The organism is Celeribacter ethanolicus (genome assembly GCF_001550095.1).
Taxonomy (GTDB): domain Bacteria; phylum Pseudomonadota; class Alphaproteobacteria; order Rhodobacterales; family Rhodobacteraceae; genus Celeribacter; species Celeribacter ethanolicus.
Map to the genome: position 1 here is coordinate 57,027 of NZ_LRUC01000041.1, position 40,888 is coordinate 97,914.

Annotated in this window: 32 protein-coding genes and 7 pseudogenes (1 of these 39 running past the window's edge); 18 read left to right on the forward strand and 21 right to left on the reverse strand. The window is 59.8% G+C overall.

The window, feature by feature from the left end; genetic code table 11:
• The 12 genes from NH195_RS15385 to glpD all read right to left on the reverse strand — a co-directional run.
• Positions 1-850, reverse strand: the 5' portion of a protein-coding gene (locus tag NH195_RS15385; RefSeq protein WP_066708828.1) for a tripartite tricarboxylate transporter permease. The gene continues 659 nt to the left of window position 1, outside the view; 850 of the gene's 1,509 nt are visible here — the first part of the coding sequence; it begins with the start codon at positions 848-850; its stop codon lies off the left edge, out of view.
• A gap of 13 nt (positions 851-863) precedes the next feature.
• Positions 864-1,307: a tripartite tricarboxylate transporter TctB family protein gene (locus NH195_RS15390; RefSeq protein WP_066708831.1), complete on the reverse strand. Its 444-nt coding sequence runs from the start codon at positions 1,305-1,307 to the stop codon at positions 864-866.
• Between the two features lie 3 nt (positions 1,308-1,310).
• Positions 1,311-2,291, reverse strand: coding sequence for a Bug family tripartite tricarboxylate transporter substrate binding protein (locus tag NH195_RS15395; RefSeq protein ID WP_066708834.1), 981 nt, complete (start codon positions 2,289-2,291; stop codon positions 1,311-1,313).
• A gap of 131 nt (positions 2,292-2,422) precedes the next feature.
• The gene (locus NH195_RS15400) at positions 2,423-3,580 is read right to left on the reverse strand and encodes an iron-containing alcohol dehydrogenase (protein ID WP_066708837.1); all 1,158 of its coding nucleotides are present in this window, start codon (positions 3,578-3,580) and stop codon (positions 2,423-2,425) included.
• Complete coding sequence (gene glpK / locus NH195_RS15405; RefSeq protein WP_066708951.1) at positions 3,580-5,064, reverse strand: glycerol kinase GlpK; 1,485 nt, start codon at positions 5,062-5,064, stop codon at positions 3,580-3,582. Before glpK ends, NH195_RS15400 begins: the two co-directional genes overlap by 1 nt.
• A 103-nt stretch (positions 5,065-5,167) precedes the next feature.
• A complete protein-coding gene (locus tag NH195_RS15410; RefSeq protein WP_066708840.1) occupies positions 5,168-6,874 on the reverse strand; it encodes an ABC transporter substrate-binding protein in 1,707 nt (568 codons plus the stop codon).
• A gap of 58 nt (positions 6,875-6,932) precedes the next feature.
• Positions 6,933-7,205, reverse strand: coding sequence for a DUF2160 domain-containing protein (locus NH195_RS15415; protein WP_066708843.1), 273 nt, complete (start codon positions 7,203-7,205; stop codon positions 6,933-6,935).
• A 15-nt stretch (positions 7,206-7,220) separates the two neighbouring features.
• Positions 7,221-8,072, reverse strand: coding sequence for a carbohydrate ABC transporter permease (locus NH195_RS15420; RefSeq protein WP_066708846.1), 852 nt, complete (start codon positions 8,070-8,072; stop codon positions 7,221-7,223).
• A gap of 1 nt (position 8,073) precedes the next feature.
• Positions 8,074-8,946: a carbohydrate ABC transporter permease gene (locus NH195_RS15425; protein WP_066708849.1), complete on the reverse strand. Its 873-nt coding sequence runs from the start codon at positions 8,944-8,946 to the stop codon at positions 8,074-8,076.
• Positions 8,946-10,040: an ABC transporter ATP-binding protein gene (locus NH195_RS15430; RefSeq protein ID WP_066708852.1), complete on the reverse strand. Its 1,095-nt coding sequence runs from the start codon at positions 10,038-10,040 to the stop codon at positions 8,946-8,948. Before NH195_RS15430 ends, NH195_RS15425 begins: the two co-directional genes overlap by 1 nt.
• A gap of 12 nt (positions 10,041-10,052) precedes the next feature.
• Positions 10,053-11,141, reverse strand: coding sequence for an ABC transporter ATP-binding protein (locus NH195_RS15435; RefSeq protein WP_066708855.1), 1,089 nt, complete (start codon positions 11,139-11,141; stop codon positions 10,053-10,055).
• A 35-nt stretch (positions 11,142-11,176) separates the two neighbouring features.
• Complete coding sequence (glpD, locus tag NH195_RS15440; RefSeq protein ID WP_066708858.1) at positions 11,177-12,787, reverse strand: glycerol-3-phosphate dehydrogenase; 1,611 nt, start codon at positions 12,785-12,787, stop codon at positions 11,177-11,179.
• Between the two features lie 236 nt (positions 12,788-13,023).
• Here glpD and NH195_RS15445 point away from each other — a divergent pair, with 236 nt between their 5' ends.
• Positions 13,024-13,785 (forward strand): DeoR/GlpR family DNA-binding transcription regulator, encoded by a 762-nt coding sequence (locus NH195_RS15445; protein ID WP_066708861.1) that lies wholly within the window; start codon positions 13,024-13,026, stop codon positions 13,783-13,785.
• A gap of 102 nt (positions 13,786-13,887) precedes the next feature.
• On the opposite strand, the gene NH195_RS15450 is transcribed toward NH195_RS15445, so the two are convergent.
• The 3 genes from NH195_RS15450 to NH195_RS15460 all read right to left on the reverse strand — a co-directional run bounded on the left by NH195_RS15450 (position 13,888) and on the right by NH195_RS15460 (position 18,743).
• Positions 13,888-14,940, reverse strand: coding sequence for a 2,3-butanediol dehydrogenase (locus NH195_RS15450; protein ID WP_066708863.1), 1,053 nt, complete (start codon positions 14,938-14,940; stop codon positions 13,888-13,890).
• 68 nt (positions 14,941-15,008) lie between these two features.
• Positions 15,009-16,808 carry an NAD(P)/FAD-dependent oxidoreductase gene (locus NH195_RS15455; RefSeq protein ID WP_066708865.1) on the reverse strand — a complete coding sequence of 600 codons (1,800 nt, stop codon included), beginning with the start codon at positions 16,806-16,808 and terminating at the stop codon, positions 15,009-15,011.
• Positions 16,809-16,949: 141 nt separating this feature from the next.
• Entirely contained in the window at positions 16,950-18,743 is a 1,794-nt protein-coding gene (locus NH195_RS15460) for a sigma-54-dependent Fis family transcriptional regulator (protein ID WP_066708868.1), read from the reverse strand.
• Positions 18,744-19,173: 430 nt separating this feature from the next.
• Here NH195_RS15460 and NH195_RS15465 point away from each other — a divergent pair, with 430 nt between their 5' ends.
• From NH195_RS15465 to NH195_RS15475, 3 genes are read left to right on the forward strand one after another with little or no spacing between them, the layout of a single operon-like run.
• Positions 19,174-20,154, forward strand: a complete 981-nt coding sequence (locus NH195_RS15465) for a TRAP transporter substrate-binding protein (RefSeq protein WP_066708871.1) — start codon at positions 19,174-19,176, stop codon at positions 20,152-20,154.
• Positions 20,155-20,188: 34 nt separating this feature from the next.
• On the forward strand, positions 20,189-20,698 hold the full coding sequence (locus NH195_RS15470; protein WP_238379779.1) for a TRAP transporter small permease: 510 nt from the start codon (positions 20,189-20,191) through the stop codon (positions 20,696-20,698).
• Positions 20,695-21,942: a TRAP transporter large permease gene (locus tag NH195_RS15475; protein ID WP_066708879.1), complete on the forward strand. Its 1,248-nt coding sequence runs from the start codon at positions 20,695-20,697 to the stop codon at positions 21,940-21,942. The genes NH195_RS15470 and NH195_RS15475 overlap by 4 nt, the downstream gene beginning before the upstream one ends.
• Before the next feature lie 483 nt (positions 21,943-22,425).
• On the opposite strand, the gene NH195_RS15485 is transcribed toward NH195_RS15475, so the two are convergent.
• On the reverse strand, positions 22,426-23,106 hold the full coding sequence (locus NH195_RS15485) for a response regulator transcription factor (RefSeq protein ID WP_066708885.1): 681 nt from the start codon (positions 23,104-23,106) through the stop codon (positions 22,426-22,428).
• Entirely contained in the window at positions 23,099-24,730 is a 1,632-nt protein-coding gene (locus tag NH195_RS15490; RefSeq protein WP_066708888.1) for a sensor histidine kinase, read from the reverse strand. Before NH195_RS15490 ends, NH195_RS15485 begins: the two co-directional genes overlap by 8 nt.
• 258 nt (positions 24,731-24,988) lie before the next feature.
• On the opposite strand from NH195_RS15490, the gene NH195_RS15495 reads away from it, so the two are divergent.
• The 7 genes and pseudogenes from NH195_RS15495 to NH195_RS15525 all read left to right on the forward strand — a co-directional run.
• A complete protein-coding gene (locus NH195_RS15495) occupies positions 24,989-26,248 on the forward strand; it encodes a glycosyltransferase family protein (protein WP_066708891.1) in 1,260 nt (419 codons plus the stop codon).
• Complete coding sequence (locus NH195_RS15500) at positions 26,248-27,519, forward strand: glycosyltransferase family 4 protein (protein ID WP_066708894.1); 1,272 nt, start codon at positions 26,248-26,250, stop codon at positions 27,517-27,519. The genes NH195_RS15495 and NH195_RS15500 overlap by 1 nt, the downstream gene beginning before the upstream one ends.
• A complete protein-coding gene (locus tag NH195_RS15505) occupies positions 27,519-28,658 on the forward strand; it encodes a glycosyltransferase family 4 protein (protein WP_066708897.1) in 1,140 nt (379 codons plus the stop codon). The genes NH195_RS15500 and NH195_RS15505 overlap by 1 nt, the downstream gene beginning before the upstream one ends.
• A gap of 2 nt (positions 28,659-28,660) precedes the next feature.
• Positions 28,661-30,520: an ABC transporter ATP-binding protein gene (locus NH195_RS15510; RefSeq protein WP_066708900.1), complete on the forward strand. Its 1,860-nt coding sequence runs from the start codon at positions 28,661-28,663 to the stop codon at positions 30,518-30,520.
• Complete coding sequence (locus NH195_RS15515) at positions 30,504-32,507, forward strand: aminoglycoside phosphotransferase family protein (protein WP_066708903.1); 2,004 nt, start codon at positions 30,504-30,506, stop codon at positions 32,505-32,507. The genes NH195_RS15510 and NH195_RS15515 overlap by 17 nt, the downstream gene beginning before the upstream one ends.
• 128 nt (positions 32,508-32,635) lie before the next feature.
• Positions 32,636-33,241: an FAD-dependent monooxygenase gene (locus NH195_RS15520; protein WP_066708905.1), complete on the forward strand. Its 606-nt coding sequence runs from the start codon at positions 32,636-32,638 to the stop codon at positions 33,239-33,241.
• Between the two features lie 196 nt (positions 33,242-33,437).
• Positions 33,438-33,530 (forward strand): annotated as a pseudogene (locus tag NH195_RS15525) (IS6 family transposase); the annotation flags it as partial.
• A gap of 206 nt (positions 33,531-33,736) precedes the next feature.
• Here the strand turns inward: NH195_RS15525 and NH195_RS21915 are convergent.
• The 3 pseudogenes from NH195_RS21915 to NH195_RS21735 form a co-directional block, all read right to left on the reverse strand.
• Positions 33,737-33,895, reverse strand: a pseudogene (locus tag NH195_RS21915) (IS3 family transposase); the annotation flags it as partial.
• Positions 33,896-34,405: 510 nt separating this feature from the next.
• A pseudogene (locus NH195_RS20955) lies at positions 34,406-34,669 on the reverse strand (transposase); the annotation flags it as partial.
• Positions 34,665-35,372 (reverse strand): annotated as a pseudogene (locus NH195_RS21735) (IS30 family transposase); the annotation flags it as partial. The pseudogenes NH195_RS20955 and NH195_RS21735, both read right to left, overlap by 5 nt.
• A gap of 344 nt (positions 35,373-35,716) precedes the next feature.
• Here NH195_RS21735 and NH195_RS21290 point away from each other — a divergent pair.
• The 7 genes and pseudogenes from NH195_RS21290 to NH195_RS20965 all read left to right on the forward strand — a co-directional run bounded on the left by NH195_RS21290 (position 35,717) and on the right by NH195_RS20965 (position 40,096).
• Positions 35,717-35,977, forward strand: a complete 261-nt coding sequence (locus NH195_RS21290; RefSeq protein WP_162265882.1) for a hypothetical protein — start codon at positions 35,717-35,719, stop codon at positions 35,975-35,977.
• A gap of 350 nt (positions 35,978-36,327) precedes the next feature.
• A complete protein-coding gene (locus NH195_RS15550; protein ID WP_155846199.1) occupies positions 36,328-37,029 on the forward strand; it encodes a hypothetical protein in 702 nt (233 codons plus the stop codon).
• A gap of 275 nt (positions 37,030-37,304) precedes the next feature.
• Complete coding sequence (locus NH195_RS15555; protein WP_066708927.1) at positions 37,305-37,523, forward strand: hypothetical protein; 219 nt, start codon at positions 37,305-37,307, stop codon at positions 37,521-37,523.
• 610 nt (positions 37,524-38,133) lie between these two features.
• Positions 38,134-38,430, forward strand: a pseudogene (locus NH195_RS15560) (ATP-binding cassette domain-containing protein); the annotation flags it as partial.
• 15 nt (positions 38,431-38,445) lie between these two features.
• Positions 38,446-38,740: pseudogene (locus tag NH195_RS21580) on the forward strand (DDE-type integrase/transposase/recombinase); the annotation flags it as partial.
• Positions 38,741-38,747: 7 nt separating this feature from the next.
• Positions 38,748-39,038 carry a beta-barrel domain-containing protein gene (locus NH195_RS21480; RefSeq protein WP_476577881.1) on the forward strand — a complete coding sequence of 97 codons (291 nt, stop codon included), beginning with the start codon at positions 38,748-38,750 and terminating at the stop codon, positions 39,036-39,038.
• 281 nt (positions 39,039-39,319) lie between these two features.
• Positions 39,320-40,096: pseudogene (locus NH195_RS20965) on the forward strand (transposase).
• Positions 40,097-40,251: 155 nt separating this feature from the next.
• On the opposite strand, the gene NH195_RS15575 reads toward NH195_RS20965, so the two are convergent.
• The coding region (locus tag NH195_RS15575) for an IS3 family transposase (RefSeq protein WP_066701789.1) at positions 40,252-40,888 on the reverse strand (637 nt) is incomplete at its 5' end.

Sequence of the window (40,888 nt, forward strand, 5' to 3'; positions counted from 1 at the left end):
GCTCCGTGGCATAGGCGAGGAAAGACGAAATCGTCGATCCGGTGCCGGGGAGCGCACCGAAGAAACTGCCGAGACTGGCGCCGCGCAAGGCGGGGAAGGGGATACGCCGCAGCTCTGCCCGGCTGGGCAGAAGATCGCGCAATGCGACGCGCGGCGGCACGCCGGTGCGTTCGGCGACACGAATGTTGGAGATTACCTCCGCCACGCCAAACAGGCCCATCGCCAGCGCCACGAGGTTGATGCCGTCCATCAGCTCGGTCTGGCCAAAGATAAAACGCTGCTCGCCGGAATTCACATCGGTCCCGACACAGCCGAGGATCAGCCCCAGCACGACCATAGCCATGCTTTTCGCCGGGTGTTTCGCGCCGACCGTCGAGGCGGCAACCAGGCCGAGGATCATCATCGCGGCATATTCGGCCGCTCCAAAGGCAATCGCCGCCTGAGCCAAAGCGCCCGACAGCAGGATCAGCACGAGAATCCCAATCATAGAGCCTGCAAAGCTGGAGATCATCGAGGTGAACAGGGCCACGCCAGCGCGCCCCTTCTGGGCCAGCGGATAGCCGTCGAGCGTGGTGATTGCTGACTGCGGCGTGCCGGGCAGACGCAGAAGGATGGAGGCCACAGCCCCGCCATATTGCGAGCCGTAATAGACGCCGGCCAGCATCACCAGAGCCGCCTCGGGGGACAGGTAATAGGTGATCGGCAACAACAGAGAAATCGTGGCCATCGCTCCGATGCCGGGCAAAACGCCGACGAAGGTGCCCAAAAGCACGCCGAGCACACAATAGATCAACACGCCGGGCTGTGTCGCGACGCTCAGCCCGTGCAGAAATCCGTCCCACCCATTCATCGTCTTACGCCTCTCATCGTCCCGGCCAGAGCGGGACGGTCATTTTCAATCCGAAGGAAAACACCGCGACCGACAGCGCGGTGACCACGAGGGCCAACACGATGCGCCAGCCGATCCGCCGATCCGGGGCCGCGAGCGACGCGATCAGCACGCTGGTCAATGTCACCAGAACAAGCCCCAAGCGGTCGAGACCGGCGGCGAAGATCAGGATCGCCGCCAGCACGGCGAGGCATTCTTTCCACGCGATCTGGACCGCGTCATCCTGCCGGGCCAAGGCAGGAAGCGCGACCATCCCCCCCAGAAGTGCCAAGGCTGCGCCAAGGACAGCCGGGAAAAACCCGGGCCCCATCCGGCGCAGGGAGCCAATCTCGTAGTGCGCCAGCGTGTAGAAGACGACGAAGAGGCCGATGGCGGCCAGAAGGACGCCACCAACGAGATCAGGAATGTCGCGCTTCATCGGTTACTCTTTCGCGTCGATCCGGTCGAGCACGGCACCCCAGACCTTGGTGTCTTCTGCGATACGCTGTTGCAATTCTTCGGCGGAGCCGCCGGCCGCTTGCCAGCCCATGTCGAGCAACCGCTTTTGCACAGCCTCATCCGCAAGGATGGCGTTGATATGGGTGCTCAGCGTGTCGACAATCGCCTCCTCTGTTCCGGCGGGCGCGATGAAGGCGTTCCATAGCTCGGCGCGGAAATCAACGGGCAACCCGGCCTGACCGGCCATGACCGGCACGCCGGGGGCCTGTGCGAAAGGCGTCTCGGAGGTGATGCCGAGGATTTTCACTTTGCCCGCTTCGACATATTGCATGGCCGCAGAGGGGGCCATGAAACCGCAATCGATTTCATGACCAATGATCGCGGTCGTGACTTCGGCATAGGAGGTGAAGGGAATGTGGAGCATCTCCACACCGGCACGGTCCGAGAACAGCTCGGCCGTCAGATGCGCGCCCGAGCCTTTGCCGACGGATCCATAGGCGAGGGCTTCGGGTTCTTTGCCAGCGGCTTGGACAAAATCCGCGAGGTTTTCGGCGGGGAAATCGGCGGCAACGACAAGCACCAGCGGCGAGGTCGCGATCAGGGTCACCGGAACAATATCTTCGGCGACGTCATAGCCAAGGCTCGGCGTCAGGCGCGGCGCCGTGGTGAGCGGTCCGTTGATGGTGGTGGCAAAGGTGTTCTTTTGATCCTGAGCGTTCAGCATCTGCTGAATGCCGATCACGCCACCGGCGCCGGGTTTGTTTTCGATCACGATCGGCTGACCCAGTTTTTCGGCCAGCGGTTCGGTCACGATGCGGGCCAGAAGGTCAGGGGAGGAGCCTGCGGGGAAGCCCACATAGACATGCTGAGGCTGGCTCGGCCAGGTGGCGTCCTGTGCCAGAGCGGGTTTGCAAAGCGTCATGGCGGCGGCACCCAAAAGGGCCGCGCGGCGCGAAATGATCATGGTAGAGCCTCCCGGGGTCATATGTGGCGTAACAGCCGTAAATCGCGCGCAAGATTGCGGAAAGCGCGGGATTCGGCAAGGCGTCGTCAGGATTTACTTTCGCGGCAGTGGCGTGCGCTTTTGGCCTCGGATCAGGCGGAGAGCTTTAGAATTTGCTGCACCTCGGCGAGACTGAGCCGGACAGGGTTGGCCTGTGTGGAAGAGGCCGACAGGGCATGTCGCGCGGTTTCCTCCCAAAGCGGCGGGCCGCAGTGCAGCTCAGCGAGAGAGGCCAGCCCATGCCTGTCAATGAAAGCGCGCAGGGGCAGTCCAAGCCCGTCTTGCAACCACCGTTCGATCTCTTCGCAGCGCGCGGTGGGTTTGCCTGCTTGCGTCAGCGCGGCATGATTGACCGTCAGGGCAGCAGGAAGCAGACGCCCGCAGATCGCGCCATGGGCGCCCCCGCGACTGCCGATGACGGCGGCGAGGCCATGCACAATCCCAAGCCCGGAATTGGCCAGCGCCAGACCGCTCAGATAGCTGGCTTTGGCCAAAGTGTCGCGCGCGGTTTCATCCTCATGTGTCATGAGTGTCTGAAGCGCTGCGGCCGCAGGCCCGATCATGCCGCGGGCGAGGGCATCGGTGAGCGGATTGGCGCGGTTCGACAGGTAGCTCTCGATCAACTGTGTCAGCGCATCCAACCCGGTCGACAGGGTTAGGGATTTGGGCAGACCATCGGTCAGGGACGCATCAACCACCGCAAGGTCCGGCACGAGACGTGGATCGCGCAGGCTGATTTTGAGCCCTTGTTCCGGTACACCGATCACCGCGTTGCGGGTGGCCTCTGCACCGGTGCCTGCGGTGGTCGGGATCGCCACAAAGGGCAGCGGGGCGTTGAGTTTGGGCGCGGGATTTGGCCTGAGGCCGAGATGATCCAACACATCGCCCTCGGAGACACACAGCCCCGACACCGCCTTGCCCAGATCAATCACCGCACCGCCGCCAATGGCGACGATACACTCGGCGGCGGACGCACGGGCGCGAGCCACCGCGTCGCGGACCTGATCAACAGTCGGCTCGCCTCGGGCGGTAAGGGATGTGACCTGTGCCCCAAGCGTGTCGAGTTCTTCGATCAGCACATCGGCCCAAAGGACCGAGGCGCTGCGCAAGATGAGGACCTTTTGCCCCCTCTCGCGCACCAAAGCTGCGACCTGATCCTTTGCGCCACGTCCGATCAGACAGCGAGCGGGCGCAGTAAAGGCGAGATCCGCGACCGGATTGGACGCGAGGCTGTCGGCGAGACCCGGCATCAGACCAGCATCGTGGCACGAACGGCCCGCGCCCAACCGTCGCATTTGGCCTGCCGCGTCGCCTCATCCATGGTCGGCTCAAAGGTGCGCTCCAGCGCCCATGTGGCGGCAAAGCCCTCCATGTCGGGATAGACGCTCGCCCGCTGACCGGCGAGCCAGGCGGCGCCCATGGCCGTGGTCTCGAGGACTTTGGGGCGGTCGACGGGCGCGGAAATGATGTCGGACAGGAATTGCATCGCAAAATCCGAGGCACTCATGCCGCCATCGACGCGCAGCGCCGTGGTGGCGTCGCCCTGCCAATCGGCATGCATGGCCTCTAAGAGGTCGCGGGTTTGATAGCCGACGCTTTCAAGCGCGGCGCGGGCAAATTCCGCAGGGCCTGAGTTGCGTGTCATCCCGAACATTGCCCCCCGGCATTCCGCATTCCAATAGGGCGCGCCAAGCCCCGTGAAGGCGGGCACAAGGATCAGGTCCTGCGTTTTGTCGGCGCTTTCGGCCAGGGGCTGAGTCTCGGAGGCCTCGCGGATGATTTTCAGCCCGTCGCGCAGCCATTGCACCACGGCACCGGCGATAAAGATCGACCCTTCGAGCGCATAGGTCGTCTTGCCGCCGATGCGGTAGGCGATGGTGGTCAAGAGCCGGTTTTGCGACATCACCGGCGTCTCGCCCGTGTTCAAAAGCGCGAAACAGCCGGTGCCATAGGTCGATTTCACCATGCCCGGTTTGAAACAGGCCTGACCGATGGTAGCCGCCTGTTGGTCGCCCGCGATGCCCAAAATCGGGATCGGACGGCCAAAGAGATCGGGGCGGGTTTCGCCGAAATCGGCATCGCAATCGCGCACCTCTGGCAGCATCGCCATCGGAATGTCGAAGCGTTTGCAAATCGTCGTGGACCAATGGCCTTTGCGGATGTCGTAAAGCATGGTGCGCGCGGCGTTGGTGGCGTCGGTGGCATGGACCTTGCCGCCCGTCAGTTTCCACACCAGCCAGCTGTCAACCGTGCCAAACAAAAGTTCGCCCGCCTCGGCGCGGTCGCGCGCGCCTTCCACGTTGTCGAGAATCCATTTCAGTTTCGTCGCCGAGAAATAGGGATCGAGCAACAGCCCGGTCTTTTCCGTGACGACCTCTTCAAAGCCCTCCGCCTTAAGCGTCTTGCACAGCTCGGAGGTGCGGCGGTCCTGCCAGACGATGGCATTGTAGACCGGCTGGCCGGTGGTCTTGTCCCAGACAAGCGTGGTTTCGCGCTGGTTGGTGATGCCGATCGCGGCGATTTGTGACACGTCGGCCGAGGATTTCTCGATCGCCGCACGACAGGTGGCCGCCGTGGTGGACCAGAGATCGAAGGCGTCATGTTCGACCCAGCCGCTTTTGGGGAAATGCTGTTCGAATTCTTCCTGCGCGGTGGCTGTGACGGACAAATCTCCGTCAAACAGAATGGCGCGGGTCGATGTGGTGCCCTGATCAATGGCAAGAATATAGGTCACATGCATCTCCTTGGTGGTCTCTGCTCGGTCCAAAGCTATGCCACCAGCGCTGGACGGAAAAGAGGGGGTAAAAGAGGGCGGTGATCCCGCCCTCTTTCAACATTTACTGCCAGGAGGCGACGAGTTCGTCGTAGGAGACGGTTTGCGGCTCCTCGCGTTCGTTCTCGATGGCCGGTTTCGGCGCGCCTTCCATGGCGAGCCACTCCTCGGCGCTGGTCTCGTTGTTCATGACCGGCCCGAGGTCGCCCTGAATGCCAGCGCGTTCGAGACGCTCCATGACTTTCTCCATATCGGCGCAGAGGCTGTCGAGCGCATCCTGCGCGGATTTCGCGCCGGACATCGCGTCACCGATATTCTGCCACCAGAGCTGGGCGAGCTTCGGGTAATCCGGAACGTTGGTGCCGGTGGGCGACCAGCGCACGCGGTCGGGCGAGCGGTAGAACTCGACGAGACCGCCAAGTTTCGGCGCACGATCGGAGAAGCTCTCATGCTGGATGGTGGATTCGCGGGTGAAGGTCAGACCGACATGGGATTTCTTCACGTCGACGGTTTTGGACCCCACGAATTGTGCGTAGAGCCACGCGGCTTTGGCGCGATCATCCGGCGTGGATTTCATCAGCGTCCAGGACCCCACGTCCTGATAGCCGACCTTCATGCCGTCTTCCCAGTAGACGCCATGCGGGCTGGGGGCGAGACGCCATTTTGGGGTGCCATCCTCGTTCATCACCGCCGGGCTGTCGACCAGAGGCGCGACGAAGGTGGTGTACATGAACATCTGTTGCGCGATGTTGCCCTGACCCGGAACCGGACCGGCCTCCGAGAAGGTCATGCCCATGGCGGAGGGCGGCGAGTATTTGTTCAGCCAGTCGATGGCTTTCTCCACCGCATAGACCGCCGCCGGAGAGTTCGCCGCGCCGCCGCGTGCCATACAGGCGCCGACAGGTTGCGAGTTCTCGTTCACGCGGATGCCCCATTCATCGACCGGAAGGCCGTTGGGTTCGCCTTTGTCGCCCATCCCGGCCATGGACATCCATGCGTCGGTGTAGCGCCAGCCCAGGGACGGGTCTTTCTTGCCGTAGTCCATCGAGCCATAGACCTCGACGCCGTCGATATTGCGACCGGTGAAGAATTCGGCGATGTCCTCATAGGCCGACCAGTTGACCGGAACGCCGAGGTCGTAGCCGTATTTCTCTTTGAACTCGGCCATGATTGCGGGATCGGTGAACCAATCGTAGCGGAACCAGTAAAGGTTCGCGAATTGCTGGTCGGGCAGCTGATAGAGCTTGCCATCGGGTGCGGTGGTGAATTGCGTGCCGATATAGTCGTCGAGATCGAGACCGGGGTTGGTCACATCCGCGCCCTCGTTTGCCATCCAGTCGGTGAGGTTGCGCACCTGTTGATAGCGCCAGTGGGTGCCGATCAGGTCGCTGTCGTTGACATAGGCGTCATAGATGTTTTCGCCCGACTGCATCTGAGTTTGCAGTTTCTCGACCACATCGCCTTCGCCGATCAGATCGTGGGTGATTTTGATGCCGGTGATTTTTTCGAAGGCGGGTGCGAGCACCTGAGATTCATATTCATGCGTGGTGATGGTCTCGGAGACCACTTTGATCTCCATGCCCGCAAAAGGCTGGGCCGCGTCGATGAACCACTGCATTTCTGCTTCCTGATCGGCGCGCGACAGCGCCGACTGATCCCCGATTTCGGCATCGAGGAAGGCTTTCGCCGCTTCCATATCGGCGAAGGCAGGCACCGACAAAAGGCCGAGGCCTAACGCCAGTGCGGTGGTTGTCTTGAGACGATGGTTCATTGGTTTCCTCCCTATGTGAACCTATATTTTTAGGTGTCGATCCGTCGCGGGGGCCTCCTCAGACCCAGCGAAAGACGATGGCTGCAAAGATCAGGCAAACGACAAGCGCGAGCGCTTGGTTGGCGCCGATCAGTCCGAGCCATGCAAGATTGATGAAGGCCGAGCCCAGAAGGGTGATGAACAAACGATCCCCCCGGGTGGTCTCAATGCCCAAGACGCCAACGCGCGGCGTTTCGGGAAATTTGATCGCCAGAATGGTGAAGATCACCAAAAGCGTTGCAATCGTTCCGAAAAAGGCGGCGGTCGGCCATGTCCATGCCATCCAGTCCATGTCGAATTCCTCCTCTTAGACCCGACCGAGGGCAAAGCCCTTGGCGATGTAATTGCGCACGAAGTAGATCACGAGCGCGCCCGGCACGATGGTGAGCACCCCGGCGGCGGCCAGCACGCCCCAGTCGACGCCAGCCGCACCCACGGTGCGGGTCATGGTGGCGGCGATGGGTTTGGCGTCCACCGAGGTCAGCGTGCGCGAGAGCAGAAGCTCGACCCAAGAGAACATGAAGCAGAAGAACGCAGCCACACCGATGCCCGAGGCGATGAGCGGCATGAAGATCTTTACGAAGAAACGCCCAAAGCCGTAGCCGTCGATATAGGCGGTCTCGTCGATTTCCTTCGGCACGCCGCGCATGAAACCTTCGAGGATCCAGACGGCGAGCGGCACGTTAAAGAGACAATGCGCCAGAGCCACGGCGATATGCGTGTCGAACAACCCGATTGAGGAATAGAGCTGAAAGAAGGGCAGGGCGAAGACAGCCGGCGGCGCCATGCGGTTCGTCAAAAGCCAGAAGAACAGGTGCTTGTCGCCGAGGAAATTGTAGCGCGAAAACGCATAGGCAGCGGGCAGGGCGACAGCGAGCGAAATCACCGTGTTCATCACCACATAGATCATCGAGTTGACGTAGCCCATGTACCATGCCTCGTCGGTGAGGATCGTGACGTAGTTCTCGAACGTCAGGTTTTGTGGCCAAAGCGAGAAACTGCCCAGAATTTCTGTGTTGGTCTTGAGGCTCATGTTCAACAGCCAGTAGATCGGCAACATGAGGAACAGAAGATAGAGCGTCATCACCACGGCGCGGCCCTTCACCTTGGGGAGGCTGCGCGCGCGGGTGGCGGGTGTGAGTGCGGTTGCGTCCGTCATCTTACATGCCCTTTTTGTCGAGGTTGACCATGACGGTGTAGAACACCCATGAAATCAACAGGATCACGAGGAAATACATCAAGGAGAAGGCAGCAGCGGGTCCGAGATCGAACTGGCCCAGAGCCATCTTGACGAGGTCGATGGACAAAAGCGTCGTCGCATTGCCCGGACCGCCGCCCGTCACCACGAAGGGCTCGGTGTAGATCATGAAACTGTCCATGAAGCGCAGCAGGATCGCGATCATCAACACGCCCATCATCTTGGGCAGTTCGATGAAACGGAACACTTTCCAACGGTTCGCCTGATCGATCCGCGCGGCCTGATAATAGGCGTCGGGGATGGATTTCAGACCGGCAAAGGCCAGAAGTGCCACGAGCGAGGTCCAGTGCCAGACATCCATGACGATGATGGTGATCCAGGCGGAAACGGTGTCCTGCGTGTAGTTGTAATCAATGCCAAGCGCATCAAGCGTATAACCCAGAAGGCCAATGTCAACGCGGCCGAAAATCTGCCAGATCGTGCCGACCACGTTCCATGGGATCAAAAGCGGCAGGGACATGACCACGAGGCAGAAGGACGACCAAAAGCCCGATTTCGGCATGTTGAGCGCCACGAAAATGCCCAGCGGAATTTCGATGGCAAGGATGATGCCGGAGAACATCAACTGACGTTGCAGCGCGTTCCACATCCGCTCGTCCGAGAGCATCTCCTGGAACCACTCAAGCCCTGCCCAGAAGAACTGGTTGTTGCCGAAGGTGTCCTGCACGGAATAGTTCACCACCGTCATGAGCGGGATCACGGCGGAGAACGCCACAAGCACCAAGACCGGCAGCACTAGGAACCATGCTTTTTGATTGGTTGTTTTCTGTTGCATCACGCGGCCTCCCCGCCGGTGGCGGACTGGGGCGCCACACGCCAGTCGTTTGTATAGACATTCACGCGCGCCGGGTCGAAAGTGACGCGGGTCATGTCCGCGCGCACGGGATCGTCCTCGCCGGCGATGATGTTGATGTCTTGGCCAAAGAATTCGGCACGGATGATCTTGTGACGCCCGGCATCCTCGACGCGGCGCACTTTCACGGGCAGGCCTTCGCTTTCGCTCAACCGGGCAAATTCCGGCCGCACGCCGATTTCCACCTTGCCGCTCACCGGCGCATAACCCGCGCCGAGCGCAATTTCCGAGCCGTTGATATAGGCTTTCGTGCCCTCGACCTTGGCGGGGATCACGTTCATGCCCGGCGAGCCGATGAAATAGCCCACAAAGGTATGCGCGGGCCGTTCGAACAACTCCTCAGGCGTGCCGATCTGAACCACGCGCCCGTCATACATGACAACGACCTTGTCCGCGAAGGTCAGAGCCTCCGTCTGGTCGTGGGTCACATAGATCATCGTGTGGCCGAAATCGTGGTGCAGCTTTTTGAGCTGGGTTCTGAGTTCCCATTTCATATGCGGGTCGATCACGGTCAGGGGTTCGTCGAACAAAAGCGCATTCACGTCCTTGCGCACCATGCCACGACCCAGAGAAATCTTTTGCTTGGCATCCGCGCCCAGCCCGCGCGCCTTTTTACGCAGCATGTCTTCCATGCCGATCATCCGTGCGATTTCCTGAACGCGCTCGGCCACATAGGTCTCGTCGCGGCCCCGGTTGCGGAGCGGAAAGGCCAGATTGTCGTGCACGGTCATCGTGTCGTAGACCACCGGGAACTGGAACACCTGCGCGATGTTGCGCTCCGCCGTGGGGGCGCGGGTGACGTCTTTGCCGTCGAACAGGATGCGCCCCTGCGAGGGCATCAACAGCCCTGAGATGATATTGAGCAACGTGGACTTGCCGCAGCCTGACGAGCCCAAAAGCGCATAGGCCTCGCCATCTTCCCAGTCGTAATTCAGTTCCTTGAGCGCATAGTCGTCCTGCGACGCAGGCGTCGGATTGTAGGAATGCGCAAGGTTGTCGAGTGTAATTCTTGCCATGATCGCGCCTCCTCACGCCGCCATCGCGTAGGCGGCGGGCGCAACGAGCCCCCCGTCTTCGCCGAACACATAGACATGGCGCGGATCGAGCCAGACATCGAGCGCGGCGCCAATCTCGAGATCGTGCACGCCGTGGATCAACCCGACCCAACGCGCGCCATGGTGATCGAGATGGACGAAAGTTTCCGACCCGGTCAGCTCCGTCACATGCAGGTTCGTTGTGAATTTCATTGCGTTTTCAGCGTGCTGCGTGATTTCGAGATGGTTCGGACGGAACCCGGCGGTGTAGCGTCCATCCGCCAGATCGGCGAGCTTGCCGGTCGCCTGCGCGCTTTGTCCGTCACCGAACATCAACCGATCGCCAGTCTTGGAGATTTGCAGGAAATTCATCGGCGGATCGGAGAACACCCGTGCCGTCGTGGCGTCCACCGGCTGGCGATAGACCTCGGGCGTTGGCCCGAATTGCGTCACGCGTCCCTCCCAGAGCGTCGCTGTGTTGCCGCCGAGCAAAAGCGCCTCTTCGGGTTCCGTTGTCGCATAGACAAAGATCGAGCCGGAGGCCTCGAAGATCTTCGGAATCTCGACACGCAACTCCTCGCGCAGCTTGTAATCGAGGTTGGCGAGCGGCTCATCGAGCAGCACAAGGCCTGCGTTTTTCACCAGCGCACGGGCCAGAGCACAGCGTTGTTGTTGCCCGCCTGACAGTTCCAGAGGTTTGCGGTCCAGCATCGGCGTCAGCTTCATCAGCTCTGCCGTTTCCCGCACCCGCGTGTCGATCTCCGCCTTGTCTACGCCCATCAGCTTCATCGGCGAGGCAATGTTGTCGTAGACGCTCATCGAGGGGTAGTTGATGAATTGCTGATACACCATCGCAACCTTGCGATCCTGCACCCGCATGCCGGTGACGTCCTGGCCGTCCCAGAAAATCCGCCCGGAGCTCGGTTGATCGAGCCCGGCCATCAGACGCATCAGCGAGGTCTTCCCCGACAGGGTCGGCCCCAGCAGAACGTTCATCGTTCCTTTTTCGAGCGTCAGATCGGTCGCGGCAATATGCATTTGCCCCTCGACGATCTTCGATACGCCCTTCAGTTCCAGCGTCATTAGGTCCTCCTCCCCGCGCCTTATTGTCTTTGGCCTTATTCGGCGGCGGCCATCCGTGCGCGGTGGCTTTGCATCCAGTCATCCAGATCATTGATCTGCGTTTCATCCAGACGCAGCCCAAGCTTTGAGCGGCGCCAAACAATATCCTCGGCCGTGCGCGCATATTCGCGCTCCATCAGCCATGTCACTTCGGTCTCGGTCAGGGTCGCGCCGAAATCACGTCCGAGCGCCTCGGCATTCTCTGCGTCTCCCAGCATGTCACGCGCTTCGGTGCCGTAGGCGCGCACCAGACGTCGCGCCCAGAACGGGGTCAGAAACCCGAATTGCGCACGCAGCTCGGAAACAAGCCGGTCAAACCCGCCGACCGGGAAATCCCCGCCTGCGAGCGGCACACCTGCCGTCCAGCGTCCTTTTGCATTCGGCCCCTTTGCGTCGGGCAGATGGTCCGAGATTTTCTCAAGCGCGCTTTCCGCCAGCCGCCGATAGGTCGTGATTTTCCCCCCGAAGATGTTGAGCACCGGCGCACCGCCCTCTGCATCGACCTTGAGCGTATAGTCTCGCGTTGCCGCTGTCGCCGATGACGCTCCGTCATCATAGAGCGGGCGGACGCCGGAATAGCTCCAGACCACATCCTCGGCGCTGATCGGCGCTTTGAAATATTTGTTGGCAAAGGCGATCAGATAGTCGCGCTCTTCGTCGGTACAGGTGGGTTTGAGTGACGGATCGCTGTGCTCGGCGTCCGTGGTGCCGATCAGGGTGAAATCTGTCTCATAGGGAATGGCGAAAATGATCCGCCCGTCGGTGCCCTGAAAGAAATAGCATTTGTCGTGATCGTAGAGCTTGCGGGTCACGATATGGCTGCCGCGCACAAGTCGCACGCCCTCTTTCGACGGCAGGTCGATTTTGTCGTGAATCACGTCGCCGACCCAAGGCCCGCCCGCATTCACCAGCATTTTGGCGTAATGGGTGGCGGTGCGGCCATGTTCCATATCTTTCGTTTCGACACGCCAGAGATCGCCTTCGCGCGTCGCATGGGTCACTTTGGTGCGCGTCAGAATCGCCGCACCGCGTGCCTCTGCGTCGCGGGCATTGAGGATCACAAGGCGGGAATCCTCGACCCAGCAATCGGAATATTCATAGGCTTTGGCAAAGCGTTCCTGCAGCGGCGCGCCCTCGGCCGTTCCCGTCAGGCCGATGGTTTCCGTGCCCGGCAGGATTTTGCGCCCGCCCAGATGATCGTAGAGAAACAGGCCAAGCCGGATCAGCCATGCCGGACGGCGCCCTTTCATCCAAGGCATCACGACAGACAGAAGTTTCGAGGTCGGCGTTTCGGATTCGAAGCGCATATCCTTATGATAAGGAAGGACAAAACGCATCGGCCAGCTGATGTGCGGCATGGCCCGCAGGAGGATTTCACGCTCGATCAGAGCCTCTCGGACCAGCCGAAACTCGAAATATTCGAGATAGCGTAGCCCACCGTGAAAGAGTTTTGTGGAGGAAGACGAGGTCGCAGAGGCCAGATCGCTCATCTCCACGAGCGTCACGGAAAATCCCCGCCCCGCCGCGTCGCGCGCAATGCCACAGCCATTAATGCCGCCGCCAATCACAAAAAGATCGACGGGATGTGTGCTGTCATTCCCCTGCACAGGCTTTCCTCCCAAGTTCTGGCGCTAACGTTGGGTCGAAAAGGTCAAAAACGCAAGGTATTTGTTTTCGTTTTTGTTCGATTGAGGAAAATCAACGGGTTAGGGTAGATATTTCTGCAACTGCGAAGAAAAGATAAGAGAATCTACGCGGGTGCGGCAATGAATTGACTGGATTCGCATCGGGTTTTCGCGTCTTTTTCCCATGACGCCACAGAAACGAAGCAAAGCGAACATCTATGTCCAACAACTTTCGTCACCCCGAGATTCTCGAAATGACACGTAAAGAGGGGAAGGTCACGGTCGAGCGGCTGGCAGAGCATTTTGGTGTCACGCTTCAAACCATTCGCCGCGACCTGTCGGAATTGGCGGAACTGGGGCGTGTCGAGCGGGTGCATGGCGGGGCGGTGCTGGCGTCCGGCACAATCAATATCGGGTACGAAGATCGGCGGCAGTTGAACGCGGAGGCCAAAATCGCGATCGCGCGGGCCTGTGCCTCGCGGATTCCCAACGGGATTTCGTTGTTTCTCAACATTGGGACGAGCACGGAAGCCGTCGCGCAGGAGTTGTTGCAGCACAGGGATTTGATGGTCGTCACCAACAATATGAATGTCGCCAACATTCTGGCCGGGAACAGCAATTGCGAAGTCATCGTGACCGGCGGGCATTTGCGGCGGTCCGATGGCGGCTTGGTCGGCAATCTGGCCGCAGAGACCATCCGCCAATTCAAGTTCGATCTGGCGGTCATCGGCTGTTCCGCGCTCGACCGCGATGGCGATCTTTTGGATTTCGACATTCAGGAGGTCAGTGTGAGCCAGACGATCCTGCGGCAATCGCGCAAGGTTTTTCTCGTCGCGGATCACACCAAATTCTCCAGAAGCGCCCCCGCAAGGATCGCATCGCTGTCCGACATCGACGTGTATTTCACCGATCACGCCGTTCCGGCCGAACTGTCCCAAGCCTGCAAGAGCTGGAACACCGAGGTGGTTTCGGGTGGCTGAGAGCGTCGGTCTTAGCATTGCGGCCCCGCGCATCGCACGGGACCGTCAGGGTGTTCAGGGGCGGCTCAGCCAACGTTCTGAGCATCGCTCAATCGCGTTACATCACGCCGGGACCTGGACGAGAATCTTGACCTGAGATTTTTCCGCCACGAGGGCCTCGAACCCCTGATCGACGATCTCGTCGATGGAGATGCGCTTGGTCACCAGTTTGCCGGCGCTGAAATAGCCCTGGGTCATAAGCTCCATCACCGCCGGATAGATGTTGCGATAGGCGATGGTGCCCAGAAGCTGCCGCTCCTTCAGCACGGCGGTGTTGGGTTGGAACGCAGCATCGCCTTCCCAGATCGACACGATCAGGGTCTGGCCCTCGTGCCGCGTGCTGTCGATGCATTGCGGCAGAACGCGCGGCACCCCGGTCACTTCGAAGGCCACGTTGACGCCGCCGGTGGCCGCGCGGATCGTCTCCACCGGATCGGTCGACATCGGGTCGATGGCGCTGGTCGCGCCCAATTCTAAAGCCTTTTCGCGGCGCTCGGGCGAGGGTTCGACCACATGGATCTGGGCGGCACCGGCGACGCGCAGCGCCTCGACGACCAAGAGACCGATCGGACCCGCCCCAAAGACCGCGGCCGTGTCGCCAGCCTTGATCTTGGACATGCGCACCGCGTGGAGTGCGACGGCCGCCGGTTCGACCAACGCGCCTTGCTCCATCGACAGGGCGTCTGGCATTTTGTGCACCATGCCTGCGGGCACGACCGAGAAGGCGGCAAAGCCACCATGGCCGCCCGAAAGGCCGACAAAGCCGAGGCTGTCACAGAGATTGTATTTGCCCTCATGACAGGCGGGGCAGGTGCCGCAGGCAAAGATCGGTTCGATGGCAACCCGGTCGCCAACCGCAAGCCCGGTCACACCCGCACCCAATTCGGTGATCTCGCCACAATATTCGTGGCCCATGGTGATCGGCGCCTTGTCATGGCTGAGCGGGTGCTCCTCGTCCACGGGGACGAAAATCGGCCCGGCGAGATATTCGTGCAGGTCGCTGCCGCAAATTCCGGTCCAGGCCACCTTGATCTTGACCTCGCCCGCTGCGGGGGAGGGTTCGGGGATGTCTTCGACGCGGATATCTTTGACGCCATGCCAGCGTGCTGCTTTCATTGTGGTTCTCCTTAGGTTCGTAAAGTCTGCGCCCGGGCCGGGAAGAAAGCCCGGGCGCGCGATGCGCATCACGACAGGTGATGCACCTCCTGAAGGCCGTAAACGGGGGTCTCGATCCCCTCCAGACGGGCTTTCAATTGCAGGGCGAGGTAGAGCGAATAGTGGCGCGACTGGTGCAGGTTGCCGCCCATGAACCAGAGGTGTTCCTGTTGGGTCGGTTTCCACATGTTGCGCTGTTCGCCTTCCCACGGGCCGGGGTCCTTGGTGGTGTCAGAACCGAGGCCCCAGACCTTGCCGATCTTATCCGCGACCTCCGGGCTGATCAGATCCGCGGCCCAGCCGTTCATCGATCCGAACCCGGTGGCCAGCACCACCAGATCGGCGGGCAGGCGGGTGCCGTCGGTCAAAACGACCGCGTCTTCCTCGAAATGATCGACGCCGCCTTTGGCGAGTTTGACCTCTCCGTCGATGATCAACTGGCTGGCGCCCACGTCGATGTAATAGCCGGAGCCGCGTCGCAGGTATTTCATGAACAGGCCCGACCCGTCATCGCCCCAGTCGAGATCGAAACCGGCTTTTTCCAGTCCTTTGTAGAACTCCGCGTCGCGTTCGCGCATCTGGTCGTAGAGCGGGATCTGGAATTCATGCATGATCTTGTAGGGCAGGGAGGCAAAGATCATGTCGGCCTTTTCGGTGGTCACGCCGTTGGCGACCGCCTCTTCGGAATAAAGCGCACCGAGGCCGATCTCCATCAGACTGTCCGAGCGCACGATATGGGTCGAGGACCGCTGCACCATCGTCACATCGGCATCGCCCTCCCAGAGCGCGGCACAGATGTCATGCGCGGAGTTGTTCGAGCCGATGACGACGACATTTTTGCCGGCCCAGTCATCGGGTCCCTCATGCTGCGAAGAATGCTGGATCGTGCCTTTGAAGCGCTCCATGCCGGGAAATTGCGGCATGTTCGGTTTGCCCGACATGCCCGTGGCAAGCACAAGCTGGGTGGGGCGCAGCGTGACCTCTTCGCCGTCGCGGTTGACCTTGACCTCCCAAGTGCCTGAGGCCTCGTCATAGCTGGCTTTCTGGACGTCGGAACGGGTCCAGTAATTGATCTCCATGACCTTGGTGTACATCTCCAGCCAGTCGCCGACCTTGTCCTTGGGCGTGAACACCGGCCAGTTGTCGGGGAACTTGATGTAGGGCAGGTGGTCGTACCAGATCGGATCGTGCAGGCAGAGCGACTTGTAGCGCGAGCGCCATTGGTCGCCGGGGCGATCATGTTTGTCCAGAACGATGGCCGGGACGCCCAATTGACGCAGCCGTGCCCCAAGCGCGATGCCGCCCTGACCGCCGCCGATGATGACGACATAGGGCTGGGTGCCATAGCCCAGATCGGCCTCCTCCGCCTCTCGGCGTTCTTTCCACGAACTGCGGTTCTTTTTGGCGCCGTGCTCTGCGCCCATCGGGCGGCGTTTGCCCCGGTTTTCCTCGAAGCCCTTGAGCTCTTGCAGGGCGGTCAGCAACGTCCAGATCCGACCGTCGCGCATCCGCATTAATCCCCAACCACGCCCGGTCGCGGTTTCGAATGTGAGCCAAGCCGTGATGACGCCGTCCTCCTCGGCGGGCATCTCGCCTGACTGAATCTCGAACTTGCCCGGACGGGTGTGGTCAAGCTGACTGCGCAGCATATCCGCCACGCCCTCGGGGCCTTCGACCGTCTTCAGGTTCCAGCTGACCGCAACGAGATCGCGCCAATAGCTGTCGGTCGCGAACAGCCCCGCGGCGCGGTCGATATCGCCGCCCTCCAATGCGGCGTTCAGGCTGTCCAGCAGCTCCTGAGTCTGGGTGGTGGTTGAACTGTCGAGCATCGCAACTCCTCCTCTGTGCGTGTGTTCAGAAGAAGTATGGGGTGCGAAAATTGCGGCGATCTACGTGCGCGATGGCTGTGGGTGACAGAAAAACAATCGTTGCAGCGCAGCATGTTGCGCGCGCAACGCCTGCGCAACATCTCACTCGGGCGGGCGCAACCCGGCGGCTCGCATCCGGCGCAGGATGGTCGAGCGGTTGACCCCGAAGCGGCGCGCGGCGCGGGCCATGTTCCAGTCGCAGGCGACCAAAACCTGCTCCAGCGTGTCCCATGGGTTTGTCGATGCGGGCGACCCGTCGGCAGGGTCGGCCACGACCGGATGGGGCAGATCGGGCAGATCGATCACCGAGCCGACGCAGAGCGCGGCGGCGGTGTCGAGCACCTGTTCAAGCTCGCGGATGTTGCCGGGCCAGGTGCGCCCCATCAATTCGGCGCGTGCAGACGGCGACAGGCGCACCGCGTCGGCGGTATGGCGCCGCAGATGGCGCGACATCAGCCAGTCGAGATCGCGTCGCATTCGGAGCGGGGGCACGGTGAGGTTGCAGCCCGCCAAACGGTGAAACAGCGTGCGGGGCAGGGGGATGCGGGCCGGATCGAGACAGCTTGTCGAAAGCGTGCGCAAATCGGGCCTGCGGTCGAGCAATCCGCTCAGGGCGATGGCGGTCTCCTCGCTCAACTCCTCGATCCGACGCAGCAAAAGCGTCGTCAGGCTCACCGAGTCGAGACAAAGATCGGCGATGTCCTCGGGGCGCAGTGTGGCGCATTCGAGGCTCATGAACCCTTGCGCTTTGCTCATCATATGGATCGCGCGGGCGAGTTTGGTTTTTCCGGTGCCGGTCTCGCCGGTGATCAAAAGCGGTACGGTGGAGGGGGCCAGCCGTTCGGCCTGTTCCAAAAGACGGGCCATGTTCGGGTCGCCGCCGGTCAGCCCGGCCAGCGCACCACCGAGTGTTCCACTCAGGGCGCCTTTCTGTGCGCCTTTCTGTGTCCCGGTCTGCCGTGCCCCGTGGCGGCTTTGATGCGGTGCCTTGGGCGCGATGGCATGGGCGAACAACGCTCCGCCGTCACGCATCTCGATCACCCGCTCTTCGGTGGGGCGGTCGCGCATCAGATCCGGCAGGTCATCGACGCTTACGCTCAGAACCTCGTCGATCCGCCGCCCGAGAATTTGCCCTGTTTCGGGGAACAACCGCCGCGCCGCGCGGGTATAGCCCAGCACCCGCCCCGAGCCGTCCAGCCGCACGGCGGCCTCGGGATCGACGTCCAGAAATTCCGGGCTCGACGACAGGCGCAACACCCAGTCACGTGGGCTTTCGGCCATCAGATTGGCCATTTCGACGCGGCGCGCGGCGGAGGTGACGAGGCTCATCGCCAGATTCTGGCTGCTTTTGGGGGTGGGAGAGCGCAGGAGTGAAATGTCGAGCACGGCGGCCAATTGTCCGAGACTGTCAAAGATCGGCGCGGCGGTGCAGGACAGCGCCACATGGGCATTGCCGAAATGGTCGTCCTGATGCACGGTCACCGGTTCTTGCGTGACGATACAGGCGCCAACCCCGCAGGTTCCGGCGAGATCCTCGGACCAGTTCGATCCGAGATAAAGCCCGGCGCTGCGCAGGTCCTCGGTGAACAGGTCGTCGCCGAAGTAATCGACGCAGACACCCTCGGCATTTGTCAGCAGCAGCACGTAGTTTTGGCCGGCGACCTGACGAAACAGAGATTGCAGCCCCGAGCGTGCCGCCGCGATCATACATTCGGCCTGCTTGCGGTGATCGCGCAACTCGGTCTCTGTGACGATATGCGCCGGATCGGTGCGCATCGGGTCCATGCCGTAGACCTCGACACAGCGCCGCCAAGAGGCCGAGACAATACTGTCCCGCCCGGTCTGGCCGCCCTCGAGCACCTGCCCGATCTCTTCGACATGGCGTGCGTGTTTCATGGCTTTTATCATGACGCGCCATGCGTGACGCGTCGCCTCCCGGCGGGAGTGTAGCACATGATGCGCGCGAACCCAGAGGGGACAATGGTCTAAGATGCCGTGCGAAGCGGGCTGGATTGCACCAGCGCCTCTCTTAGCGATTGGGCCACACCTCTGCCTGAGTCTTCCGCGGCAGAGATTTGTTTGAAAAGGCACAAGGGATGTGAAGCGCTCCGGCAAGCGTGATGTTGGGTTGCATCTTGACGCTTTTTTCCGCCATATGCGCAACAAATCTGCAATCCGGCGCCGTTTTCCGCAGCTAAAATGCTTTTCCTCAGGTCTTCACGAGGGTCTTCGAACTGCATCATGTGACGCCAGACCGGCGCGTCGGAGTGGGTCTTGTAACGGGCGCCGGTGCGCGCTCTTCTTTTGCTTGTCTGGGAGGACATCTATGACATCCTTTATGAAAGCGGCAGCATTCGCTGCGGCAACTCTTACTGCGCTTCCGGCCATGGCGGATATTGATCCCGTCACCCTGCGTCTGGCGCATGTGGTCAACGAACAGGACGCCTATCACACCGCCGCCGTGAAGTTTCAGGAACTGGTCTCCGAGCGCTCTGACGGCGCGATCACCGTCGAGATTTTCCCGAACGCCACGCTGGGCGACGAGCGCACTTTGCTCGAAGGCATGCAAATCGGCACGGTTGACATGGGTATCATCACCAACGGTCCTGTCGCGAACTTCCTCGAAGATATCGCCGTTTTCGAGCTGCCGTTCCTCTTCCCCTCTCCCGAAGCGGCCTACAGCGTCCTTGATGGGGAAATCGGCCAGGAGCTTTTGGGTCGCCTCGAAGAGGTCAATCTCAAAGGTCTCGCCTATGCCGAGCGCGGGTTCCGCAACCTGACCAATTCGAAGCGCCCGGTGAACACGCCTGCCGATCTCGACGGGCTGCGCATCCGTGTGATGGAAAACCCGGTCTATATCGACAGCTTCCGTGAACTGGGGGCCGACGCGATCCCGATGGCCTGGACCGAGGCCCTGACCGGCATGCAGCAAAACACCATCGACGGCCAGGAAAACCCGGTCGGTGTGGTCTATTCCTTCAAGCTGAACGAAACCCAGACCAACATGACCATGACGCGTCACACCTACGCGCCGGCGATCTTTGTGATGGGCATGTCGAAATGGAACCAGCTCTCTGAAGAGACGCAGGGCATCATCGCAGCCGCGGCACAAGAGGCGGCGGAATACGAGCGCGCGCTCAACGCCGAGCTTGAAGAAGAGCAACTGGCCGCCCTCAAAGACGCGGGCATGAATGTGGTTGAAGATGCGGACCTCGCGGCCTTCTCCGCGGCTGTGCAGCCGGTCTATGATAAATACGGCGAGAAATTCGGCGACTATCTGCCGCGCATCCAAGAGGCGCTGAAGTAAGATGCTCAAAGGGCTGGCGTGGCTGGACAGACTGGTGGGGACACTCCTCAAACCCGTGGTTTTCGCGGGTATGGCGGGACTGACGGCGGTGATCACGCTTCAGATCGTGTCGCGGGTGTTCTTCACTTCGGTGGGCTGGACGGAAGAGGTCGCGAGATTTCTGCTGATCTGGATCACCTTTCTCGGCGCTGCGCTGGCCTATCAACAGGGGCGGCATATCGCGGTCACGGTTCTGCGTGACAACCTGCCGCCCGCGTTGCGCCGGATCGTCTCCGGCGCGGCGGTTCTGGTCACGATCGTGTTCCTCCTGACGTTGGCCAAAATCGGCTGGCAATATATGAACATGCAGAGTTTTCAAAAATCGCCCTCATTGCGGCTCAGCATGACCTATGTCTATGCCGTCATGCCCTTTGCCGCGCTGGTCATGGCGGGGTTGTCGGTGATCGACCTGATCCGGCTTTTGGCCGGACAGCCAATGCGAGAGGCCCATAGTGAAATCGACAGTGATGTCGATCAGAATGCGGCGCAGGAGACAGTACAATGAGCCTCGTGCTTGCCGGCCTTTTCGCTCTTTTCCTGCTTCTGGGCATTCCGGTCGCCATCGTGATCGGCGCGGCGACCATGAGCGCGCTTAACCTCTCCGGCGTGCCTTTGATGGTCGTGCCGCAGCAGATGTTCTCCGGTATCAATTCCTTCGCGCTTGTTGCCGTGCCAATGTTCGTTCTGGCGGGCGATGTCATGGCGCAGGGCGAAATTTCCAAACGCCTTGTGGCCTTTGCCGACAGCATGTTCGGCTTTATCAAAGGCGGGCTCTCTATCGTCTCCGTGCTTGCAGGCATGTTCTTTGCCGCAATCTCGGGCTCCGGTGCGGCGACAACCGCCGCCGTGGGCGCCAGCCTCGTGCCGGAACTGAAGCGCAAAGGCTATGATCCGGCGTCCGCCGCCTCGCTCATTGCCGCAGCGGGCACCATCGGCGTGGTGATCCCGCCGTCCGTGCCGATGATCATCTATGCTGTGATCGCGCAGGAATCCGTGCGCGAGTTGTTTCTGAACGGTTTTATCCCCGGCATCGCCATGGGCGTGGGGCTGATCTTTATTGCGCTCATTCAAGGCCACCGCCGCGCCTATCCGCGCGGGACCGCGTTCAACCTGAAAACCATTGGCCGCACCTTTGTTTCGGCCAGCTGGGGGCTGATAGCGCCGCTGATCATTCTCGGCGGGATATTTTCGGGCATTTTCACCCCGTCCGAAGCCGCCGTGATTGCGGTGGATTACGCCATCCTCGTGTCGCTTTTCATCTACCGCGACCTGACCCTGAAACAGCTTTATCGCATCATCATCCGTGCAGGCGTCACCACCTCCGTCATCATGTTTGTGATTGCGGCCTCCTCGATCCTGAGCTGGACGCTGTCAAGCTGGCAGGTGCCGAACCAGATCGCCACTGCGGCACTGTCGTTGTCCTCCAATACCTACGTGCTGTTGCTTCTGGTGATGGCGGTGATCCTCGTGGCGGGCGTCTTCCTTGAAACCGCCTCTGCCCTGATCATCCTGACCCCGATGCTCTTGCCTCTCGCGGCGCAGCTCGGTCTGAGCACCGTGCATTTCGGCATCATCATCGTGGTCGGCCTAGCCATTGGCATGGTCACGCCGCCGGTTGCGATCAACCTCTTTGTCGCCTCCACAACGGCGCGTCTGCCGATCGAACGCATTGCCCGCGCGGTTCTGCCCTATCTCGGGATGCTGTTGTTTGTGTATCTCATGATCGCCTTCGTGCCGATCCTGATCTGAAGCCTGCTCTGTCGCACCCCTGTCGCGCAGCCCTCGATGTGGGACGCTGGCTATTCTGATCCCCGCCATCCTTGAGTTGAAACGAGATGCGCCTCAGATCGACGTTTCACTTGAGACCGCGCCTTCCGCTTGCGCTTGGCGGATGTTCTGCACCTTGCTGCGCCAACGGGACGGCGATTTGATCACCGGCGTCGAAGGGCTTGCGGGGGACAACAGGGACAAGGCCGTGACCGCGATCCAGACGCTGGCGTATTGGCGATCTGAGGAGCTTATCTTCTCCGTGTTTCGGACATGGATGACCAGAGGTCGAGTGGCAGGACTGTGAGGCGAATCCGTAGGCGCATGCGTTCTGGAGCTTACGCTCCCCAAATAGTAAGCACGTTCTAAGGTGCATGGGGAGCACACGAAAGGCAAACGGAGCATCGCCCTGCGTCGCAGTCAGGACCGTCACCACGATGCTCCCAAACAGCCGTAAATCCAGGCTCAGACTTCCAGCACATAGCCAAAGCCACGCACATTGCGGATCATCTTTTCATCGAACGGACCGTCTGCCTTACGTCTCAGATAGGCTATATAGACCTCGACGATGTTCGTGTTCGGATCGAAATTCTTGCCCCAGACGCCGGACAAGATGTCCATCCGGCTCACGACGCTCCCGGCATTGTCGGCCAGATATTTCAAAAGGGCGAATTCGGTTGGCGTCAGGCCAAGTTCCCGACCTTCGCGTTGTACGGATTTATGTGTCAGATCGAACTCGAACACACCACAGGACAGGGTTCCGTTCTTTTCCGAAATACCGCCTTCGCGTCGCCGCAGCAGTGCCTCGAGACGCAACAACAACTCTTCGAACGAAAACGGCTTGGTGATGTAATCATCTGCGCCAGACCGCAAACCCGCCAGTTTGTCTTCGAGAGAATCCTTTGCCGTAAGCATCAGGATAAAGAGATCGGGATGAGTGTCCCGCAGGGTTTCGCAGAGGATCGCGCCCTCTGCATCCGGCAACATGCGATCAAGAATGATAAGCGACACCTGCCGTTCCGCAAGCACCTCCCACATCGCCGCCGCAGAATTTGCGTGTCGGACGTTATAGCCTTCGTTCGTCAGCCCGAGCAGGATGAAATCCGCGATTTCGTCGTCATCTTCTACCAGAAGAATATCATGCATGGCGGTCCGTCCCCTCCGTTTCCGTGAGCAGCGGCAGGATCACATCCACACGCGCGCCGTTGGTGCCGTTTTCCGCCTGCCCAATGGAGATCCGACCGTGATGGCGGCTGACGATCCAATAGGCGATGGCCAGACCGAGACCGCTGCCCTTGCCACCAGCGCCGCGACTATTGCGGCCCCGATAAAACCGGTCGAACACATGCGGAATATCCGCTTCGTGAAAGCCCTCGCCCATATCCGAAATCGACAGGTATGCCATATCATCGGACCGTTTCAGGTCGATCGACACCACACTGTCGCGCGGCGCATGACGGATCGCATTGTCGAGAATGATCATCACCGCCTGATGCAAACGCGCCGGATCGGCATCGACCATCACCGGGTCTTCCGGTTGATGCAGGGCAATGCGTATCCCATCGGCGGCGCGCAGGGACCGGGCATCCATCGTCACCTCCGCCAGAGTTTCCTGAAGCATGGTCGGGGAGGGGATCACCTGAATCGCCCCGGCTTCGGAGCGTGCGAGGAACAGAAGGTCATCGACGAGTTGGCCGAGCTGACCCGTCTTGCGTACCATGGCCTGCATCGCAGCCTGAAGCAACTCACTCGACGGGTTCGGATTTCTCAGGGCGACCTCCGCCTGACCGCGCATCACCGTCAGTGGCGTGCGCAGCTCGTGGCTGATGTCTGCCAAAAACTGGGTTCGGCTCGAATCCAGCTCGCGCAGGCGCGCATTCGCGGCCTCAAGCTGTTCGGTGCGCTGGCTCAGGCTTTCGGTGCGCTCAGAGACCTGTTCGGCCAATGAATCGCGGGCGGCCCGCAGACTGGCCTGTTGCTCTGAAATCCGTTGCACCATTTCCTGAAACCGTTCGGCCAGATCGCCAAGCTCGTCACTGCGCCGGGTGTCGAGTGCGATCTCGCCGTGACCGCTTGCCAGATTGTCCGCCGCCGCCGACAGATCGGCAAGCGGGCGCGACACCTGTTTGTCCAGAAGCAAAGCCGTGCCCACCGCAACCAACGCCGCCGTGACGAAGATGCTGATGGCCAAAAGCCGCTGGCGTTCGGTCAGCTCGTTCCATGCGTCGATCTCGGCATTGACGCTGCGGGCATTGCGCCGGATCGCCTCGTCGATCAGCGTGCCGATACTGGTATCGAGATCGTCCTCCACCCGACGGGCATAAAGCGATTGCGCCACCTCGCGCTGGCCTTTCGACAACAGATCGAAAATCTCCATCCCGGCGGCGCCGAGACTTTCCACCTCGGTATGAAGTTCGGTGATCCAGTCGAGCATGGCCTGCGCGCTTTCCCGGTCTTCGGGCGCGGCCTCCGCCAGATCGGCCTCCAGAGCGGTGTGCAGCACATCAAGCTGAACGATCAGATGGTCATAGGCTTCGGTAACTTCGTCGCGTCCTTCGAGACCCACAGTGAACAGCTCCGCGATCTGTTCGGAAAGACGGTTCGCGTCCGAGTTCAGTTCATTGATCTCGCGCAGGCTTTCATAGCTGCGTTCAAAGGAATGCCGGGAGTCGTCCGTGGCCTGCAATCCAATCAGGATCAGGACACAGATACAGCCGACCACAAGTGCCACGAAACCGTGGCTGACCAGAAGCTTTGCCCGGATTTTCATCCCTTATCCTCCTCTTGGCGCATACCACGCCCTGTGCGGCCGCAGGTCTGTCATGCTCCTGCACGCGGACCCGATTTAATTCACCTGACAGAAGAACACAGCACCCGAGACGGCATTCTTATAAACTTCTAATCTTCACGGGCGTGGCCTCGTAAAGTTCTAATTTGAATTCCAATACTGGCTGCCCACCTTATCCGATACGCAAAACAGCCCCGCAACACGCCTGCGGGAACCGCAAAAGGATCGGTGGACCAGACGATGAAACATTTCTCTGCAAACGGCGCGAAAACCACCCGGCACGGCGGTGCGCCGCGCATCGTTCTGTATTCCCACGACACCGTCGGCTTTGGGCATCTGCGTCGCAATCTTCTGTTGGCCCAGGCCCTGCGCAGCATCGAGCCCCGGCCCGACATCCTGATGATTGCGGGGATGCACGAGGCGGGTGGATTCCATATCCCTGAAGGCGTCGACATGCTGACCCTGCCGGCCTATGGCAAGACCGCCGAGGGCACCTATGAGGCCCGGCATCTTGGCCTTGATCTGCGCACGATCGCGGCGTTGCGCGCTGAGACGATCAAGGCGGCGCTGGCGGCCTTCGACCCCGATCTGATGATTGTCGACAATGTGCCGCGCGGCTGTCAGGGCGAACTTGATCTGGCTTTACACATGCTGCGCAAGCGCGGGCGTGCCCGTGTCATCCTCGGGCTGCGCGATATTATCGACAGCCCGGAAACCGTGCGGGCGCAATGGCTCCGGCAACGAAACCAGCGTGCGTTGCGTGATTGGTTTGACGAGATCTGGATCTATGGCGACCGCGCCTTTTTCGATCTGCCGAAAGAATATGGGTTCAGCGCGGATTTCCGCGCCCGCAGCCGCTTTATGGGGTATCTCGATCAACGACATCGGCTGTCGTTGCCCCGTGCCACCGAGGCCGCCACGCGATCTGTGCCGGACAAGGACGACCGTCCCTTCGTCCTCTGTGCCGTGGGCGGGGGCAAGGACGGGGCCGATCTTTGCCACAGCTTTGCCCGCACGACGCTGCCCCCGAACCGGCGCGGCATCATTTTGACCGGCACACAGATGCCCGGCAAGGATCAGGCCGCTCTGACGCGCCAGATTGGCGAACGTGACGACATGCAGGTTTTGCGCTTTCTGCCGGAACCGATCTCACTGTTTGCCGCAGCCGATCGCGTGATCACCATGGGCGGCTACAACACCGTGTGCGAGGCGCTGTCCTTTGGCAAACGGTCGCTCATCGTCCCGCGCACCCGCCCGCGCCGCGAACAGGTGATCCGGGCCGAACGGCTGTCGCGCGCAGGCGCAGTGGATATGCTTTTGCCCGAACATCTGTCCCCCGACAGTCTGAGCCAGTGGCTGTCGCGTCCGCAAGCAGCGCCGCAGCCCGCCCGCCCTCTCGACATGAGCGGGTTTGAACGCGTCCGCAACCGTACCGCCGAAATTCTCGCCCGGGACCCGTCGATCACCACCTCCTCCCCAGCACTGAAAGAAGCTCTCTGATGACCGTTTCCTCCCCGTCTCCCATTGGTTTTCCGGCACAGACGACTGGCAAGATCGGCTATGTCGTCAAACGCTATCCACGGTTTTCGGAGACCTTCGTTGTCAACGAAATCCTTGCCCATGAGGCAGAGGGGCGCGAGATCGAAATCTTTGCGCTGCGACCGGTCGAGGAAACGCATTTCCAGAATATCATTTCGAAAGTGCGTGCGCCCGTGACGCGCCTGCGTCAGCCTTTGCGCAAACAGGACTCGCTGTGGGAGGCACAAAAGACGCTTTACGCCCTGCGCCCCACGGCGATGACGGCCATGATGCAGTTTCCGGAGAGCAGTGAGAGCGACCTGTATCAGGCCATCCTTCTGGCGCTGGACTGTCTGAGCCGGAATATCACCCATCTGCATGCGCATTTCGGCACGCTGGCGGCCACTGTTGCCCGCATCGCCGCGGCTCTGGCCGGGATCACCTGGTCGGTGACGCTCCATGCCAAGGATATTTATTGCGATTACGATGAGGATCATCACCTGCCGCTCAAGCTGGCCGATGCCGATGCGGTGGTCACGGTCTCCGATTACAATGTGCGGTATCTGAACGAGAGTTTGGGCTGTGATCCCCAAAAGCTGGTTCGGATTTTCAATGGTATCGATCTGAACGCCTTCTCTTGGTCCGCCCCGCAAGATCAGCCGCATGAGATTCTGGCTGTCGGGCGTCTGGTCGAAAAAAAGGGGTTTCATATTCTTGTCGAGGCTCTGCACATTCTGCGCGACAAGGGGCTGCGCCTGCCGTGTCGGATCGTCGGCGGCGGCGACATGCAACAGGAACTGCAGGACCAGATCGACGCCTCCGGCCTGTCCGAAACCGTGCACCTGATCGGTCCGATGCCGCAAGACGACATCATCCGCGCGATGCAGAAGGCGACGCTCTTGGCCTGTCCATGCATCGTGGGGGCAGACGGCAATCGCGATGGCATGCCGACCGTCCTGCTTGAGGCCATGGCGCTCGGTTGTCCGGTCGTCGCCACCCCTGTGACCGGCATTCCTGAACTGGTGACACAGGCAGAAACCGGGCTTTTGGCGCAGGAGGGCAATCCCCGCGATCTCGCTGATCAGCTTGCCCGGCTTTGGCGCGATGCCGAGCTGCGTGCCGCGCTCTCGCGGAACGCCCGTGCGCGGATCGAAGCCGATTTCAACCTGCACAAGAACGCCGCCGAATTGGGGCGGATTTTCGATAGGCTGCGCTGTGATGATCGGGCTGTGGCCGCTCAGGGAGGCCTCTGATGCGCATCGCTTACATCTGCCTCGATCCCGGCATTCCGGTTTTTGGTGCAAAAGGGGCCTCTGTGCATGTGCAATCCATGGTCCGCGCGTTTCAGAGCATGGGGGCCAACGTCACCCTGTTCTCGCCCCGCTGTGAGGGCACACGCCCGAAGGGGCTTGAGACGACGCCCGTTGTGCCTTTTTCTCTACCGTCGAAATCCAACGCTGAGGCGCGGATGCAGGCGCTTATGACGCTCGACCTTGCCCTGCCGGACATTTTGCGCGACGCCGGGCCGTTCGACCTTGTCTATGAACGCCACGCACTTCTGTCGCACAGCGCGATGACATGGGCGCGGGAGGCCGGCGTCCCCTCCGTGCTCGAAGTCAACGCGCCTCTGATGGAAGAACAGCAACGGCATCGCGAGATGATCTTGCCGCAGGACTGTTTGACGGCCACGCAGGCGGCCATGCAGTCCGCCGCCCTTGTCGCCGCCGTCAGCCCTCAGGTCGTCCGCTATGCGCAGGATCACGGGGCAGAAAATGTGCTTCATCTGCCCAACGCCATTGACCCCGCGATGTATGACCGCCCTCGTCAGGGCAACCGACCCTTTACCGTCGGCTTCGTCGGCAGTCTCAAGCCCTGGCACGATCTTGATGTGCTGGTCAGCGCCATGGAGATTTTGCATGCCTCCCGGCCCGATATTCGTCTGTTGATCGTCGGCGACGGACCGGAGCGTGCGCGGTTTTCTGAGCGGATCGCAGCGCTTGGCGGCGAGATTTCCGGGCTGATCCCGCATGACGCGGTGCCGGACTGGCTGGCCAGAACGGATGTCGGAATCGCGCCCTATTCGGCGGCTCAGGATTTCTATTTTTCGCCCTTGAAGCTTTATGAATATATGGGCGCGCGCCTGCCGGTGATTGCCAGCGATGTCGGCGATCTGGCCCGGATCGTGACGCATGGCGACACTGGCCTGATCTGCCCGCCCGATGACCCCGCAGCCTTGGCCCGAGCCATTGCCACCCTCGCGCAAGACCCGGAGCGGGCCCGGCGTATGGGAGAGGCCGGGCACCGCCATGTCATCGCCCATCACACCTGGCAGGCCAATGCCAGAACTGTGCTTGAACGGAGCCGCCTGCCTATGCTCTCCGAGGGGCTGTGATCATGGGCGGTTCGACGACGCTGCGCGGCAAACGCAAAGACCGTCTGCGCGATGCTTTACCTGCGTTCATACGCATGTTGCGCCGGTTCAGCCCCTATCTGGCCGGGTCTCGCGGCACGTTGATTTCCGGCGTTTTGGCGCTTTTGATGGCCACGGCCATGCGCCTTTTGGAACCCTGGCCGCTCAAATTCATCATCGACCGGGTGGTGCGCACCCCGACCGAAGGCCCTTTCACGGTCACGCTGATCGGTGGGCTGACCCTCTCTGGTCTCAACGGTTTTATCGCGCTCTGCGCCGTGGGGCTGGCGCTTGTCATCGGCTTGCGCGCCTTGTTTCAATTCGTTTCGACAAGTCTGTTTGCCGTGGCGGGCAGTCGGGCGCTGACCGGCTTGCGGCGCGATCTCTTTGTCCATCTGCAAAAGCTCCCGCCTGCCTTTCACGACACCACCCGTCCGGGCGATCTGACCCTGCGCCTGATCGGCGATGTCGGCATGCTCAAGGACACCGCCACCACCGCCGTCATGCCGCTTTTGACCAATGTTTTCATTCTCACCGGCATGGTTGCGGTGATGATGTGGCTCGACTGGACGCTGGCGCTTTTGACGCTTTTGCCGGTGCCTGTGCTGCTTTTGATGACCACGCGGATCGGCAACCGCATCAAAACCGCCAGCCGGGTGCAGCGCAAACGCGAGGCCAGCCTGGCCGACAGCGCCTCTGAAATGCTTGGTGCGATCCGATCCGTACAGGCGCTGCGCCTCGAAGAGGCCACCGGGCGGCTGTTTCAATCCGCCAACGGTGCCAGCCAAAGCGACAGCATCAAGACCGGGCGTCTTGGCGCTCTGATGGAACGCAGCGTCGATGTCATGATCGGCCTGACCACCGCAGCCGTCTTGTGGTTCGGCACACATGCGGTGCTTGCCGGGCGGCTCACACCGGGCGATCTGCTTGTTTTCCTGACCTATCTCAAGAACACGTTCCGGCCGTTGAGAGACTATGCGAAATACTCCGGACGTCTTGCCAAGGCCTCTGCCGCCGCAGAACGCGTGTTCGATCTGCTCGACACGGAGCCGGAGATCCGCGACCGTGCCGAGGCCCGCCCGGCGCCGGTGTTTCAGGGGCATATCTCCTTTGACAGGGTGGGTTTCGATTACCCCGACGGGCGGCAGGTTCTCAAAGAGTTTTCTCTCGATATACCGGCGGGGCAATCCGTTGCCTTGATCGGGCCATCTGGCATCGGGAAGTCTACGATTTTCTGGCTCTTGCTGCGCCTGAGAGAGGCACAGGGTGGCACGATCCTCATCGACGGCACCCCGGTCGATGCCGTGACACTCGACAGCCTGCGTGCCCAGATCACCTTTCTGCCGCAGGACCCGGTGCTGTTTGCCGGAACCGTCGCGGAAAACATCGCCCTTGGGGCAGGGCGGGAGGTCAGTGAAGACGACATTCGCGCCGCCGCGCGGCTTGCCGGTGCGGAGGAGTTCATCACCGCCATGCCCGATGGCTATGATACCGAAGTGGCCGAACGCGGCGCAAATTTCTCTGGCGGTCAACGGCAGAGGATCGCTTTGGCGCGGGCCGCTCTGCGTCAAACCCCGATCCTGATGCTGGACGAACCAACCGTCGGTTTGGATGCCGAAAGCGAAGCCCATCTGCGCCGTGCGATCCTGCGGCTGGCGCGTGATCGAACCACGTTGATCATCACCCACGACCTGTCGCTGGCGCGCTGTTTCGATCGGGTGATCTTGATGGGAGACGGTCGGGTGCAGGAAGACGGGACCCCGGACCGTCTGGCCGCAACAAAGACCGGTTTCGCCCGATTGTTTGCCCATCAGAGCGGAGGCAAACATGCTCTGCAAGGCTGACCGCGACCTTGTCGCCCGTGATCCCGGCTTGCCCGGTTTGGCCGCGCTTTTGGATCCCGAACATGTGGCCCGGCTTCTGGGGCACCCCGCCGAACTGACATATCTGCGCTACAAGCCCGGGGTGAATGCGACAGCCACGGCTCGGTGCGCCGACGGGCAATTCTTTGTCCTGCGGACCGCCCCCGAAGCACGTTTCGCGGATTATCTGTCGCGTCCGAACTGGCGCAAATACGGGCTTTGGGATGTGGCCGCCTGCCTCGTTGCCCTGCCGGTCTGGCGTGACAGGAAAATTCCGGCGGCCCGGAAACTGCGCAAAGCCGATCCCAACAGTCTTGTGACCTTCAAACCCAACCGCCGTTTTGTGCAACGCATTGACGGCGGATTGCGCCGGGCCTTTGCGCCGGGTCTCTATGATCAGGCCCGCGCCGGGGCCTATTTTGGCGAAGGTTTCGGTGGCGCGCGGCTGCTTGCCAGTGATGCAAAACAGGCGACGCTTGACATCGAATGGGTGGCCGGGCGAGCGGCGGATCACAGCCCAAACCCTGAGCTCTATCGCCGGATCGGTGCACGGCTGGCAGACTTGCACCGACACCCGATGAGCGGGCTTTGCCCTTTGCCCGCTACCGACCCGTCTCGGTCGCTGCACGATCTGGCAGATCTTTTACCCGATCTTGCCCCGCGTGCCTTGCATTGTGCCGCGATGCTCTCCCGGCATCTTGCCGCGTGTCGTCCCAAGGTTGCGGCTTGCCATGGTGATTTCAGCGCCGATCAGGTGATTGTAACCCCCGATGACGCAGTGTGTTTTATCGACTGGGACCGTGCCGGAACGGGCGATCCTCTGTGCGATGTCGCAAGCTTTCTGGCCCGGCTCGATTACGACCCCAGCACAAGACAAGATCTGAGTCAGGCGTTTCTCGACGGCTACGGGATGACAGCGGAGGACATCCGCCCGCATCGCGCCGCCGCCCTCGCGGGATTGCTGATCGAACCCTTCCGTGATCGTCACCCGGACTGGCCAGAGCGCTGCGCGGCGCTGTTGCAACGGGTCGAAGCACTTTTGGCCCCTCTGGGCACACCCGCATTCCATATCGCTCAAACTCCCGCCACCGTCGCTGACGCGCTTGGCTGGACACCGAGCGAGGTGCACTGTCTCCGTCTGAAACCCGGTCGCAGAGCCATTTTCCGCTATGCCGACACGGTGGGGCGTGCGGCCTATGGCAAATTGCGCTTTGGCCGCGCCGATCGCCGCACGCCTGCGCTTCAGTCTGCTGTGCGCGCGGCCGGGCTGGATGGCAGGTATGGGGTTCAGGTTCCTGCTGTTCTCGCAGAAATGAAAGAGGCATGTCTTTGGTTTCAGGAGGAAATAAAAGGTCCTGATCTGACGTGTCTGCTCTTGAACGGCACGTCAGAAGAGGTTTTGAGCAACGCCCTTCGGCAGACCGGAGAGGCGCTGGCCCGGTTGCACACCAGTGAGGTCGAGGTCGCACGCGACTGGACACTTGCACAGGAATGCGCCGTCCTGACACAGGCTCTTGCAGCCGAGAAAGCGCGTGCGCCAGAGAATATCTCGGCGTTTCAGGCGGTCGAACGGGCGCTTGCCCCTGATATTGCGCGTCTTGAAACACCGGCGGAACCGGTCCTTTTGCATCGGGATTTCTATCCGGATCAGGTGATCTGTTCGGCGGGGGGCGTGGCGCTTCTGGATTTGGATCTGGTGGCCATGGGGGACCCGGCGATTGATCTCGGCAACTTTCTTGCCCATCTTGATGAGCTGGCGCTTCGGCATCATAAGGGGCTTGGCACGACCCCGGCCCGGGACATGGCCTTTCTGGACGGTTATGCCGCGCATGCGTCTCTCCCCGATATGTCCCGCATCACCGCCACGCGGCGGATTTCTCTTGCCCGACACATCCACATCTCTCAGCGGTTTCCAGACCGGCAGCATGAAGCGGCAAAAATCATTGCGCACTTGATACATCCTGTCTGAAATCTGGAGGCAGACCAAATGACCTGAACTCAGGGAGTCTGGCTTATCCTGTGCGTTGTTTGGGTCATGATGCTCCGTCCTGCTTAAGGCCTGGAGCCTCCGGCAAACCCGATAAGGAACGCCTTCGCTTGCCGGGCCGCGAGGATGTGAACACCGGGGTGCTCAAGGGCGGCGAGATGGTGAACATCGTGGCCGTGACCGAGGCTTCAGAATGGGTCGACGAAAGTTGGAGCACGCGTGCGTCTCGCGAAGACATGCTCTCCGATTTCGCGGGGTGGCATCCTGATCTTGCTGAGCTCTTCGCGAATGTGGAGGAGGTGTATAACTGGGGCCTGTTCGACCGCGATCCGATGGGCAGCTGGACGAAAGGGGCGGTGACACTTTTGGGGGATGCCTGTCACCCGATGCTGCCGTTCCTCTCGCAAGGCGCTGCGATGGCCATCGAGGATGGCTATATTCTGGGGGAGGCTCTGGGACTTTATCCCGACAATCTGACAGAGGCTCTCGCCGCCTATGAGGCAGAGCGCCGCCCGCGGACCTCAAAGGTTCAACTTGAAGCGCGCGAGCGTGGCCGGACCTATCACTTGCCCACAGAAGAGGAAATGGCGGCACGGGACGCAGAATATGCGCGCCGCGCCAAGGAAGATCCTCGCACAACGGGGATCAACACGGATTGGGTCTATGATTACGACCCGCGCCGCTTTAGCGCGCGGATGCGCGAAGCGGCGGAATAACTGTCCGCGCCAGATAAAGACATCCTACAAAAACGGCCCCGTTTTCGGGGCCGTTTGCGATCAGGCGAGGTCCACCGTCATAGGATCATAGACGCGACTCTCGCGGGCACCTCCATCATATAAATGTAACAAAGGCAGTACCGCTCATTGCTGATCTGCCTCTGCCATGCTGCAGACCGCGATGGCCAAACGCTTGATCGAGATCCGGCAGATCAAATATTTGAACACCATCATTGAGCAGGACCATCGCTTCATCAAGCAGAGCACACGCCCGATGATGGGCTTCAAGGGCGTTCCAGATATTTGCGGGCTTGCGGCATAATTATGTCCGCTGAAGGGATGCTTTCAGTGCTCAGAAAATTTGAGCCAAAATCGCCCGAACATCAATGACAGTTCTGAGTTCACGTTTGGACAATTAACTTTACGGTGCCGTTGGATCATTCAATCCGCCGGCAGCGGACCAGCTTGGACTCGCAGCTGTCTCCGACGCTTCCCCAAGCCCAAATCCGTCATCAGCCGCGCCACCGTGCATCTGGCCACATCGAAGCCTTCCCGACGTAGTTGATGCCAGACCTTGCGAACGCCGTAGACCCTGTCGTTCTGCTCCCAGACACGTTCAATCTCGGGTCGCAAAACCTTGTCGCGCTTGGCGCGATCCCGATGGCTTCACGGTGTTCGTCGAACAGCCGATCTACGCCGATGCCGACACGATCACCGCCCAACGGCTCTCATGCTGACCGGTGTTGTCCAAAACCAGGCGAACGGCACGCTCACGCACTTCGGGGGAATGCTTCTTCATCGTCTTGCTCATGATGCTCCATCCTTTTCGCAAGTTGGTGCCTCCGGCAAAACCGGCGCGGTTCACCATTGGTTTCTAACAGGAGTCGCAGTTCAAAGTAGCGCGCTGTAACGTTGGCATATATTTGAGACTCTGGGACTTGAATGTTCAGACCATTGGTTTTGGCAATTTTGAGACTGGATTCTGATTAAATCACGTAATGCCATTAGTTCGTAAGGCACTGGTAATTAGGTAGCAAGGGGCGGATACTGTTGAAAAAGTCGGTTTGTTTTGTGGGATTTTCACGGTGCTGGAGACATAGCAGCCGTTTGGTCCCGGCTTTCGCCATTTGGTTTGCCGGAAGCCGGCTCTTTTGACCTTTCAAGTCATGCGCTGACCTCCTTTTGGACGCACTGCGGGCGAAGCTTGGCGAGTTTTCGGAGGTTCTGGGCGATGGCGGCGAGAAGGAATTCGTCCTTTGCGCCGTTCGGTCCTCGAAGCCTGAGCCGCGTGAGGTTCAGGATGCGCTTCAGGTGAGCGAATAGCATCTCGACCTTTTTCCTTTTGTCCCGTGAGATCTTGTAGGCTTTGGTCTTGCGGCATGTGCGGGCGAACTCGCGTGCTTCCTCGTGCGGCTCTCGGGTTACGCGCCATGAAAGGCAGATCGCCGATGGCTTTCATGATTTTGCCCATGACCGGCTTCGTGCGCTTGTTCAGGTTCTTCAACAGCACTGTGAACCGGCTAACGCGCTCGACCATCGATGTGATGTTCGTTTGACCAAAGCTTTGTTTGAACAAGACCAAATCAGCCTCCCAATGGCCAAACTGACGTCGATGCGCCACGTCATCTGGGCGGAACAGGATACTGACATCACGGTCGAATTTTGGGGGCAGGCGCTTTCTGGCCCGCCGCGGTTTGCGGGACTTGCGGTGTTCCGGCAGATACCACCAAAGCTCCTGCGCCATGCCTTCCTTGGAATAGATGTAGCGATAGATTGTCTCTTGGCAGACACGTAGCGGTGCGCGCTCATGGATCATCCGGTTTCCGATCTGCTCGGGCGTCCAGCCGTTCTTGAGCCGTTGAACGACGTCTTTGGCGAGATCTGGATGCTTGATCAGCTTGCGCTGCCGAGCACGGCGGCCATCAGCTCTCAATTGCGCCGCCGCGCCATAATAGCCCGCGTATTTTGGCAGGCTCTCGTCGACAAAATAGTTCCGCTTCAATTCGCGGTAGAGCGTCGCTTTCGAGCGCTTTAACACACGCGCCATCTCGCGAACTGGCACTTTAGCACTCAGCCAGCGCTCGATTTTACGCCGTTCTTCGATGTTCAATTGCTTGTAGGAGCCACTCATGGCACAATCTCCTTATTAGATAATCCATTGGTTTCTAATAGGAGTCGCAGTTCAAGGTAGCGCGCGCCAAGCCATATCAAAAAATCTTATAATCATTATTATGTATAATATTTGCAAATAAAAGAACTGCAAACTCTCAAACCTCCAATACAAAAGCCGGATCGAACTCAGTCCCTTCCCCGGGATAATCCCGCTGGTTCGTGACAAAGCGGATCGAACCATGATCTCCCTCGCCGGTCTCCGTTGCGATCACAAACGACAGCTCTGGCGATTTGGCCATCAATATCCATTGTCAGGGGTTGCAAACGGCTGTGAACCTGAACCAACTCGAACTTTCTGTCCTATTGGACGGAATTTTCAACGAGGATGTGAATGGGGCTACGCCAATCCGTCACTTGACGCTTGGCGCGGATTACACGTTGGACTTTGTCGAGACGGGCCAAGCCAAAGTGACGATCTATGAGAGTGTTTTCGAGCGCTATGTCATCGTTCCGCATTATGAACGGCGCGAGAATTTCATTCGCGTAGAGGCGGCCTTCACCCACACAAACGGCAAACGCCCGAAAGGGTCTGGCTCCTTCCCCTATGACAAGGCCAGCCTGTAACAATGGATTAGAATATGGATACGTCGTTGACCGACCGATTTGACTACAGCGCCGCAAAGTGGAACCGGCTGTCGCGCTCGATCAAGCGTATTGATGACAGCACCGTCGAGATTAGGAACCCGACCAACAGCGTCGGGAAACTGATTATCAATCTGTTGATCTTGTTTCAGGTCGGGCTTTTCTGTGCGAATGCCTTTATGATGTCGGGACAGCGCGTTTCACCAAACCGTCCCTCATCTTTTGAAACACTGTCCGAAATGCTCCAACGAGATTATCTTTTTGTAACGGATTACGAGGCTTATTTAGAGCCTGGCTACGAGAGGTATCTCGGGTATTTTGAAACAAACCCAGTGTTCGCTGGAGAAGAGCCGGAAACGAAAGAGGAATATTACGAAAGCGCCATTGCGAATGCGGGGCGCACAGCAAGTGCGCGTTTGAACCGCGTTCTAGCGTCTTTGGGTTTCGGCCCCTTTTTCGTCTTCCTCGTTCTCTTCCTGCCGCTCCGCCTTCTCATTCCGGACTCGCACGGCATCCGTCTCGATGCGCGCAGGCGGGTGGCCTATGTGCGCGATTGGTACGGCAATTCGATCAAGCGGTTTTTCGGCATGGCCGATCTGCGTCCCCGCAAGAAACGCGAAAAGGTCGATGTGCTTGAACAGCTCCATTTCACCACGCGGCTCCACGCCGAATACGCCGTCACGCCACGGCTTTTGAAGGTGAACAAGATTTATAAGCTGTTCTATCCTTTCAGGAAACCGGCGATGGTCTATCTGTCTACGGAGGGGCATGAATACGGCTACACCCAGCGCTTTCCGCTTGGCAGCTACCCGATGCGCAAGAACCAACCCGAGGAAATCCAACAGTTCATCGAGGACTTTTTTGCCCATCCGGAGCCGGGCAAATGGACCAAAAACCTGCGCTATCGACATCCTTTGCCGGGCGATCCGATTGTCTGGCTGACCCGCGCGAACCTCTGGAAATTCGGCGGCTATAAAAAGGCGAATGCCGAGGACAAGGTGGATGCATGCCTGCGGGAGACCAACGGGCCGTGACCAACAGATTTGACAACAGCCCCACAAAGTGGAACCGTCCCTCGCGGTCGATCAAGCGAATTGATGACGGCAATCGAAGCGGAGGAAAAAATACGAACAAGCCTTGAAGTCAGACAAAATCGCGGCTTGAAATACGAACTCAACAGTCTCCGTTAAAACTGGGGCGGTTCAGAGAACCACTATTGGCCCTTTTTGCCTATTTATTAAGTATATAATATCAACTTTTATGTTCCTGAAATTTCAAAATGCTGACTGATCGAAAGCTAGGAGTAAAGATGACCACAGATGACGCGATTTTGGATCTCGCCAGACAACGGCTTAAACAAATGGAAACCGCGGAAGATCAGATCGCGCTTTTGAATGCCTATCATGGGTTGTTGACCTTGGCGGAGTTGGCGATGCCAATCAATTCGCCCTTGACCGCAGACTGTCGGCGAGAACTTCAAGGGCTGGAACACAAAGCTACGAAACTTTTCGCGAACACGTTCAAATAGGGAAAGAAAGCTGAAACGGCCGATTAAACAAATTTCAGATCGGCCTGCCGAATGGCAGGAACTTGCCCGCAAATACGTTGAACTTGGAACAATCCAGAAAGCGGCAGAAGTGAAGTGGTCTCAGGGAATCAAACAATGAGCTAAGGTGTATCCCGAACCTTTGAAGGGGGGGGAGAAAGGCGAAACGCCGATATTTTACAGATCAATTTAAGTCCGAGGTGGCATTGGAAGAGTCAAGCCCTGGAAGTACCTTCGGAGAATACGACGCAGAACGAACATTCTCGCATGGGTAAACGTTCTGGCTTGAGCGGCGCAACTATTGGTCGGCAGCTTGCCGACACTCTATCGCCAACAACACCTTGGGCGTGAGTACCATCACAAGAGACTGCAGGCGTCATGACATAGAGGTTAAGAGCCTAATCATCGCTGGAAAACGGTTCCACGGGAACGTAGTATGCAGAAAACGAAGCAAGGCGGATGACCGCGATGATAAGCGCTTCGCGGAGTGCCTTCGAACGGTTGTGATATCGCAAAGAGCCGTTGCGTCGCTTTGGCTGCCTGAGATTCAAGAGGCGCAAGAGGTCGGACAATTTCTGTGCCGCCCAACCATGTGGATTATCGCTATGACGGGGCTGAAACACCGCTTTTTACCAATCTGGATGTCGCCATTCCTGAGGGCCAGAAAGTCGGATTGGTTGGGCGGTCTGGTTCAGGCAAGACCACTTTCGTGAAGCTGATCCAGCGGATTCACGAGATCAATGACGGCAGCATCACATTGGGCGGCGTCGATATCGCGCGCGTTCCCTTGGAGGTGCTGCGCCAACACATCGCGCTTGTCCCGCAAGAGCCTGTGTTGTTTCACCGCTCTTTGGCCGAGAACATCGCCTACGCCCGTCCCGGCGCATCAATGCAGGAGGTCCGGGAGGCTGCTGAGCGCTGGTCGCTGGACTACGTTCACGACCAGTTTCGCCAGCGGTCAGCGTTTCCGGGTGCTCAATGTGGTCGACGATGTCACCCGGGAGTGCCTAGTGGCCATACCGGACACCTCGATCTCGGCGCGCCGTGTCGCGCGTGAACTGACGGCCCTGATCGAGCGCCGCAGAAGGCCCTGCATGATTGTCAGCGATAATGGGACAGAACTAACCAGTAACGCGATCCTGCAGTGGTACTCCAAGCACCGGATCGAATGGCACTACATCGCGCCGGGCAACCCCATGAGCCCGTATCGGTCAAAGCGCGATGTTACGTTTCACAACGTTCGATCAGCGTCAAACGCCGGAGATTTCATCTTATGTTTCCAAAGTCTCCGCGGACGCTTTTACAGATGAGACCACGGGTGCTTCTTATTACTTGGCAGAGCTCTACCCGGCTTCCGGCGAGTTGGAAAAACTCAAAGGCATGCAGCTTCTGCCGGGTATGCCAGTTGAGGCGCATTTAAAAACAAATGACCGCACTCCACTGAGTTATTTTGTGAAACCTATGTCGGACTATTTTCAGCGAGCATTTAGGGGGTGATTATAAAATTTTGTGAATTCTTTCGTCTCCGTCAGTCGATACTCTGCAACAGTCTAGCCCATCACGCCAAAATCCCCGAGATGAGCGGAGAGAGCTATCGTCTGGTCCAAAGCCGCGCGCGAAAAGCCACCAGTATCTCCTGATCACGAAGGCATAATATGGCCTCTACAGGCCAAGGCGACCAGTCAACCGCCAGCTATTTGGGTGGCGCGGTCGACTGATTGAGGTGCCCCTAGATTTGTAGACGCTTTGCGCCCTAACTTTGAGGCAAGGAGGCCGACATGGGGACAAGCAATTACAGCGACGAGTTCAAGCGCGACGCGGTGCATCAGATCACAGTGCGAGGATATCCGATTCGGGAGGTGTCGCGGCGTTTGGGCGTCAGCACGCATTCGCTCTACAAGTGGCTGAAGCTTTTCGCTGAACCATCATCGAAGCCGGGCGTTGACCACGAAGCCGAGAACCGGCGTTTGAAGCGCGAGCTGTCCCGGGTCACCGAGGAGCGCGATATCTTACGGCGTACTTCGCGCGCGAGTCCCAATGAAGTACGCCTTCATTCGGGCGCATCGCGGAGAGTTCGGCATCCGGGCCATGTGCCGAGTGCTGCGGGTCCATTTCTCCGGCTTCTACGCTTGGCTTAAAGAACCCTTAAGCCACCGTGCGCAGCAGGATGCGCGCCAGACCGCGCTGATCCGACAGGCTTGGGCGGACAGCGGCAAGGTGTATGGCTTCGCAAGTTGACGGACGATCTGCGCGATCAAGGTTCCCAGTTCACCAGCCGGGAGTGGCAGACGTTTCTCCGCCAGCATCATCTGGAACCCAGTATGAGCCGACGCGGTAACTGCCATGACAATGCCGTAGCAGAAAGCTTCTTTCAGCTGCTGAAACGCGAACGGATTAGGCGCCGAACTTATCCGACCGGGGATGACGCCAGGCGGGACGTGTTCGAATACATCGAGTTCTTCTACAACCCGAAGCGCAAGCACACGAACAACGGCATGCTGTCGCCCGTTGCCTTCGAGACCAGACAGCAGAAACTGACCGAGGCAGGTGTCTAGGAAACTAGGGGCACCTCAGATCGCCAACGATCTTTGCAACCGACTCAGCCAAACCTCCAAGTGCTCCACTTTTACGTCGTAGGTTTTACTCCGCCGTAGAAAGTCTCTGGTAAAACGGTAATCCCCCCATTTTTAGAGGGGCGTATCAGTAGAATCTAAGCTGCTGTCAGTTTCTGTATCGGGGTCATGCCGCCGATGCCCATGTTTGGTCTTTCGTTGTTGTAAGTCCAGAGCCATTTCGTTGCGTGATCCTGCACGTCTTCAATGCTTTCGAAGTGGTATCGCCCGAGCCATTCGGTGCGAACTGTCCGATTGTAGCGCTCGATATAAGCGTTCTGCTGGGGCTTGCCCGGCTGGATGTAAAGCAGCCCGATCCCCGCCTTCTCGGCCCATGTTTGGAGCCTGCCACTGACATATTCCGGGCCGTTATCTACGCGAATGGCCAGAGGTTTGCCTCGCCAGGCGATGATCTGGTCCAGCGCCCGAACAACGCGCTCGGCGGGCAGTGAGAAGTCCACTTCGATGGCCAGGCCCTCGCGGTTGAAGTCATCAAGCACGTTCAATGTGCGGAATGCCCGACCGTCAGCCAGCTGATCGGCCATAAAGTCCATCGACCACACCTCATTCGGGGCCTCAGGCACGACCAGCGGTTCCGGTTTCTCGCGCTGCAGCCGCTTCCGAGGCTTGATCCGCATGTTCAGCTCCAACTCGCGGTAGATGCGGTACACGCGTTTGTGGTTCCAGCCAAAACCTTTGACGTTCCGCAGATGCAAAAAGCACAGACCAAACCCC

What these genes read in the sequence shown, in the direction of transcription:
- NH195_RS15390 (WP_066708831.1), bottom strand. Translation starts at nt 1,307, where the DNA reads ATGAAGCGCGACATTCCTGATCTCGTTGGTGGCGTCCTTCTGGCCGCC.
- NH195_RS15395 (WP_066708834.1), bottom strand. Translation starts at nt 2,291, where the DNA reads ATGATCATTTCGCGCCGCGCGGCCCTTTTGGGTGCCGCCGCCATGACG.
- NH195_RS15400 (WP_066708837.1), bottom strand. Translation starts at nt 3,580, where the DNA reads ATGCCGGGTCTCGCCGACAGCCTCGCGTCCAATCCGGTCGCGGATCTC.
- NH195_RS15410 (WP_066708840.1), bottom strand. Translation starts at nt 6,874, where the DNA reads ATGAACCATCGTCTCAAGACAACCACCGCACTGGCGTTAGGCCTCGGC.
- NH195_RS15415 (WP_066708843.1), bottom strand. Translation starts at nt 7,205, where the DNA reads ATGGACTGGATGGCATGGACATGGCCGACCGCCGCCTTTTTCGGAACG.
- NH195_RS15420 (WP_066708846.1), bottom strand. Translation starts at nt 8,072, where the DNA reads ATGACGGACGCAACCGCACTCACACCCGCCACCCGCGCGCGCAGCCTC.
- NH195_RS15425 (WP_066708849.1), bottom strand. Translation starts at nt 8,946, where the DNA reads ATGCAACAGAAAACAACCAATCAAAAAGCATGGTTCCTAGTGCTGCCG.
- NH195_RS15430 (WP_066708852.1), bottom strand. Translation starts at nt 10,040, where the DNA reads ATGGCAAGAATTACACTCGACAACCTTGCGCATTCCTACAATCCGACG.
- NH195_RS15435 (WP_066708855.1), bottom strand. Translation starts at nt 11,141, where the DNA reads ATGACGCTGGAACTGAAGGGCGTATCGAAGATCGTCGAGGGGCAAATG.
- NH195_RS15445 (WP_066708861.1), top strand. Translation starts at nt 13,024, where the DNA reads ATGTCCAACAACTTTCGTCACCCCGAGATTCTCGAAATGACACGTAAA.
- NH195_RS15450 (WP_066708863.1), bottom strand. Translation starts at nt 14,940, where the DNA reads ATGAAAGCAGCACGCTGGCATGGCGTCAAAGATATCCGCGTCGAAGAC.
- NH195_RS15455 (WP_066708865.1), bottom strand. Translation starts at nt 16,808, where the DNA reads ATGCTCGACAGTTCAACCACCACCCAGACTCAGGAGCTGCTGGACAGC.
- NH195_RS15460 (WP_066708868.1), bottom strand. Translation starts at nt 18,743, where the DNA reads ATGAAACACGCACGCCATGTCGAAGAGATCGGGCAGGTGCTCGAGGGC.
- NH195_RS15465 (WP_066708871.1), top strand. Translation starts at nt 19,174, where the DNA reads ATGACATCCTTTATGAAAGCGGCAGCATTCGCTGCGGCAACTCTTACT.
- NH195_RS15475 (WP_066708879.1), top strand. Translation starts at nt 20,695, where the DNA reads ATGAGCCTCGTGCTTGCCGGCCTTTTCGCTCTTTTCCTGCTTCTGGGC.
- NH195_RS15485 (WP_066708885.1), bottom strand. Translation starts at nt 23,106, where the DNA reads ATGCATGATATTCTTCTGGTAGAAGATGACGACGAAATCGCGGATTTC.
- NH195_RS15490 (WP_066708888.1), bottom strand. Translation starts at nt 24,730, where the DNA reads ATGAAAATCCGGGCAAAGCTTCTGGTCAGCCACGGTTTCGTGGCACTT.
- NH195_RS15495 (WP_066708891.1), top strand. Translation starts at nt 24,989, where the DNA reads ATGAAACATTTCTCTGCAAACGGCGCGAAAACCACCCGGCACGGCGGT.
- NH195_RS15500 (WP_066708894.1), top strand. Translation starts at nt 26,248, where the DNA reads ATGACCGTTTCCTCCCCGTCTCCCATTGGTTTTCCGGCACAGACGACT.
- NH195_RS15505 (WP_066708897.1), top strand. Translation starts at nt 27,519, where the DNA reads ATGCGCATCGCTTACATCTGCCTCGATCCCGGCATTCCGGTTTTTGGT.
- NH195_RS15510 (WP_066708900.1), top strand. Translation starts at nt 28,661, where the DNA reads ATGGGCGGTTCGACGACGCTGCGCGGCAAACGCAAAGACCGTCTGCGC.
- NH195_RS15515 (WP_066708903.1), top strand. Translation starts at nt 30,504, where the DNA reads ATGCTCTGCAAGGCTGACCGCGACCTTGTCGCCCGTGATCCCGGCTTG.
- NH195_RS15555 (WP_066708927.1), top strand. Translation starts at nt 37,305, where the DNA reads ATGACCACAGATGACGCGATTTTGGATCTCGCCAGACAACGGCTTAAA.